Below are 57,671 nucleotides of genomic sequence, written 5' to 3' on the forward strand. Positions count from 1 at the left end.
CAATCGCAATTAGTAATGCTCAAGTGGCGGAATTGGTAGACGCGCTGGATTCAAAATCCAGTTCTTTCGGGAGTGTGGGTTCGATTCCCACCTTGAGTACAAAGCAAAAAACCTCAACTTTAAAAGTTGAGGTTTTTTTATTACTTTATAAAACTTAAAAAAATTCTTAAGTAAAAATTTAATTCTTTTTTTTACTCTTCTTTTTTCCCTTTTGTAATTTCAAAAGGAAGTATTAAAATTAAATACATTAAAATAAATGGGCTTTTTAATTTTTCCATTATAAATATAATTATTTCCTTTTTTGAATTCTTTTACTGAAAATTATAAATAAAACTCCGCAAAGTAACCATGCCGGTAATGTTACAAAAGATAAAAAAACATCGAATTGAACAGATATAAAATAGAAAAGACCAAAGCTAATTGCCCATGCAAATAGTACTGCATTATTAATTTTGATTCCAGCTAATTCTGCATAATTTTTTTGAATTCCAAACTTTTTTGCAAAAAAATGCTCAAATACAATAATTGCACCAAAGGGAGCCAAAATAAATCCATATAGAGCTACAAAGCCTAATAACTTCATAGCAAATGCAGGAAATAACCCAGCTACTGTAGCAATTGCTCCTGCAATTATAGTAACTTTAGCTGTTGACAATTTAGGTAAAATAGCCTGAAAAGCTAAACCTGCTCTGTAAATTGTTGGATTTGCAGTTGTCCATCCTGCTAAAACCACCGCTATAATTCCGAAAACTCCAATTGCGTTGTATGCCATAGGGCCAGGAGCTACTGGAGGTGCATTACCTTCACTTAGATAAGAAAGAGCTTGGAGATTTTAAATATACAGCATAAAGTAAAGCTGCGGCTATCCACGCCATATAATGTCCAACATACATTCCTGCAACAGTTGTCCAACCCGCTTTTGCTTCTTTTGCAAATCTAAAAACAGATAAATCTGACATACCAATATGCATTGCCCCATTAGCAAACCAAGACCAAATAACCACGTGCCAAAAGGTAAATTTTGTTTGTCCAGGAAAAGGTTCTCCTCCGTCACCCCAAATTGCCCAAAATTTTGAAAAACTATCTACTCCTAATTGACTAAGAGCTACAATACCTGCAACCACAAAAGCTAAAACAATAAAAGGAGACATCCAATTTGCAGCTTTTGTAACGGTATCATATCCTTTTGCAGCAATTATAGAAATAACTGCACCAATAGCAATTACAATTATAATCCAAGTCATTCCATTTGGTAAGGTATCATCTAGTTTTGGCATAGGCATATCAAAAGGAATACCTACCGCTGTAGCAGATACAGTTATCATAGAACCTGCCAAAAAACAAAATAAAATACCATTGGCTAAATTGTAACCTGTAACTAATTTTTTACCACATATTTTTTCTAACTGAAAATATAATGTTAATCTGTTTTTAACAGCTATTTCTGCTGTTAAAAAACGCCAACTAAGTACTGCTAACAAATTACCTAAAAGCAAACCAACAATCAAATCAAAAGCACTTACTCCTGCTGTTAAAAAAAGTGGACCTATCATAAATTCGGTTCCTGCAGCATGTTCTCCTGCATACATACCTATAAAACTTTTCCATCCTTTTAACTTAGAATTTGGTATCGGTTCTCTTTCGAACTCTCCACTTACTGCTTCTTCTACTTGATTTGATTCTATACTTACTTGGCTCATTTATTTTATTTCTTGAATGATTATATTAGATGATTAGGGAAATCTTCTACTCGTTCGCAGCATATTTGCTCCATTACTTGTTGCAACTCTGTTTTTAAAAGAGAAATAGTATGGTTACCTCCTTTATTACCAAGAGCAGAAACTCCGTACATAAAAGATCGTCCCATAAAAGTAAATTTTGCGCCGAAGCTAAAGATCTCGCAACATCTACACCAGATCTAATTCCACTATCCATCATTACTTCTATTTGATCTCCGTATTTTTCTGCAATAGATTTTAAGGGTTTAATTGTAGACTCACCGGCGTCTAATTGTCTACCACCGTGGTTAGATACAATAATACCATCTAAACCTAGTCGTATTGCTTGTTCTGCATCATAATGTGAAGCAACACCTTTTAAAACTATTTTACCTTTCCACATATCGCGAATTGGTTTTATTTTTTCTTCGTTTAATCGACCGGAAAAGGTTTGATCCATAAACTTACCTAACTGTTTTAAGTCTAAATTTTTTGGCATGTATGGCAATAAATTAGCAAAATTAGGAATTCCATGTTTTAAAGTTTGTAAACTCCAATGAGGTCTTCCAAATGCTTGTAAGATATTAGTTAAGTTCATTTTGGGTGGCATTGCTAGGCCATTTCTAATATCTCTTGGTCTAAAACCAAAACTTGGCACATCACATAGAATTACTAAAACAGGACATTCTGCTGCTTCTGCCCTTTTTAAAATATCATCTCTTAAACTATCTTCTGTTGGATGATATAGTTGAAACCAAGCCTTACCTTCTGTTAACTCTGCAGCTCTTTCAATACTAGTTGTAGTAACAGTACTTAAGATAAACGGAATATTGTGTTCAAAAGCTGATTTCGCTAAAATCTCCGGAGAATTTGGCCACATTAAACCTTGCAACCCAACAGGTGCAATACCAAAAGGAGCATCGTATTCTATACCAAAAAGTTTAGTTTTTGTTGATGACCCACCATGATTACGTAAATAATTTGGCTTTAATTGTACTTCTCTAATTTCTGAAGTATTTCTTATAAGGTTTACATCTTCATTACAGCCACCATCTAAATACTCAAATGCAAATTTTGGTATTTTCTTTCTAGCTTTATTTCTTAAATCATCGATTGATGGATAGCGCGTATCTATTTTTATAGCCATGGTTTTGTATTGTAAAATAAATATTCAATTTTAGAATTTTAAGTAAAATCTATCTACAAGATTTTATTAAAATTTAAAATTATGTAATTAACTTTTTTTGAGTTTTTTAAATTTTAAAGAATACCTTTTTTTAATCGTTAACTATAAAAGGAACGTGTTTCTTTAAAGCATAGTTTTTTCTCAAAAATTTAGAATTTAATTTTGTATCAGAAATTGCTATTGCAGCTCCTAAAGCAGAACCTAATGATGCTTTTGTGGTTCTTAACTTCATGCCTCTTAAATAATGTGACAATAATTTGATATAAATATCATTGTCTGTAAAACCACCATCTACATATAATCTGTCTATTTTTTGTGTATCGGCAATTGTTTTAATACTATCTACTTGCAATTTTACAAGCTCTATCATTAAATGATGATACGCATGTTCAAAATTATTATACAGATATTTTGTTTTTTCGGGCATATCTTTATCTTGAAAAGATTCCCATTTAAAAGAATGCTTAAAATCTTGTAAAACTTCAAAATAAACGTCATAATTAAACTCAACTGTTTTATGATAATCTTTATCAACATTAAATTTTTCTGACAACTTATTTACTTGAATTTTATATTCATTTCCTAAAAACAACCTTGAAGACTTTACAGGTTTACCATTAATTCTCATGTAATTAATACAATCTGCTTCTACATCTTCTTTTGTTAAAGGTTTATCTACAAATGGGTTTAAAGCGATGCTCCATGTTCCTGTAGAAACTAAAACAAATGGTTTTTTTATACTTCTTACGTAAGGTAAAAGAGCAGAAGAACTATCATGAATTCCAACTCCTATCTTAATTCTTTTACCATTATAGTTCATATTTAAACTTGTTTCTGTAGAAACTATTGGTGGTAAGATTTTGTGAATTTCTTCTTGATACACCCAATCTTGATAATCTTTGGTTTCATAATTCCAAAGATTTGTATGACAACCAATACTTGTATACTCGTTAAGAGGCACTCCAGAAAAAATATAACTTAGGTATTGTGGTAAATGTAAAGAATACTTAATTTTTTTAAAAATTTCTGGTTTTTTGTACTTTAACCAATACAATTGCAACCCGGAGTTTAGTAAGCCCGAGACCTAGATGCACCGCTTGTTCTAATTAACTCTTGATCGTTACCATATTTATCATAAAATTGATTTACAATTTCACTATCAATTTCTTTTGTGTAATTGTACAAAGGTGTAAGAATTTCTCCTTCTTCGTCTAAGTGAACAAAACTTGCACCATAAGTAGAAAAGTTTATTGCTTTCACATTAAACTTTTCTGACTTTAATATTTTGTAAAAAACTTCTTTTAACCAGTTTTGTAATGCATGAATATCTTCTGTTGGATGACCATCTTCATCTTTAATTTCATCAAAAGAAGTGTACTCTTTATGGATTTGTTTAAAATCTTTATCAAACAAGAAAAATTTCTTATTTGTTTTTCCAATATCGAAAACTGCAGTTACTTTTTGTTTCATAAGAATTTTTTATAGACCCGTAGCTATCGTGTTTTTTCCTCTTTCTCTTATTAATTGATCTCTAACCTGTAAAGTTCTATAAGCATCTATAGGATTTATTACACCTCCTGAATTTAATCTTGCCTTTTCTAATAAAGGACGAACATCTGTTCTGTATGCTTCTTGCAATATTTCTTGACATTTTACAACATCATTATCTAACTGCGCTGCTCTTAAAACATCTTGATCTATTAGCATTGCTTTTGCATATGCTTCTTGAATTGCTTCTAATGATTGAATTAGATCTTCTAAAGGATCTTTTATATTATGACTTGCATCAATCATCCACGCTAAATCAGGATTTTGAGGATTGTTTTGCATACCATACACTAGTTCGTTAAAAATTAAAAATAAAGCGTAAGGTTTAATACTACCTACTGTTAAATCGTCATCTCCGTACTTACTATCATTAAAATGAAAACCACCCAATTTACCTTTTAATTGCAATATAGATACTATTTGTTCTATGTTAGAATTTGGTAAATGATGTCCTAAATCTACTAATGTATAAGCTTTATCTCCACACCCATTAGCTAACATTAAAGAAGCACCCCAATCTTGGATAACTGTACTGTAGAAATTTGGCTCATATGGCTTATACTCTACTAACATTTTCCAATCATCTGGCAAACCTTTGTAAATATCTATTAAACTATCTTGTGTATTTTGAAAAGCTGTCTGAAAATTATTTTGCCCAGGAAAAGAAGAACCATCTGCCAACCAAACTGTTAAAGCTTTAGAACCTAATTTGTCTCCTATTTTAATTACATCTAAATTATGTTGAATTGCTTGGTCTCTAACAGCTTTGTTTACGTTGCTTAATGAACCATATTTGTAGCTCTCTTTAGCACCACTTTGATCTTGAAATGTATTAGAGTTTACAGCATCAAATTTTATATTTAAAGCATCTGCTTTTTCTTTAATTGCAGCATAATCAGAAGGAATATCCCAAGGAATATGTAAAGAAACAGCTCCTGCAGTTTGCGTTAAACTATGTAAGATACCAATATCTTCTATTTTTTGTTCTAAATTTGATGGTTCACCATAAAAAGAAAAACGTCCAAAACGAGTTCCTCCTGCGCCTAATGCCCAACTTGGTATTGCCACTTGAAACTCTGATAGTTTAGCTACAATGCTATTAACATCTTTACCTTGTTTTGTTAATTTGTTTGATAAAAAATCGAAATTTTCATTATGATCTTTTAACGATTTCTGATTGTAATCAGATATTTGTGGTTGATTGATCTTCATTTTTATATTATGTTCTTAATTAAGTAAGACTTCTATAAACTTGCTTAAGATTTACAGAAGTCTTATTCTTAATTCAAATTAAAATATTATCTCACAAAAGCATTTGCCATTCCACCGTCTACATTTATAATATTTCCGGTAGACTTATCTAATATTCCTACTAAAGAGAATACTCCGTTAGCAATATCATTTGGTGTAATAATTTCATTTAGCAAGTTTCTTTTTGCATAGAAAGCTGGTAATTCTTCTACAGTAATACCGTTTGCTTTTGCTCTACCTTCGGCCCAAGCACCTTCCCAAATTTTACTTCCAACAATTACTCCATCCGGGTTTACAGTATTTACTCTAACTTTATCTTTAGCTAATTCGGCAGCTAATAAACGTACCATGTGTTGTTGCGCAGCTTTTGCTGTTCCGTAGGCCACATTATTAGGTCCTGCTACTAATCCGTTTTTACTTGCAATTGCAATATAATCTCCTCCTAAACCTTGTTTACGAACAATTAATGCAAATTGCTTTGCTAAATCGAATTGTCCTTTAACTAAAATACTTTGTAATATATTCCAATCTTTATCTGTAGTATCTGTTAATGGTTTAGATATAGCTAAACCAGCACTGTGAACAATCATATCTACACCACCAAACTCTATAATTGCTTTCTTATAAGCACTTGCAATAGAATCTGTATTAGTAACATCACAAACAGCATAAGAAGAAACATCTCTTGCATACGTTGCATTCGCTTCTACTAAAGCTTCTTCATTAATATCTGTTAATACTACATTTGCACCTTCGGCTGCTAATTTATCTGCTATAGCTTTACCAATACCACCACCAGCACCTGTAACAACTGCTACTTTTCTAGACAATGGCTTTTCTTTTGGCATTCGTTGTAATTTTGCCTCTTCTAATAACCAGTACTCAATATCAAAAGCTTCTTGTCTTGGTAAAGAAGTATACTCTGTAATAGCTTCTGCACCGCGCATTACATTAATTGCGTTGATGTAAAATTCACTTGCAACCCTTGTTGTTTGTTTGTTCTTTGCAAAACTAAACATACCAACCCCTGGATATATAATTATAACAGGATTCGCATCTCTAATTGCTGGACTATTATCTTTTTTACAAGTATTGTAATAATCTGCATATTCTTGACGATATGCTGCAAACGCAGGCTCTAATTTTGCTAAAATAGCTTCAGAATCAGATAAATCTTCATTTTTATCTAAACTTAAAACTAAAGGTTGAATTTTTGTTCTTAAGAAATGATCTGGACATGAAGTACCCATTGGAGCCAATCTTTCTAAATCATGACTATTAATGTATTGCATTACAACATCTGTGTCAGAAAAGTGACCAATCATTCTATTTTCAGAAGAACATAAACCTCTTAACAAAGGCATAATTTGAGCTGCTTTTTCTAAACGTTCTTCTTTAGGTAAACTTTCTACTTTTTGACCACCAAAAACTTCACCTTGTTCTTTTAATTTTTGTTCTATATATTCAGAAGCCATTTCAATAACTTCTAAACTGTTTATATAACACTCATAAGATGTATCTCCCCAAGTAAATAAACCATGACTACCTAAAACAATACCTCTAATTCCTGGATTGTCTGCTAAACATTTTTCTAGCTGTAGTCCTAAATCGAAACCTGGCTTTTGCCAAGGCACCCAACCCATTGTGTCTCCCCAAATTTCTTTTGTAACTTTTTCGCTGTCTTTTGCTGCAGCTACTGCTATTAAAGCATCTGGATGTAAGTGATCTATATGAGCAAATGGTAATAAACCATGTAAAGGTGTGTCTATAGAAGGTGCTTTACTATTTAAATCGTAAATACAATGATTAAATAAGCCAACCATTCTATCTTCATCATGTAAGCCTTGGTATACATTTTTCAAATCACGCAATCTTTCTGTGTACAAACCTGCAATTCCGAACGTGTTAAAGTACCAATATCTCCACCGAACCTTTAACCCACATAACTTCTACATCTTCATTAGTTAATGGATCTTTCTCTATAGTTTTACAACTTGTGTTTCCTCCTCCATAATTTGTAATTCTTAAATCAGACCCTAAGATGTTTGAGCGATATAAAAATAATTCTACTTGATTATCTCCAAGAGATAAGGCTTTTTCTTCGTCCCATAAATAATCAACGTATTTAAAACTTTGTTTTGTTTGTTTCATTGTTCTGTAAGTGATAAGTTATAGTTCAAATATAGATTTCAATATAAACTTTTGTATCCTGTACTATACCGCAATAAATAAAAAATGAGATAAATACTTAAATTAACCTATAAATATACATTTAGTTTTAATTTTTAAACCCTTAATTATTTGTAAGATTATAGTTTTTAGGAAGTTCTTTATGGTATTCTGATTATTATTATAACGCTTTTATTACTTTTGGTTTATTAACACGTTTAAAAAACAATATTTTTCTACATTATGGATATGTTAAAACTTATAACAATTGAAGAAAGCTCTAGGGTACCAAAATATCAACAGATTATAGATTCTATTATTCATAATATTTCTCGCGATAAACTTGTTATGGATCAAAAAATCCCTTCAATTAACATGCTTAGTGAAGAATTTAATTTATCTCGAGATACCGTAGAAAAAGCATATAGTATACTAAAAGAACGTAAAATTATTACTTCTATTAGAGGTAAAGGGTTTTATATATCTAGAACAAAATTAATATCTAAAGTTAATATTTTGTTTTTGGTAAATAAATTAAGCTCATACAAATTAAGAACTTACAATCACTTTATAGATAGTATTGGTGCTAATTCTCATACAGATTTGCACATCTATCACTGTGACGAAACGTTATTTTTAAACTTAATAGAAAAAAACAAAAGAGCTTACGATTATTTTATTATAATGCCTCATTTTAAAACTGAAGACTCTAAACATATTAGTTTACCGAGAAAAGGTTTTAAAAACAATACAAAAAATTCCTAATGAAAAATTAATCATCTTAGACAACATAAAAGAAAATATACATGATAGCTTAATACAAATTTATCAAGATTTTGAAAATGATATATACAACGCACTTAACGAAGGCGTAAACAAAATTAAAAATTACAAGAAAATAATTTTAGTATATCCAGAAAAAGCTGTTTATCCTTATCCTAGAAGAATACTGCATGGTTTTAGAAAATTTTGTGTTGAGCATAATTTAGATTTTGAAATACTTGACAAAATCTACGATGACATGATTTTAATAAAAGGAGATTTATTTATTACCATTGAAGAATCTGACTTGGTAAACTTAGTAAAACAAGCTAGAGAAGACGAATTTAAACTAGGTAAAGATATTGGTGTTATTTCTTACAATGATACTCCGTTAAAAGAACTTTTAGGAATTACTGTTATATCTACAGATTTTAAAGTTATGGGAGAAACTGCTGCAGAAATGATCTTAAATAAAACTAAAGGTAAAGTTAAAGTTCCTTTTAATTTTATTGATAGAGAATCTCTTTAATAACTTTTTAATTGAATGCTAGAAGGACTATTAACTGTAATCTGATTTGGTAATTTAGTTAAACTTCCTGTTTTTATATTTCTTTTAAAGATTGTAATATTATTTGTAAACTGATTAGCGACTAATAAAAAATTGCCATCATCAGAAATCGCAAAATTTCTAGGATGATTTCCTGCTGTATCTACATGCTCTATAAGTTGTAATTTTCCGTTATTTTTATTGATAGAAAACACAACAATAGTATTTTCTTACGCCCACGATTAGAAGCATACAAAAATTGACCATCTGGAGAAATATGAATATCTGCTGTTCTGTAAATATCTTGTTTTTGTTGATAAGTAGCATAATCTTCAATAAAATCTAAAGATCCATTATTATAGTTGTATGCATCAACTTTACCACTTAATTCGTTAACTAAATATCCAAATTTCCCATTAGGGTGAAACACAAAATGTCTTGGTCCACTACCTGGTTTAACGTTAATTACTTTGGGGTTTTCTAAAGAAACTTTTCCTTGATTATTTTCAAGTTGAAAACCTCTGATTTTATCTGCACCTAAATCGTGCCCAAAAACATATTTATCATCAGGAGAAAAATTAGCAGAATGCATATGAGAAGATTTTTGTCTACTTTTAATGACGCTGCTATCTTTAAATTGTAACAGTTGAGTTGTTTTTGTTAGACCACCATCTTCTTTTATTTTAAAAAGACTTAAAGTACCATCTGAATAATTAGAGTTTACTAAATAACTTCCGAATTATCAATTGCCAAATGTGCAGGATTTAATCCTCCACAATCTTGCATATTTAACAACTCTATTTTAGAATTTATTGCGTCTACTTTAAAAGCAGCAACTTTACCATTGTGTTTCATTTGGCTATCTACCACAGAATATAAGTAATTACCATCTTTAGAGATTTTTAAAAAAGACGTATTTGTAATATTGTTAAGTGTAAAAGTTAAATTAGCTTCTCCTGTTTCTGTATTAAATTCATAAACATGAATACCTTCTCCAGGTTTTTTATCTGTAAAACTTCCAATAAAAAGTAACGTTTTATTTTGAACTGTTTTACATCCAAATAAAAAAACTGTTGAACACAAAAATAAGATTGTCTTTTTAAACATAAGATTTAATATATATGTTATAATCTGTTGTAATTTCTTCACTTTTCTTTATTTTAAAAAATCTTTTCCCCACTTTTCTCTTAATTCTAAAGCCAGTGCTTTTACTTTTTCTTGATATGCTGGCTTTTCAGCTAGATTATCTAACTCTAAAGGGTCTGTTTTGTGGTCGAATAACATTCTTTCATAAGCAATACCATCATCTTTTGTCCACTCTGTGTAAAATAAATCGCCCTTAATCAGGGTTACAGCATCTTTAAATTTAGATACTGCCCAATCTTTATCTGAGTCTTTACCATTAATGATTGGCACAAAGCTTTTCCCTTCAACAGTATCAGGAGTTTCTAAACCAATTAATTCTGTCAAACTCGGATAAATATCGATATATTCTGTAATGGCTTCTGTTTTTGTTCCTTTAGTTTTCCCTGGAACTTTAATGATTAATGGCGTTCTTAAAGCAGTTTCAAACGTAACATGTTTACACCATAATTTATGGTCGCCTAAATTCCAACCATGATCTCCCCATAAAATTACAATAGTATCGTCTTCTAATTCCAAACGTTTTAATTCGTCTAAAACCAATCCTATTTGAGCATCTACATAACTTACACAGGCATAATAACCGTGAATTAATTCTTTTGCTAAATTTTCAGGTATTTCTCCTTTTCTAGGGATGTTTCCATAATTGCGCAACTCACCAAAATTATGAAAGACTTTCGTAGGAGTAGATTTTGGTTGGACATAACTTTCTGGTAATTCAATTTGATTTCTATTATACAAATCCCAATATTTTTTTGGCGCATTAAAAGGTAAATGTGGTTTCATAAAACCTAATGCCAAAAAGAAAGGTTGTTTACTATTTTTAAGTTTTTTTAAATCAGTAATTCCTTTTTGGGCAATTTTACCATCAAAATAAGCGGTATCATTTACAGTTGCCATTTCAAAAGCACTTGCACCTCCCATAGCTAAATTGGCTTTACCATTTTCCACTATATTTTTTTCTAATTGATAATTTCTAATATTTCCTTTTGGAAACCATCTTTCATTCCAAGAAAGGCTATCGTCTTCATTTGTATGGTAAATTTTACCTGTTGAAATTGTTGTGTAACCATTTTGTTTTAAAAGCTTTGGTAAAGAAATAGCATAAGGCACATCCACATCTGCTCTAGTTTTATAGTTTATAAAACGATGTCTTGTAGGTCTCATTCCTGTTAATAAACTCGCTCTTGAGGCACCACAAACAGGAATATTGCAATAAGCTCTTTCAAATACAAGGCTTTCACTAGCCAATTTATCCGATTTGGAGATTTAATGTGTTTTGCTCCATAAAAATTTAACTCTGGTCGTAAGTCATCAACCGCAATAAATAAAATATTTTTTTGTGTCTTTTTTGTATTAATAGCAACTTCTTTCTTGTCTGTTTTACAAGAAATTAATAGAACACTAATTATTAAATAGTGTAAAAAAAGTTTAGTTATTGTTTTCATATCTCTGATTATTACCAATGTTTTATAATCTTATAATCTTCTTCTAATAATGTATTTTTTATCGAATCAGGAATTTTTCGTCTTGGTGTATCTTTATCTAATTTAAAACCTCTATTTCCTTTTGCTGTAATTAAAGGCATATTTCCTTTTTCTTCATTTAAAAAGTCACTTTGAGTTTTCATCCAGCTAAACAAATCTTTTACCAATTTTTCTTTTATTAATTTTAACTCAGGATTATTAACTATGTTTTTTTGCTCAAAAGGATCATTCTGCAAATCGTATAATTCTTCAAAAGGTTCATGCTTAAAAGCATTAGCTCCTCGTTTTATAAAATAATCTACATTTGATTTTCCTGTTAAGTTTTCTTCTACAACTTCTAAGGAATTAAAATTACGAATGTATTTATAACGCTGATTACGAATCATTCTTGATGGGAAAACTTCTGAATTTAAAATATTCTGATTGGTTCTAACTCCATAAACATATTTATTGACAGCAACATCATTTCCTTTTAAGATTGGTAAAAAACTCTTACCATCAATATCTTGTACTGGTTTACCTCCTGCAATATCCATAAAAGTTGGCAACACATCTGTATAATGTATCAACTGATTTGATATTGTTCCAGCTTTAATCACTTTTGGCCAACGTACTACAAAAGGTACTTTTAAACCAATATCTTTTAATGTAAATTTCCCTGAAACACCATGATCTGCACTGTAAATAAACAAAGTGTTATCGTTTAAATGTTCATCCACAAATTCTAATACTTTTTCTATTTGGGTATTATCTTCTGCAATACTTCTATAATAACCTGCTTTTTCTGGATAAAGGCTTTATCATTTTTTTTACTTTCATTAAAAGGATAAAACTTAATATCTTCAGTTTTTGCGTTTTCTACATCAAAATATTTTCCATGTGGGTATTTTGAGGTGATAAACATACAAAATGGTTTTTTGGTTTTCTTGAAATACGCTTTGATACTATCTAATGGAATATAAGCTCTTGGAACATCTTTTTTAGGAACTGGCAACCATTCTTTATCCCATTGGTAAACACTAGAAGGTTTTACATGACTTTTTCCAGCAAGTACCACTTCATAACCCAACTTTTTCATTTTAGAAGTTACACTTTCAATAGTTGGTCTTGTTGCAGTATGATTTGCAAAACAACCATTTTTAACAGGGTATTTACCTGTAAAAACCTGAGATCTACTTGGTGCACAAATGGTTTGAGCTGTAAATGCATTGGTAAATAACATTCCTTCTTTTGCCAACCTATCTACTGCTGTTGTATTTACTTTTTCATTACCATAACAACCATAATCGTACACATCTTGATCGTCTGCTAAATAAAATATGATGTTGGGTTTTTCAATCTGATTTGCATCAACTTTAGCTACATTGTTAGATTTATTGTTGCTAATACATCCTATAAATGCTATACTTATCACTACCAAAAAAGGTAAAATCAAAGACTTTTTATTCATTTCTTAAATTCTATTATTGATACTTTTTTACACCTTCTACTTTAGGATAAGGCACTTTTTCTTTGTTTTTAACCCAAGTTCCTGTTGGTGCATTATTGGTTGCTAACCAAGCTAACATATCTGCATTCATTTGCAATGCTATTTCCATTTCTTTGGATGTAGGATTGTTTAAAATATTTCTTTTTTCTGAAATATCTTTAGTGATGTTATACATTTCAAATTCTTCAGTTTCATAAAAGTAAAACAACTTAAAATATTCTTCTCCTACTCTTGTTTGAATTAAAGTTGATGGAGAAAAACGTTCATCCATATATCCTGGAAGATGCCAAAACAAATTATTTCTTGAGATTCTTTTGCTTTTCCTGTTAAAACTTTTGCAAAAGAAGCACCATCATATTTAGGCTTGCTTCCATCTTTCTTTTTTAATGTAGCTAAATCAACTCCAACTAATTCTGCAAAAGTGGGTAGAAAATCGATACAATGTACTGCTTGATTGGTTATCGAATTTTCTTGTATCACATTTGGATATCTGAAAATTAATGGAACTCTAAGACCACCTTCTGTTAAATTTCCTTTTTTGCCTTTCAATGGCGTATTTTTAAATAATCCTCCATTATCAGAATAAAATATAAAAATGGTGTTTTCTGTGATGTCATCTTCATAATCTCCATCTCCATTTGGATCTTTCAAAGCATTATTTATTTTCCCCACATTTTGGTCTAACAATTCAATCATAGAAGCATATTCTGCAATTCTTGGTTTTAAGCCGCGGTTCAAATACTTTTCTGTTAAATCTTTTCTGCCAGTAACATCAGAATGAACTGCGTGAAAAGGAATGTATAAAAAGAACGGATTTTCGTCATTTGCTTTTTCTTTGATATAATCTACAGAGAAATCTCCAATTGCATCTGTAAGATGTTTTGGAGTTCCTTTTAAAAGAGACACATCTGCTCTTGATTTATAAGGATTTAAAATCGTATTAAGGTATTCATTATCATAAGGTTTGGCATATTTATCTACAAATTCTGAATTAAACGTCCATCCTTTTTTATCGGAATTTAGTGCTAAATAGAAAGATTTTGTTCTTTTCCCTTTAATAGGAGCCGCTATAATGTGATGAATATCTGCTGGTAAATCTATACCATAATCACCTTTTAAAGGATGTGGAGTTCCGTGACTTTTACCCACTAATGCTGTTTGATAGCCTTTTGTTTTTAAAACATCAAACATATTGATACCATCTTCTGCAATTACTTTTTTTGCTTGAAAGGCTCAATAAGTACATTTGGAAATCCTTTGGTTCTTTTATCTTGTCTTTTTAAAGACCCAACATTATACACCTGATTATCTATACCTGTTGCATATTCCCCACTAATTAAAGCAGCTCTAGATGGTGCACAATTTTGATTGGTATACGCGTTTGTAAAAGACATTCCTTGTGTTGCCAATTTATCAATTACAGGCGTTTCGTAAATTTTTGAACCATTATTCTTATTCGTATTTCCTGTACTTATATCAACCCAACCTAAATCATCTGCAAAAATAAATACAATGTTTGGTTTTTTTGATCAATTTCTTTCGTCTTTAATTTTGATGTGCTACAACCAAATACAATAAGGATTACAAAAAAAACTGTATTTTTTTAGATACTAATTTCATTTTAAAATTTTTAATATTTAGTGAGAATCAACAACCTTTGCAGACTTTGCTTCTTCTTCATTTACTCGTTTTTTTTGATTTACAAAATAAGGTTGAAATGTATAGTTGGATTTTGCATCCCATTTTACATTTATTTTAGGCAGAAGCTTTTTCATTTTCTCAATTTGAGATTTGTATTTCGGGTTTTTAGCTTCATTAGTCCATTCATTAGGGTCTATGCTATGATCGTAAAACTCTTGAGTTCCATCTTCATATCGAATATACCTATATCCATCCGCTTTCACTGCATGATTGTTCATCCCAAAAGTTGTTAAAGCATAAGAACTGTCAATCTCTAAATCATTTTGCATCATATCCACTAAACTGTATCCTTCATTTCTTTTGTAAGCAGGCAAACCACTTAATTCTAATAAAGTTGGATAAATAGACAGCATTTCTACAGGAGCATTAATTTTTTTCCCTTTTGGCAAATTTGGAGCTGCAAACATTAATGGAGCCCTTGTTGCTGTTTCCCAAAGTGCGTGTTTTGCAAATGTTCCTTTTTCTCCTAACCTATATCCATGATCTGACCAAAGTACAATTACAGTATTATCTGAGTGTTTACTATTTTCTAAAGCGTCTAAAACTCTACCCAATTCATAATCTACATAACTAATACATGCCAAATAAGCTTGTACAATTTTTTTCCATTCGCCACTTTCTTTTGCCCATTCTGTTGATGGCATCATTGGTAAGTCGTTAATTTGCAAACCAACAGGCGGAATATCATTTAAGTCATTTGATTTATAAGGTGGTGTTTGAATATCTTCTAAAGGATATAAATCGAACCATTTTTGAGGTACATACAAAGGAACATGCACACGTAAAAAACCTAATCCCATAAAAAATGGTTTGTCATATTCTCTGCGCAAACGTTCTGTAACCCAATTTACAGATTGATGATCTGGCATTAAAGAATCTTTTTCTGGAAAAGCGCCCCAATCTGTACTGGTTCTACCATATTTCTCTTTTTTAGATTTTGATGTTCCTAAACCATCCCAAACAAAACGTTTTTTAGGATAAGGTCCAAAACCTCTTACACGTCCTCCAGATTCATTAAAAACACTATCAGGAGCATGAATATGAAATAGTTTTCCAATACCCATGGTGTGATATCCATTTTGCTCAAAATATTCGGGCAAAAACGTAATCTCTTTTGTGGATTTATTTCCTGGTCTTCTAATTTTATTATCTGGCGTCATCCCATAAATACCAGTGGTTGATGGACGTAAACCAGTCATTATAGATGCTCGTGAAGGACCACACAAAGGAGCTTGTACATGGGCGTTTGTAAATGTAACTCCCATTTTTGCAAGTCTATCAAAATTAGGTGTTTTTACGTTTGAAAAATTCTGAATTGGACTAATCCAATTGTTTAAATCATCAACAGCTATAAAAAGCACATTGGGTTTAGTACTTTCTTGGCTTTTAATATCTTTTGTGTTTGATGTACATGATACTATAAATACAACAATCAATAAAAAAAGTAAATTTTTCATGGTGATTTCTTTTAAATCTATGTTTTTAGATTACTTAATAATTAATTTTCGTTTGTATTGTTTTCCTTGTTGATCGCTAATTACCACAAAATACAATCCGCTTGAAATTTTATTTTCTTGCGTATTAACCGTTATTCTATCAAGAACAGTATCATTATAATATACTTGGCTGCCTAACATATTGAAAATACTAAGGTTTGTCCAAGTCATATTTTCTGATTTTATAGTAACAAATTTCGATGCCGGATTTGGGTACATCAATATTCTAGCTTTATCAACTAATAAATCATCTAATATTGATAACGTTTTTAATTTTAATTCAAAAGAATCTAAATCAAAACCATAATCTAATAAGTTAAATCTTAGTACATGAGTTCCTGCTTCTATATCAAAATCACCAATTGTTTCTGTTAAGTATTTACCAGAACCTGTGTTGGTTAATACAATATCGTTTAAAAAAGTAATATTTTCATCAGGAAAAGAAACTGTTAATTGTTTAAATGAAGGACTTCTTCTTGTTTGATGGGTTACTTCTAACTCGTAATTTCCAGATTGAGCTGCATCAATTGTAAACTCTAACCATTCTCCTGATTTTATGTCTCTAACAATTTGACCATTTGAACTAATATCAACCATTTCATTAGGTCTAAACGAAGAACTGTTTTGGTTTTTTTATCCCAATAAGCAATATCAATACCTCCATGATCATAATGTTCAAACTCTATTTTTTTAGGAATTGAATGTGGTTTATTATCTGAAGTATATGCCCATTGATTAGGAGTTAAAACGGTCAATGCTCTTTCTTCTAAATTACCTTGTGCATCTTTTGCTTCAATTTTAAGTAAATAGGCAGGTTCTGTCATATTTGTTAATTCCGGTATAGACGACCATTCAAAAGGAGCCTCTGTTTTAGTGCCTACATTTACATCGTTTATAAAAAGAGTTGCCTCTGTAAAATCGCTTCCAACAATAGCTTTAACAGTTAAATTGCTACCTTTAGGTATTTCTTGATTGTTTTTCAAATCTTTAAAACCTAGAATTCTACTAGAATCTGCTTCAACTTCAATTACTTTTTGTCCTTTTTTAGTTCCATCTGCAGTTAAAGAATGTTCTCTGTAAGTTAAACTTGTACCTTTACCAATATATAAAGTAACAAAGGCTTTGCTTAAATTTTGTTCATAACGAACTACTGCAAAATGACCTGTAAACCTAATTCCAGCATCTGGAATAGTTACTATTTTTGAAGCATCTTCTTGACAAAGTACATAATCAATTATAACTTTATCTCCTATTTGACTTTTAACTTTCGCACCAACAATAACCTCTCCTCTGTACAAATGTTCTACAGATTTTACGCTTGAATTTGTAGACTTAGAAGGTTCAAAAATATGCACATAGGGTTTATCCCAAGCTTCACCTTGTTGTCTTATGGCAACAATTTGTGTTTTCTTATTAATATAGCCTCCTTTTGCTTCACGAGTTGCTGGCCCAAGTGCTTTTGTGTATTCTCTGGGTACTCCAGCAGGCGCAAACATATTCATATATGTATTCGTTTCATTTAAATCAAAACGAACCTGAATAGCTTTATCTGTTGATGTTGTTACATTTGTATCTTCGAAAAACCTCCATCCTGGAGATTTTTGTAAATCACCAATATCGTTTTGATATCTTGTTGTTGGAGAAACTGAAACTTCTGTTCCGTCCATTTCCATAATATTTGTAACATCACCTAAATTGTGATAGATGTAATCATGAAAATTATTAGTTCCTAAAGATTTAGAACGAAACATATCAAAATAATAACCTGTAGTTTCACTGGTTCTAATGGTGCTAAGTGTTCTTTTTGTTGATCGTTATTTACAGTATCATCTAAAAACTGTGTTGCAAAACTAAAATTTGGGTTAATAGGATCTTCTAAATGTTTTGGTTCTGCAGCTTCATTTACAGTTGTGTTCATCCATAAATAAGAATCTGAATTCCAAGAACCAGGCTGTATACCATGGGTTGTTCCGTTAACAATCATTGTGTTATTGCCGGCGTGTCTCCAAAAATAATTGGTATGTTACGGCAATTTTCTTTCTGCAACTGTTTTAGGTAATCCTGCATTTGGTGCCATAATATAATCTGCTCCATACAATTCCATAGTAATACCTGTACAATGAGAATGTACATAATGTGCGCCACCAATAATGCCTGCAAGTCCAAAATCTTTATTATTCTCTTTCACATAATTACGCTGTAACGCTACACCTGCATGCTTAATTATTACGGTTGGTTTTTGAAAGTCGATTTCTCCTTCAATCGTATCAGGAATATTAATTCCCCAAAATAACTGTTCAAAAGCATCATAATTACCAAAAGTACTTATTGGCGCAGACGGATTATATCCTCCTTCTGTATCATAAGCCTGTTTTAAAGCTACCTTCGCTTTTTGTTCATATTCTGAGAAACCTCTTCTATTAGCTAAATTTAAAGTAAAACGATACAATTGCTTTGTTCTATCTATATATCTTTTTGAATCGCCATATTTTACAAATAATCTATTAGGCATTCTTAAATTATCAAACAAAAAATTTCCATCAAGAATATGCATGTTATTTTCCATCACATTCAATTCTGGTTTTAGCTTGTCTACAACATTTAGTACTTGAGTTACTGCCGACATAAAACTATAACTAACTGCTTCGGCCAAATACCTTGTTCGCCAAACATTGGCAAAATAGTTTTGGTAAACGAATTCTGATGTTTGGTACCTACATTCCAAAATACATTAAACATCCTTTCTCTTTCTGTGTCATCTTCTACACAAAGAATACTGTATAACACTCCTGGAGCTGTTAAAATAGGATGATTACTTACAGTTTTACCGTATTTACTGTCATTGCCTGCATGCTCTTGCAAACCATTCATAGCAATATTATAAACCGCTTTTTGAGCTTTTATATTATCAAAAGCTATTTTAGTTCCTGTTGATTTTTGATATACTCCGGTTGCTGAATCTTTTAAATAATTCACCATAAAATCATAAGCAATCGCAAACTGCGCATATCCGAACGTGGATCGTAGAAATGGCTACCACTCATTGCTGTATTACTAGGATTTCTTGGAGCAAGTTGTTCTATATAATACCATAAAATATCCGCAGCAAACTGTGCATATTTTTCTTCTTCTGTAATATGATAAACCATCGCTGCATAAGAAGCATAATTTAACACTTTTGAATGCGCACCATTTGTAGTAGCTTGACTTTCTGACAAATTATCATCAGATGCCAAAGCTGGTATGGTATTTAAGATTGAAACAGGATTTGTTAAATGGGTATTTACTTTAGATTCTATTGCTGCTTTTGCTTTTGCCACAATACTTTTTGCCCAATCATAATTATCAATTTTAGACAAAACTTCTGATTTTTCTGCATTTGTTGTCCAGATTATTGGATGTTGTAAGGATTGCCCTGACAAGAAAAAAACTTTAAACAAAACGAATACTACAATTAAATTTTTCATTTTTTATTTAAATTTATAATATCAACTTCCTTTTTAGCTCTTTTAATAGGGCCATTATCTCCCAACAAATACATTTTTCTAAAATCTGTTCCTTTTTCTTTTTCTCCAACTATAATTCTAGCATCTGAATGTGCATTTTTGATAAGAGATGAGATAACAAAATCAGAGTTTTTTCTTTGTAAAAAAACCTTGTTCTTTTTAAAAGTATCACCACCATCAAAACTATCCCATCTAGCAATTTCTCCGACATCATTATTTGTTTCACTCTCTAAGTAAATACTCACTTCTGTTGCAGATTTTACTTCTAAATCTCCATTTCCTCTAGGAAGATTAGCATTCTTACTTTGTAACCACTCTTGTCCATTCCATCTAAAATGTTGTAAACGTTTAGGTCCGCTTCTTTTGGCTCCTATATCTGGACCAACCAACACACAAACTTGTGGTTTTCCATCAGGATCAACATCGGCAATTCCTTGAAAAGTCCAATCATCAGATATTTTTTTTACCAAAGTTTTTTCATCTGCCATTTCTTTGGTTAACGGTATTTCTAAAGGCTCATTATTAACATTTCTCCATTGCTTTGTATTTGTATCAAAAAGCATGTAATACAAATGATGTCTTTCTGGAATGTGCCCTCTTTTATCTTGAGCGTTTTTATTATCTCTACAAATATGATAATCAAATGCTACAATAATATCATCTCCGTTTCCTTTACCAACCCAAGGATACCAAGAATCTTCAGCTTCAATATTTGTTCTTCTTTTGTGTTTTAAAAAAGAAACTGGCTCATCAAAAGTAACTCCATTGTCTGTAGATTTTTGATACACCCAATCACTTCTATGCGCACCATGCCTGTAAAACAAATACATATCTCCGTTGTCCATTTTTACAAACTGACTGTAGGTACCAAATAACGAAACATTATCTAAGGTTTCCCAAGCAGAAATGTCTAATGGTTTTTTAGAAACAGCATGCAGGTTTTTTCCATAATGATGGTTTCCTAAAGGATTTTTTCCATCTGACGGTCTTCCTCCATGTCCACCAAATGCAATATGAATATAACCAGCATCATCAATAAGTAATGCAGGTTTACCATGATTATCTATTTTCTTTTTACGATTCGGATCTTTACCCATTTCACTAATACCCGCTTTAAAAGGGCCTTTCCATTCTTTGGTTTTGTGATTGTAAGATGCTACATAAGGATCTTCCAAAGTTCCTTGATACGCTACATATGTAACTCCCTTATGATAAACGCCGGAAGGATGCTGTACAATAGCCACTGCATTACCAAAACCGTTATTGGCAAAATAATCTACCGTTCCGTCTTTATTTTCTACTTCTGAACTTACTTTTTTATTAACATTACATCCTACTAAAAAAAGCAAAAGCAGATTTTAAAAATTAATTCTTTTTTTATCATTAGTTTATCGATATTTTTTAAAAACTCTAAGTTTAACAGGACCTAAAAGACCTGATGTTAGCAATTCATCATTTTTATGCCAATGTTTCCAAGATGAAAACGTGGTTCGTTTTGATGGACGTTCTGTGGTATTTAATAACCAATCTGGTAGTTTTTTTAGTTTATTTCCTCTTCGTTCATAATCTAATGGCAATCCTTCATCACCAATTAATTTGTTTGGCCATAAGTTGGTCACTTTTACTTCTATAACATTTGTACCTTTTTTTACAAAGCCATCAAGATTAGTTCTAAAAGGTGGTTTCCATAAAGTGCTTACTTTTTTTCTATTGATGATTACTTCTGCAATAACAGCTACACTTCCTAAATCTAATTCTAAACTTTTATCTTCTTTTAATAAGTCTTCTTTAAGTTCAAATTCTTTAGAATAAGTTGCTGTTCCTGAAAAGTGTTGAATACGTTCATCTTTATGATTTGACCAAGAATTTAAATCAGTAAAGGTTTTATTTATACTATTCTCTGAGTTCAAAGGGAAATCAACTTGCCATGAATTTGATAAATCAATAGGATCTGACATTGAGTTTACTACTACTGTTTTCGTTTCTCCATCTACATTTGTATGCGTAATTTTACCTGCATTTGGTGTTATCCATTGGATAACATCTTCATTAAACACTAACTCAGGTTTTGGCGTATCTTTTGATAGTTTTAAAATTTGACCTTTAGGAATAAACATCGTGCGTTCTTTCCCATCTTTTTTGTAGGTAATTTTTAAAGTTGTTTTATTTCCTTCGGAATTTGATTTTTTATCAATTGATTAGAAATCAAAATATCGAAAGTATTGCTTGAAACTAGTTCCTTAATTTTATTTGTAATCTCAAAAGTTTTATAATTTTCAGGAATGCCTTTGGTTTCTGTTTTAAACTTTCCGAATACAGCTTTTAAAACTTTTAAAGGTTTATTACCTGCATCAACCTTAATATGTTCTCTCTCTTCTGCATAAATTTGATGTTTGGTATTACCTATTTGGTATTCCATTCTTAACTCTTTTTTGTATCCCATTGCTGGATCACAATCACAAAATGCTCTCGACATTTTAAAGTCTAATTCACCATCAATTATAGCATTATTTACTTTGTCTGTAATATCGATTAAACCTTCTTGAAGAAACGTTCCGTATTCTGCTTTTACAATTTCTAAGTTAGAAAGAAGCTCTGATTTTGGTTGTTCTAATTCCATTTTAACGGATGTTAAATGGTTTGCTATTGTTGGCTTTTTGAATACAATAAAAACAGATTCTTCAATCCCTAACTGTAAAGGAATTGTGGTTGTTCCATCTTCATTTTCTTTGAAGACCACCACATCTTTTATTTTACCTGTTTCTGAATTCCACAGTTCAGGTTGTTTTGCAGAAACTCGAAAACGCGCTACAATATCTCTTGCTTCTTTTCTAGCATTGGCGATAAAATAAATATCTGCATCATCAGTTTTTCTATGGATGAAACTCAAATCTGTTTGATCGCTGCTTTCTATTTTAAAATCGGGTGTTTTTTCACTTAAAACTTCGCTAACAGAAATGTCTTTTACCAAATCTTTTCCCCATAATTCATCAACATAAGTTTTAACAACTTCATCATTTTTGGGATAATCAATTAAACTTGGCGATTGCGTTGGTTTTTTTCCAATAACAACTGCACCACCTTCAACCAATTCTTTTACTTTTTTTAAGGTTTCAGGTTTTATGAAATTAGACTCTGGTAAGACTAAAAACTTATAAGTGTTACCTACTGAAGAATAAATTGTTCCGTTTTTAACAGTTAAGTCTTTCAATTTATTAGCACCAATCAAATCATAATCAAAACCCATTTTTTTAATTTCGGTTTTAGAAAAGCCGTATTTGGTGATGATTCTCCAGTAAACACTAAAACATCGGCCACATTTTCACCTTGCTGTAATAAAAATTGAGAACGTGCTATATAGTCTAAAAATCCTTTTCCTTGATTCCACCAAGTATTATTTCTATTAAAATCAAACCCGTGATAACTCAATGCCAAACCAGGTGCAACATCCCAAGGTTGATGTACATAAGAATGAAAAATAAAACGTGTAATTCCTTGTGTCCAAGCTTGATCTCCAATTGATTTTATGTCTGCTGGATGCTTGTCCCAACCACCAATGCCTGTAAATGCTTCTGCACCAACAATAGCACTTCCGTTTAAATGTGCAATAGAAGACACAAATTTTGCCGAATCAAAAAACGGATATCCTCCACTCCAAAATTCACACATTACAATATCTCCTGTTGCACCTACTTGCATATTATCAAAAGGACCCCAATAAGGTTCAACAGAAAATTTCATTCCGTTTTTATGACATAATTCTGCGAAATACGCATAATAGTTTTCTGCGATTAAATCGCCAATAGTTCTTCTAAAATCCCACAAAAAACGTTCTGAAATCTCACCACTTTCAACATAATATCCTGCTAGAGTGGGCAAATATGAGGTTAAATCGTAACCTCTTAAATTCTCGAATTGCGTATCAAATCCTGCAGTCCAATTGGTAGTTTCTACCTCATAACTATCAATTAAACAATTATTAACAGTGGTTCCTATTAAATCGCCTAACTTATCGATTATGGGTTGTACGCCATCTTTCCAATAGGCGTCTACCGCTGTTTTACTCATTTTATCAACTTCTAAACCTTTGGCTTCTGGTGGTGCTGGTCTATTGGTTGTTCCAATTGGTGTCTGCCCAAGTCTTAAAATAATCCATTCTCCTTTTGGTACATTCCAATCTAAAAATCCGTCTTTAGAAACTTTATCTGTTAAATTAATAATAGTTTCCTTTTGAATAATACTCGTTTTTGGAATGTCTTTAGTGTCCGGTAATAAATGATTTCGAACACGTTCAGATAGCATTTTATAATCTAAACCATCTATTTTTTGTGGCGTTTTGGGTTTTGGAAATGCCAAAACTGCAATGTCTTTATAGTATTTAAATTTCGTTTTTGGTTGTGGTAATTGCGCTTTGTAATTTTGATTTCCATTTAATTCAACTTCGCTAAAAACAACAGTTTGCATTGCATTTTCCTCGGTTATCCAGGGTCCACCACTAGAAGACCAACCTGCACTGTTATGAAACGCCAGCTCTAAGCCCAAACGTTTGGCTTCTTCCGCAGAAAACTTGAATAAATCTAACCATTCTTCACTTAAATATTTTACTGGACCTTTTGGAAATCCTAAATGCACGTTAAACAACTGTGCTTCTTGTATGCCAACAGCTTTCATTGATTCCAAATCTTTTGTAACGCCAGATTTAGAGACGTTACCGCTTATCCAATGCCACCAAGTTACGGCTTTAGCTTCGTTTGGCGGATTTTTAAAACCTTCTTCTAAAGTAACAGTTTGTGCTTCTTTTTCCGAAGATAAATTGCACCCCAAACCTAAAAACAGAACAACTAAAATGACTAACTTTTTCATTCGTTATTTTCTTTTTATAATTTTTGAAGTCAATATCGTAACAGGTCCTAATAAACCTGAAGGCAATAAATCATCCGTTGCTTTTTGAAATGAATAAGCACTAAATGTTTTACGAGGTCCTTCGGAAGTGGTTGATTATTTCTATACCAATCGGCATTTTTTTGTATTTGCCTCTATAATCTTCAGAGCCAAAACCTTTTTTTGACCTTCTTACATCATACTCCGTTTGATTGGGTAATTTTTCATCACCAATTAAACGATTCGTCCATTGGTTTGTCACTTGAATTTCTAAAGTATTTTCTTCTTTTAGAGCTGTTGTTACATTTAAAGCGTGAGGCGCTATCCAACTTACCCCAACATCTTTTCCGTTTACCAATACTTTTGCGATCACACTAACCTCGCCTAAATTAAGTTGAAATTGTCTATTCGATTGCAACATTTCTTTTTCTATGTTGAATGTTGTTGTATAAATTGCGGTTCCTGAATAGTGTTTTATTTCTTCTACTTTACTTGTTCTCCAATCAAACAATTCATCTGTTTTTATGGTTGCTTCGTAAAAATCTTGTGCTCTAAAATTGATTTCCCAATTGCCTTTTATTTCAACAGGATTAGGAATATCACTTACATTAATAGTCCAGTCTTCTGCATGATTTACTTTTGCAGTGTAGTTTCCATTTGCATAAACTTCAGCCTGTAAATTATTTTCGTTATCTAAAGTAAAAGAAGGTTTTGGTAAATTGTTAGATTGTTCATAAACCACTTTTGTTTGTTTATTTTTTGCTACTTTAAAAACAACAAAAACCGATTCTTGAGAATTCATTGGAATAGCAATATTGGTTCGTCCATTTTTAGTGGTGTATTCCACTAATTTGGTAATCTCTCCAGTTTCTGCATTCCATAATTCTGGTACTTTTCCTTCTACTAAAAAGCTACAGTTTAGTACTTCCTTTTCTGTTAAATTATGATTGTACACAAAATAAATATCTTCTTTATCTGTTCGTCTGTGGTAGAAATTAAAATCGGCTCTCCTTCTACAATTAGATCTTTTTGGATTGTATTTTCTTCAAAAATTTGTTCCCATTCTCCCGTACTGTATGTTTTTGTATTTGACCAAATCTCTTTTACAAGTCTGTCAAATTCAGCTTGCATTTCTTTAGTTATATTGTAACCTCCTAATTTTTTAGGTTTTTTACCCACAATTAAAGCGCCTTGTTGCGATAATTTATGAATCCCTCTTAAAGTTTCTAAGTTGACGATATCGTTTCTTTGCAAAGACAAAGCATTATACGTAATACCATTAGGTAATTTTAATTTTCCGTTTTCTACTGTTAGTCGATTTACAATTACATCAGAATTTACACAGTCGTATTTATAAGCTGCTGGAAGTTTAGGTCGCATTTGGTTGGCGTGAATAACGTGACTTGGCGCTCTATCACCCACAAAAACCAATACATCTAACACAGGATTTCCTTGGCGTAACATATATGAACCTCTTGCCAAATAATTGAACCATTCTGGACCTGCATTGTCCCACCAAGTTTGTGTTCTATCAATATGAGAACCCACAAAACTCATACTCATTCCTGGTTTTACATGTGTATTTGGCTGGTGTGCAAAACGATGGAACATATACTCATTGATTCCGTTTGTCCACTCATAATCTCCTTTTTGTTTTGCTAACGCTGGATGAAATCCCCAATTTAATTTAGTACTTGTAAAGGCTTCCGCAGAAATTACATTTTTCCCATAAATATGACCAGCAGATACCGCTGCACGTTTGTGTTTGTTTGGTTTTCCTAACCAAAACTCTCCCATTGGAATATCCGCATTTCTACCAGCATCTAAACTATTAAAAGGACCCACAAATCCGTAAGGTTCTATATAAGATATCAAACCATCCTGATGACATAATTCTGTGAAATAATCGAAATAATTGGTTACCATTAAATCACTTACCAATTGTTTCATATCCCAAAAAACGGATTCAACAGTTTCTTTATTTTCTATACTTTTACCTGCGTACATCAATAAAAACGGTGTAAAATCGTAACCAAAACGTTCTTCGAATAGCTTTTCCATATCGTTCGTCCAGTTTTGTGGGCCAACTTCATAACTATCAATTTCTACATATTGTAAAGCGTTTGGTGCATCAACTTTTGCTTGTTCAACCAATTTCCCTACAAAGGCATCGTAATGTACTTTTAATGCTTTTTTACTGAATTTATCGACTTCCAATCCTTTACCTTCTTCTGAAGAAGGTTCGTTGGTGGCTCCGAGAGACTGTAAATCCAAAACGCATAATGGTCCAGTTTCCTTCGGTAATGTTATTTTTAAAACACCATTGGCATCCATTTTATCACTTAAAATAAGAATGTCTTCTTTTTTTATGAATGCTTTTACATCAGTTTTACCTATTGGACGTCTATTTTTTCTGTAAGACGTGTACTCCATAATATTTCCTAAAACAGGACTTGCAGAAAGTTGCATTTCGTAAATCCCTGCATCCATTTCGGTTTCTATCCTAAAATAACGTGCTGTAACAGGTTTAAAACTTTCGTAGAAATAACATTCGTCTTTCCCAATACGTTCTTCTCTAGGTTTGTGAGCTAACGTAAAATTGACACCATCGTTAGATTTTAATAAAGTCAATCGTCCTTTACGTTTATTGATAAAAACATTCATTGATTGAATGGTGTGTGGTTTTCCATAATCATATTGCACCCAACCTTTTGCTTTTAAATCTGCATGTGTATTGGTATGTTTGTCGGTGGCTAAAGCGATATTAAAACTTTTATCCGAAGATGTGATTATAGGATTTACAGTGTCATCAATCAATTCGGTTTCTAAAGATGGATATGCCACAACAGCAATGTCTTTGTAATAGTTATGTCTTGCTGGTGGTTGTGGTAATTTTATGTTAATTGCTTTTCCTCCGTTTGCAATTACTTGGCTATTAACCACAACTTTCATTGCATTTTCTGGAGCTATCCAAGGTCCTCCACTAGAGGTCCATCCATCACAATTATGAACGCCAAAACTTAACCCTAATTTTTCACATTCTTTTGCACCATGTGCTAAAATATCTCTATGTTCTTGAGAGTTGTATTTTACATCGCCTTCGGCAATCCCATAGATACATTAAAAACCAAAACACCACCAATACCTGCATCTTTTATGGCTTTTAAATCTTTGGTAAAGCCTTCTTTAGAAGCATTTCCGCTGTTGATGTGATACCAAGTTCTAGGTTTTGATGCTTGAGGCGGATTTTTAAAACCTTCTTCTAGTGTAAAATTTTGGCGTTCCTTTTTCTTTTCATTACAATTACTGAAACAAAAGCAAAACATTATTAACAAAATGTAACCTAAATTCTTCATTAATTTTGATTCAATTTTTCTAGAGTATTATCAAAAGCATCCTCTTTAAATAGTTTACGAGCCTTTTTTAAATCTGCTATTAACTTTTCTTCAGAAGGTTTTTTGTCTTTAATTTGTTTGTATCGCCATTCTTTTTCTTTAGTTAAAAAAGGCAACATAAATTGATAGCCTTTTTTTATGCTGCTACCATCTTCCGAAGATAAGTTCCAAAGATTTACACCTACTTTTTGTCCTATCTCTGCTAATTGTAAAAATCCGTGTAAGTTCATTACTGAATAAGAAAAAGATTTTGTTCTTTTCAGCTCTAAAGGTTGTCTCCCATCCGGTTTTATTTGACTAAAAATTCTTGCTTTTGTTATTGTAGATAGATATTCTTTTACTTCTTCCGTTCTATTTAGATACATTAAAATACTTAATAACTGTACATCATAATGAGTCGCATGATTGTTTTTTCTTGTAGACTCCTCTATTCCTAATTTGCTATTTTTTAACCAATTGCTATAATCTGTAAACCAGTTAATCATACCTTTTTCAGTTTGCTTATCAAGTACGCCTTTATACTTAGCTAATTCAAGAAACTCTACAACCTCTATAAGACCATCAAATTCAATAATACCAAAACACCTACCTTCTGATTTACCAGGAACATATTGCCCAAAATTTACATTAGGATTCATTTTAGTGTTTTCGTTTAAAAACCAAGTTTTGATGAACGCTATATTTTTGTTAGCATATTTTTTATTATCACTAAAAAAGAATGCATTTTTTAACGTTTTTACAGCTGAAATAAAATTCTTTTTCTCAACAAAATCTGTAAAATTATTACGTGTTTCTGGATTAATTTCTCCATCTTTTCTAACATAAGGTAAGCCATTTGATGTTTTTGGATTCGGCCACCAATAAGGACCAATACTCATATAATCGTGCTTATTCTTACTCGGAGGAATACCCGTTTTTTTGTTACAGAAAAACCATCAACCTTTAAAAGGTCATCTGCTTTAGCTAATAGTTTATGATAGTTTTCTACAGATTGTTTATCACCATTTTTAATTAGTGATTTTTGAGCTTCTAAACTTTCATAATCTATATTAGAAACTTTATTTGTATTGTTTTGGGTGATTGAACATCCATATATACTTATGAAAAGTACAAGAATCAACTTTCTAAAAAACGCAAATTTATTCTTCATAAAACTCTAAATTATCTTCAATTAATCAATAAACATTTCATCCAAATAAGGGCCACTTTTCCCTGTGGTTTCTAATCGAATATTATTGGCTCCTGCTTTTAATCTGATAATAGTTGGCACAAACTTCCAAGATTTTTCCCAACCACCAGTTGCTTTAAATTTTAAGGTTCTTATGTATTCATCATTTACAAACAATTTCATTGGATGAAATTCACCAATATTGTTGTGCATATACCTGAAACGGATGCTGTAATCACCAGCTTCACCGTCATTTTCTTGATAAAATTCTACTGAACCTTCTTTGCCTTTAAAATCTACAAAACCAGTTCCTTTAAAACGTCTTGCATTTCTGCTTGCAGTAGCACTTCCTTTTAAAATTCCTTCTTCTGCAGAAATATTTACACCTCTACCAATCCACATATCTTTAGAATGCTCATCACCCCAAAATAAACCTTCGGTTTTACCAAAAATTTCTTCCATGTTTAATACAATTTCACCATTCTGTTTTACAATGGCTTTTACAGTGGTATTGTCATTAATTTCGAAAGCTCCGTTGTAAACTTTTCCGTTAGTTTCAGGATTATCTCCATTTGTGGTGTATAGAATTTCTAAGTCAGTAAATTCTGATTTTCCTATTACGTTAAATTGATTGGCTATGATGAAAATTTTGTTTGAAGTATACAAAGCTTTATCGCCCAAAATAGCTCCTGTAATTATGGACGCTTTTTTTGCATTGGGTTGTTCTCTTAAAAACAGTCTTGTTTTCCCAAAAAACAAAGCTCTAAAATCTGATTTTGTTCTACTTGTAGGATCAATAGGGTTTCCATTTTCCATAGAAACCTTATTTACATCTCCTTGAATGTTATAATAGATTTTATTTTCTCCATAAGGATACAAATTATCGTTTGTGTCTAAACTTTCTGAAGTAATGATATAACTTGCCTCAAAACTATCTTCTGCTGCTAATTTACGGAGACTTGTTTTTAATTTTGATGGCTGTTTGCTTGTACTAAAAGATGTTCTTTTTACTTCTTTACCACCAATATATGCTACTGCTTCTAATTTCCCTTCTTGATAAGGCACCATCCATTCGCATTGCATTTCATTCCAAACAGTTCCTGGTTTGTCTTTTCCTAAAGATTTTCCGTTTAAAAATAGTTCCACCTCATCTGCATTCGAATACACCCAAACCGGAATTACAGTCCCTTTTTCCATTCTTGGATGCGACCAATGTGGTAACATATGAATCATTGGTTCTGTTGTCCATTGACTTTGGTAGAAATAAAACAAGTCTTTTTTGAATCCTGCTACATCTAAAGCGCCACCCATAAATAAATTAAAAGGCAAACCACCATGCACCAAACCTGCTTCTCCATAATAATCAAAACCTGTCCATCTAAAATGACCACTATGCCAAGGATTGTCTCGCATCACTTCCCAATATTTTCTTGCAGAAACTCTTACAGTAGCATTATCGTAAGACGAATTGAAACTCTGCTTTCTATTTCTCCAATTTTTAGGATTGATGCCTTCGTAAAAGAAAATTTCTTTTTCGGTTAAATTTGGTAGTTCATATGTTCCTGGTAATTCGTTATCTCTCCACCAAGTTTGTGTTCTGTAATAACCTCCGGTTTGCCAAGTATGTGGCGCTTCTGTAGAAATAAAAGGTTTCTCAAAAGTTCTGCTTTCTATAAACGATTTTGTTTCAGAACCGCCATTTACTCCTGTAATATCCATATCTTCTGGATTTCCTGCACCTGATGTGAATAAACGTGTTGGGTCTAAACTCCTTCCAAACTTCACCAATTCTGGTCCAATAGGACTATGTGTTTCATTACCTAAACTCCATACAAAAATACTTGGATGATTTCTATCTCTAGTAATCCACTCTGTAACATCACGTTGCCACCATTCATCAAAAGCTTGTTTACCATAATCTTGTGGTGCTTTTTTATGCCAACCATCAAAAATCTCATCCATTACCAACAAACCAATTTCGTCACAGATATCATAAAACATTGGCGGAGTTGGGTTGTGAGATGGTCGAATAGCATTGATACCCATATCTTTTAAACTTTGCAATTTCCAACGCAACATAGGCTTTGTCCAAGCCCCTCCAACAGGACCACCTTCCCAATGTTCGCAAACTCCTTTTAGTTTTACATTTTTTCCATTTAGCCAAAAACCAGTTTTGGTTTCCCATTTAACCGTTTTGAATCCGAAAGTAGTTTCTATTTCATCGATGACTTTTTTTCCATCTAGAATTTGAGTGACTGCTCTATATAAACTTGGTGTCTCTGGACTCCATAATTGTGGGTTTTTAACTTCTAATTTTACAACTGGAGTTGTTATTTTTAATTTTTCAGAATTATTATTGATTTGTTTTCCTGAAGGAGAGAATATTTTTACATCATAGCTCAATCCTTTTTTAAGTATTGTAATTTCAGTATCAATGGAAACTGTAGCTTTCTTTTCTGAAATTGAAGGTGTTTTTATAAAAATTGAATTTGGTTTAAAATGAACAAGATTCACTTCAATTAATTTTACTTGCGCGTAAATTCCACAAGGATGATACCAACGAGCAGAAGGTTCTAAACTATTATCTACTCTAACAGCAATTGTATTTTTTCCTTCTTTTAAATATTTTGAAATATCGTATCGAAAACTGATATAACCATAAGGTCTTTTGCCTAAATGATTTCCATTTACCCAAACCTCACTGTTCATATACACTCCATCAAAATTGATATAGGTAATTTTAGAAAGGCTTTCTTTTTTTACATCAAAATACTTTCTGTACCAACCAATTCCTCCATCATGATAACCACCACCTTGACCTTGATCTCCTCCTTTTCTTACGCCTTTTTCAAAAGACCAATCGTGTGGTACGTTTAAGTTTTGCCATGAAGAATCATCAATATTCTCTTTTGAAAACGAGGAGTGATCTGCCAATATAAAGTTCCAGCTGTTATTGAAATTGGTTTCTATCCTTTGACTTTGCAGTGAAAAAACCTCAAACAAAAGTACTAAAAAGAAGAAAAAGTTTTTCATGTTGTTAACTATTTGGATCCTAATTAACAAACTTAACTTTTACTTAATGATATTTAATCCTGTGGTGTCATGACGTCTTTTTTAAGTAGTATTAAATTTCTTTAAATATTCGGACGGAGTTAGGTTGTACTTTTTCTTAAAACATTGGCTAAAATACTTAGTTCTCTTAAAACCAACTTTATAACTTACTTCACTAACGGTAAATTTATCTAACTCTAATAATTTTTTAGCATGATTTAATCTAATATCTTGTATAAAATCTTTAGGAGTTGAGTTGGTCCAAGCTTTAATTTTGGTAAAAAGCATGGAACGACTTACCCCTAATTCTTCGCCAAATTGAGTTATATTAAAATCTTCATTTGCTAAATTTTCTTTAACTATTTCAAATGCTTTTTTTAGCAATTTTTGGTCTAATGACGTTAAAGAAACATCTGAAAATTCTATGTTTTGGTTAGATGTAAATTTTTCTTTTAATCTTTGTTTCGATTCTAATAAGTTTCTAATCTTTAAGTTAAACTCTTTTAAATCAAAAGGTTTACTAATATAATCATCTGCACCACTTTCTAAGCCCTCAAATTTATATACTAAAGAAGTTCTAGAGGTTAATAAAATAACCGGTATATGACTAGTTGCAAGAGTTGTTTTAATTTTAGAACATAATTCTGTACCAACCATTTGCGGCATTACAACATCACTTATAATTAAATCTGGTAAGTTTTTTATCGCCTTATTTAATGCAATTTTTCCGTTTTCTGCTTCTAGAATATTGTAATTCGGTTTTAAAATTTCTTTTATAAACGATCTTAATACAGCATTATCTTCTACTACAAGAATGGTAAATTTCTTTTCTGAAGCAATCAAATCTTCTATATTTTGCTTTTCTTTTACTTGTGGAATCTCCATTTGAGTTACATACTGAGAAACATCATCACTCATTTTAAAGTTCTTAACAATCTCATTTTCTGATAAATGAGTTTTACCTAATTTTAACTTAACAGAAAATACTGCTCCTTTAGGTTTTTCATTTCTTACAGAAATCTCGCCATGATGAAGTTTTACTATGTTTTTTGCAATAGAAAGTCCTATACCAGTACCTTTGGTATAATCACCATCTAATTGTTTATGTGCTGCTACTTCAAAAAAGCGATCAAATATTTTATCAATATATTCTGTCGAAATACCAACTCCAGAATCTTTTACACTAATAATTATCTCTTCAGCTTCTTTTTTTATGTCGATTAAAATTGATCCTCCTTCTTTGGTATATCTAAAAGCATTGGATATTAAATTATAAAAAACTCTTTCTAATTTATATCTATCATAATAAACATTTATTTCTTCTTCTTGGGTAAAGAACTTATAATCATAGTTTCCGTTTTTTGCATATTCAGAAAATGATAAAAATATTTCTTTTAGAAATTTTACAATATTTCCTTCTGCTGCTTCTAATTGAAAATGGTTACTTTCTAATTTTCTAAAATCCATTAATCTATTAATTAATCTTAATAGATGATTTGTACTACTTTCTATAATTCTTAATTTTTTATACGTGGCGTTTGTACCTGTGTAATCTTGAATTATATTTTGTAATGGACCTATAATTAGTGTTAAAGGGGTTCTAAACTCATGAGAAATATTTGTGAAAAATTGAAGTTTTGCCTTATTTAATTCTTCATTTTTCTTGTTTGCAATATATTCTAGCTCTAATTTGTCTTTTAGTCTAGATTTAGATTGAACTATCCAAGAGATTCCATAAAATAATCCAAAAATTAAAAGGAGATAAATAGTATATGCCCACCATGTCTTCCATGGTGCTGGATGTATAATTATTTTAATATTTGTTGTTTTCGTATTCCACACATTATCGTGGTTTACAGCTTTTACTTGAAAAGTATATGTACCTGCTGTTTGAAGTGTAAAAAAGGCTTCTGTTTGTGTTGTGTAGGTCCAAGAATCATCTAACCCTTTTAAACGATACGCATACCTGTTCCCTTTAGAGTTTATATAATTTGGAAGCGCATAACTGATAGAAAAATTTGAATTATTATGATGTAACTCTAATACATCTAAGTAGTTTAAACTTTTCTTTAAAACCCCTTTATTTATTTCTACTACTTCATTTTTAATTTTTAATTTAGACAAAACCACTTTGGGTACATCTGTAATTTTAGTAATATTTTTATGGTTAAAAGTTGTAATCCCATAAAGGTCTCCAAAATAAAATTGATCGTTAATTTTTAATCTAGAATTTTGTCTAAAATCATTATTTACAATACTACTATTTTGATCGTAAACAACGCTTTTATCGCTTATTGAATTGTATTTTACAACACCCCTATCTGTACTTAGCCAAAGAACTCCTTTTTCGCCTTCTAAAATGGAGTTTACAGAATAAAACATATTTCGATTAGATATGTTAATTTTTTTATTTTATCGCCATCAAGTCGATACAAACCTCTTGTTTTACTACCAAACCAACAAACATTATTTGAATCTTTAAATACTGCACTAATATTATACTTTACTAAAGGCCTGTCTTTAAAATAATTTTTAATATTTACTTTTTGTTTTTGATTAAATTCTAATTTAGAAGCGCCTCCTAATCCGCCTATCAACACGTTATCTTTACTATCAACAGCAATACTTTTTATAATATTTGTAACCAACCTAGGTCTTGCAAATTTTCTTATTTTTTGGTTTTTAAGTTATAACGAATAAGCCCTTTACCAAAGGTTGCTATATATAAGTTTTCTTTAGAATCTTTTTTAAGATCATATATTAGTATGTTTTCTAATAACTCTTTCAATTCTTGAGAAAAATAACTCTTTTGTACTTTTTTCTGATAAATTATAAGCTATTATACCTCTGTTTAAGGTACCAATAAATAAAAATTTATCATTATAAACATATAAAGATTTAATAGGATAATTTATTGCTTTATTAGAATTTGTTATTCTAAAAACTTCAGAAACTTCTCCTTTTTTGTTTAAGACATTTACAACACCACCTTCTGTAGCAAAATAAATAGTACCTTTTTTATCTGCGACAATACTATTTGTAATATTGTTAAGTAAATTTTGATTTTTAAAATGCAGAAAATTTTGATAAGATTTATCCCAAGTCATGACTCCTCCGTTTTGAGTACCTAACCAAATAAAACCATTTTTACTTTTATAAATTTTTCTTATAAAACTCTTAATTGTACTAGAGTTATCGATATTATTTTCTTTTTTAGAAATTAATTTGTTCTCTTTATTAAGAACAAAAAGACCGCTTGTTGTTGCTATCCATAAATTTTTATCATTATCAACCTTAAGATCTCTCACATCTAAATCATAAGGAATCTTTATTTCTTTTGGTCTTGTAAATTTTTCTAAATTCGTATTAAAATATAAATATCCATCATATTTAGAACCCACACCCATAATTCCAGGTAAAACTTCTATAATTGTATTGATATTAAAATCTTTCCTTTGAGCCCCTAAATTATATTCTTTAAATTTTAATTTATTACTACTATTTCTATAAACTTTTATGACCCCATTATTAGTAGCCAACCAAATATTACCTTTATTATCATTATAAATATCATGAATAGATCTTGGCCCTATTTTAGAGTTGCCTTGTAAAAATCTTACAAATCTTCTTTTGTTTTTTTATAAATAGAAATACCATTTGCAGTACCAAACCAAATATCTCCGTTACTCATCTCTAAACTACTTATAATTAAGCTATTTGTTAATGAGTACTTATTACCTTGTCTTTTATAAAATCTTTTAAATGTATTTTCTTTAGGGTTATATCTATTTAAACCATTAAAAGTACCTACCCAAATATATCCTTCTTTGTCTACAAGAATGTCTAAGATTTCGCTATTACTTATGCTGTATTTATCTTTAGGTATATTTCTATAAACAGTAAAATCTTTACCGTTATACTTATTTAAGCCATTACTTGTACCAAACCATATTTGACCAAATTGATCTTCTGCAATTGATGAAACTGTATTATTAGACAATCCATCAGAAATATTAATATTTCTAAAATTAAATTTATTTTGTTGCCCTTGTAAAATAGCAACATAACTAAACATTAAGAATAATAAAAGAAATTTGTTTTTCATTAAAAGCTTAATTTTTATTACTGATTTTTCGAAGGTAGAAAATAGAATTTAATTTACAGTTATTTTTAGAAAAGGAAAAAGAAGTCTTAAATTAAGACTTCTTTTTATTTATTAATTAACGTTAAGGTAATTATTTTAAAGTGAATCTCTATCTATAAAATTAAAAGTTGATTTTATCTTTTCTGTTTTCTTTTCTACAATCATTTCTGCAGCTAATTTACCCATTTCAACAAAATCTGTTGTTATTACGGTAATTCCTAAGAGTTGTTTTAAAGGTGTATCATTATAAGAAATTACACCTATATCTTCACCAAACTTATAGTTATTACTTCTAACTTTATTTACTATTTGTACCAAATCGTTTTCTTCAATAGTAATAAATAAAGTCTTTTTTTCAATTTCGGTTTCATTAGAAATTTCTTCTGCAACTTCAAAATCAAAATTATTTTTGATGCAATATTTCTGAAAACCAGACAAGATTTTTTGAGGATATGGATAAAAAGTTGATTTAGGATACACCAAGATTAACTTTTTATATTTTAAAATCTTTTCTTTACCTTTTTCTAATGCGTTTAAAATATCTTTCTCAAAATCTTGGTAAACTTCTATAAAATCTCCTTTTATATTATGTTCATTATTATCTAATAACACAAGATTTTCTTTTGGCAATTCGTTAATTGCCGCACAAACGCTATTTGTAAAACTTCTATGTAACAAATTCTTGCTTCTAAAGTGAGGCATTATCACATAATGATTATAAGCAAATTTATGTTTGTTTAAAAGTTCTAAAAACAACGATTCATCACAATGATAACTATGTAAATCTACTTGATAATCGCTACCCATTTGTTCTACAAATGAGTTATATACTTTCATTTTAAACGTACTTAACTTGTTAACCAAAAACAAAACATTAGGTTTTAAGAGCATTTGGTCTTGAGAAATATAAGTTCCTTTACCGTGAACAGAAACAACAACTTTTCGTTTTTTTAAAATACTATATGCTCTCTCTACGGTATTTCTAGATAAATAAAATTCTTTACTTAGCGTATTAATAGAAGGAATTTTATCTCCAATCTTTACGTTTCCAATAGATATATTATGGATTATAGAATCTATAATCTGCATATACTTAGGCTGCATTGAGTGAGCATCTAGTTTAATAAATTCAATCATAATATCTTTAGTTAATATGCCTTAAAGATATGATGCCGTAGTAAACTAAAAATCTGAATTAGGGTAACCAAAAATTTTTTAACACTATTTCTTATTGATTATAAGTAGTTTGGTTTTAGATGAAATAATTTTATCTTTTTCTTGGTATATCATTTTGTAAAAAAGGCTTATTTCTAGGAAATTGAATTTCTAAAAGTTTTTTCATTCGTTGTTCTACTTTTTTATATTTCTTATTTCCGAAAGGTTTACAAAAGATAATAAACTACTCTTATGTTGGTATAATTCTGCCTCTAAAATTGCATTTGTTATCGAATTTCTCCATTCTGTATACCTCCAATTTCCATCTGTAGTTGTTACGCCCATTATTTTTTTCCTCGTGCATAAACACTATATGCTGCCTTGTCCCATTTCTTTTTAGGATTATTTAAAACAGGTACTATACTTTTTCCGTCTGTGATTGGAGCATTTTCTAAATCACATATATCTACTAAAGTTGAAAAAATATCCACATTTCCTACCAAAGCATTAGAAATTTTATTTTTCTTTCTTTTCTTGTAATTGGTTTCTCTACTAATAATTAATGGTACTCGTACATCTATTTCTACATTAGAATGTTTACACCATGCACCGTATTCACCTATTTTATAACCATGGTCACTCATAAAAATAACTACCGTGTTTTTACGTAGATTTAACTCATTAAGCGTTTTCATAACTTTACCAATTTGTGCATCGATATAGCTAATAGAAGCATGGTAGCCATGTATTAAGGTTCTTGTTAGATCATCTTCTAAATCGCCTTTTTTAGGAATTCCGTAATATCCTTTTAATTCTCCCCATTTACTCAAAGCCAAACGATACATTCCTTCCGGCTTTTCTCTAGACGGAATTGTAAAATCGTTTTTGTTATATAAATCCCAATATTTTTTTGGGGCATTAAAAGGTAAATGCGGCTTACTTAGGCCTACGAACATTAAAAACTTATCATCTTTTAGTTTTTTTAATGTTTCTATGGCATATTTAGAAGCTCTACCGTCTTTATATGCCTCATCTGCAACATCTGCATCTTCATAAGCAGGTCCTTTTAAAGGTTTTGTACCAGAGGCTTTTAAGCGCTTCATTAAAGCAATATTCTCTGGTTTTACATAGCTATTGTTTTCTTTTTTAAAATGATGTGTCCAATATTGTTTATCATCTACACTATGATGATATACCTTACCAATACTTACTGTCTTGTATCCATTTTTTGAAAAAATTGAGGCATAGAAACAACTTCTTTATGAACTTTACGAAGTGGCGTAAAAATACTGTAAATACCTAAATTCTCTGGTCTTAAACCTGTTAATGTACTCATTCTAGAGGGTGCACAAATAGCTTGTTGTACGTATGCTTTATTAAATTGCACACCGTCTTTTGCCAATTCGTCTATATTTGGTGTTATTGCTGTTTTGCTTCCATAAGAACCTATCTCTGCTCTTAAATCATCAACATAAAATATCAATACATTTGGCTTCTCTTCCTGAGAAAAAACATTTGATAAACAAAAAGTGATACATAGTAATATTATATTTTTTTCATCTTAATTTATATTTTTTTGGAGATTGAACAGTGCCAACACCTTTTTCCAATCCCACCAATTAATGGCTCTTCTACTTTCGTCAAACTTAAAACCCCATTTTTCCATATAATAATCTCTTGGCCTAACCTCATCTCCAATTTTTTGAAGTTCTTGATGTAATTTAAAATCCAAATCTTTTTCAATTTCTTCAAATTACGGCTTTCCTAATAAATTATTTTGCTGATAAGGGTCTTTGATATTATCATAAAACATACTTGGTCCTTTAGGCGTAATTGCATAAGTATATTGTTTTGTTCTAATACCTCGATAAGGCTCATCTTTATAATTTGCGCCAAAAGGTGCAACATTCATTACCAAAGCAGCTCTATCAGTATTTGGATTGGGATTTTTAATTAATTCTGATAAATTTTCTCCTTCAATTTCTTTTGGAATATTAATATTTGTTAACCCCAATAATGATGGTAAAATATCTGGCGTTGTTATAGGAGCGTTAACAACTTTACCTTTATTATTATTAATGTTTGGGTATCTAATTAAGAAAGGAACTCTAACAGATTCGTCCCAAGCCAATTGTTTTACAAAAGGTTTAACGCCATGTGCTCCCATCATTTCTCCGTGATCTGCAGAAAACACAATAATGGTATTTTCTAGTAAACCTAATTCTTTTATTTTATTAATAACATTTCCAATAGCTTCATCTGTTGCTGTCGCATGTGCATAATAACCTTGTAATTCTTTACGTGCTCTTTCTTTAAATTTATCTGCTGTATTTGGATTTAATGTTAAACTTGCTGGCGGATACATGTCTTTATATTTCTTGGGTGCAGAACCATGAGGGTAATGTGGAGTTGCAATAGAAATTAATGCCAAAAATGGATTTTCATCTTTTGCGTGTTTCTCTAAATAACTATTAGCATCTTCTGCAATTGCAAAAGGAGAATACTTTTTCCAATGTTTTAATGTTGTGTTTTCATTATCGTAATAGGGCATTTTTGTGTAGTTATGAGAACACTCTAAAGCTCTCCAAAAATCAAATCCTTGACGTCTTTCTTTTGGAATATAAGTAGACCTTCCATGACCATCTAAATGCCATTTACCCCAATATGCAGTATTATAACCTTTTTTCTTGTAAATTTCTGCCATGGTAACCTCGTCTGCAGGTAAATAAATATCATTTAGAAACATACCTGTTGTAGTTGGAAATTTACCCGTTAACAAAGCAGCTCTATGAGGTGTACAAACAGGTGTTACAGAAACCGTATTTGTAAAATTTACAGATTCTTTAGCAAAAGCATCTAAATTAGGCGTTTTAACATCCGGGTTACCCGCATAACCTAAAGCAGAACCTCTCCATTGATCTGTAAGAATATAGACGATATTTGGTTTTTTTACAGGTACTTTTGTATTTTCAGATTCTGATTTAGAATTAGATTTTTTTGACAACTTATTAACGTAATTACAATTACAAGAACTACTTTCAAAAATAATTTATGCTTCATTTTATTGATCTTTATTTAAATTTGAAGTGAATTTGTAAACTCCTGGTTGCACAAGTAGTTCAAACTCATCTTTACTTTTATATTTTAATTTTACATTTGTATTTTCTACAAAATCACTACCATTTAAGAGGAAGTCTTTATTGGTATCTGCTGGAAGCACAACTTTAGCTGATGTATTTGGCGGAATAGTAATATTTAAATGAAATTTATCACCTTTTATTTGCCAAGAAGAAGCTACATTACCAAAAGGTACTTGTACACTTGCAGATGCAGAAGTTAATGGATTTCTTGGTTGAGGAGCTATTCTAATTTTTTTATAACCCGCTTCTATTGGTGCTATACCTGCAATGCGCTCGTACATCCATTCTCCAATAGCACCATATGCATAATGATTTAAACTATTCATTTTTTGAGGATTGAATCCATCTACTTTGCTATAACTATTCCAACGTTCCCAAATAGTGGTTGCACCTTGATTGATAGAATAAAACCAAGATGGATAGGTTTCGTTAAACAACAATTTATACATCAAATCTATCTCTCCTGTAGCGTCTAAAACTTCAGATAATAATGGCGTACCTAAAAACCCTGTTCTTAAATGATTATCTGCCTCTGCAATTTTTCTTAATAAATGTGTTTTTGCCGATTCTTTGTGTTGATCTGATAATAAACCAAAAGCTAATGCTAGTAAGTAAGAAGTTTGAGTTTCTGCAACTTTAATTACCTTTCCGTTTACAAAAAATTTCTTTTCAAAAGATTTTGCTACAGTTTTATACAAGGTATTGTATTTTTCAAACTCTTTTGTTTTACCTAGAGCTTTTGCTGTTTTTGCTGTTAAATTAGCAGAGTGTGCAAAAAAAGCAGTTCCAATTAAAGACTTAGAAGTATCTCCTCTATTATCTCCGTTTTCTCGAAGCGGTTGCAACCAATCTGCAAAAAATCCCATTGTTGAAATGTAATTTTTAGCTTTAGATTCATGAAAAGATACCCAAGCCTTCATCATTTCAAAATTTTCTTCTAAAATCTTTTCATCTCCAGTTCTCATGTAAATTTTCCAAGGAATAATTGTACAAACATCTCCCCAACCAGCACTTACTTTATTGTTATATAAAACATCCGGCACTACCCAAGGAATACCACCGTTGTCAAATTGAGATTCTCTTACACTTTGTAACCAACTAGCCCAAAATTTATACACATCTGCATTAAACATAGAGGTAGGCCCAAATACTTGTGCATCTCCTGTCCAACCCATACGTTCATCTCTCTGAGGACAATCTGTAGGTATATCAAAAAAGTTACCTCTTAAACCCCAAACAATATTGCTTTGTAATTGATTTAATTTTGGATGAGACGATATAAAAGTTCCGTTTTTTTCAAAATCAGAGTATTGTACCAAACCTGTTACCCAATCTTTTGACGGATTTTTAGAAGTATCAAATCCACTTAATTCTACATATCTAAAGCCATGAAATGTAAATTTTGGCATGTATTCTATAATTCCATCTTCTTTGGCTGTATAGTAATTTGTAGACAATGCTCCTCTATAATTTTCTGTGTAAAAAGTTCCATCTCGGAGATAACATTTCTGCAAATCTAATTTTAAGTGTTTGCCCTTTTTTCATTGGTACTTTTATCAAAGGAACACCTACCATATTTTGTTCTAAATCAAAAATTATAGCGCCATCTTTTTCAAATATTTGCTTTGTAGTAAGTTTAATTTTAGATTTTACGGTGGTATGTCTTTTAGGTTCTAAACGAATATCATCAGAAATAGGAAATACATTTACAGGTTGCCAAGTTTTATCTATAAAGCTGTTGGTTGTCCAACTTGGCATTTCTAAGTTAGCATCGTACGTTTCACCGTCATATATACTAGCCAAACGAATTGGCCCTTTTGTAGTTGCTTTCCAACTATCATCAGAAAGTATTATTTCTTTTGAGCCATCTTTCATAGTTAGCTCTAATTGACAAAGTATTTTGGGAGTTTCTGTATCTAACCAAAATTTTTTCATCCATCCTAAACGTCCGAATGCCAACCTGCTGCCAGTTCTACGCCAATAGTATTTTGACCAGATTCGATTAAATTTGTTACATCATATGTAATGGTTTCTATACGTTTTTTATACGGAGTATATCCCGGTGGCATAACATCATCACTTACATCTTTTCCGTTTAAAGCAACATCAAAAACTCCTTTTGCGGTAATGTACAATCTTGCAGATGCTATCGTATTGGATATCTTAAAATTTTTACGCAAGTATTGAGGTCTGTGAAGTATATTTTTTGGATTCCAATAATTTTTTCTTTTTTGGTATCTAATCCAATCCATTTAGCTTTCCAATCAGAATTATTTAATAAACCTAATTCGAAGTGATTGATGTCACTCCAAAAAGAAGATTCTTTGTCTTGGTTCCAATATTTTACTTGCCAATAAACTTTTTGACGCGATTTTAACTTTTTTCCTTGATATTTAACCCAAGTAGATTTTGCAGAATTTTGCTTCTTAGAATTCCATAAATCTGCTTTATTAGGTAATAAATCCGGCCTACTAGCTACTACAATTTGATATGCAGATTGACTTTTATTGTTATCTAAAGCAGGTAATTTCCATGAAAATGTTGGTATTGCATTATAAAACCCTAAAGGATTTTCAAAACCTTCTGAAATTTTTAAATCGTTTGCTTTTTCTAAAGTTTCTTTTTGTTTACAAGATATTAAACTTATTAAAACAACATATAAAATCGAAATTGTAAATGCCTTTTGCATAGATTTATGAATCATTAAATTATCATCTTATTACTATATTCAATTAGCAATATGACATTTTTTTAATAAACAACTATCCTGTAGTGGGCATATAAAACTAGAAGAATAATTTTATATCTATCAACTACTTTTTAATTTAAAAATATTAGGTAAAAGAAACAAATAATTATTACGGCATAAAAAAACTTCTTCTAAAGGTACGGAAACAGGGGAATTATCAGGATTTACATCCATAATATCTGCCATAAAATCCCACCATTTTTTTACAATTTTATTGTTTGCTAAATCCTGTGAGCCAACTAAACCAGTATTTTTTTGAAAAGCAAAAAGAGTGTCGGTTTCTTCATCTAAAAAGATAGAGTACTCACTTACTCCATTTTCTTTTAATAATTTTTTCAATTCACGCCGATTTCATTATGTCGTTTCACATAAGCTTCTTTTTGTCCTTTTTTTAACTTCATTTTAAAGGCTAATCTTTGCATACATATGTATTTAAAAAAATCATTCTATATTTTTTAAAAAATATAGAATGATTTAAAAGTTACTAATCTATTAATAAAGTTTACTGCTTTATTATTTTTTGTGTAAATCTACTGCCTTCGTTTCCTTTAATTTCAACAATATAAACACCTTTAGATAAAGAACTAACGTTTAAGTTAATTGCATTATCTGTATCTACTTTTCTTCTTAACACTCTGTTACCTAAAATAGAATATACAGATACTTCTTTAACCTTAGAAGTTAATCCTTTAATGTTTAATTGATCATTTACAGGATTAGAAACAGAAAAAGATTGTTTGTCAAATGTTTCTGTGCTTAATACAGAGTTTGTAGTAAAGTATACATAATCGTAGTTTGGTCCTGCTGCTAAAAATCTTACAATCATAACATAAGTACCAGCCTCAATATCAATTCCGGCTGCTGCATCTGGATCTTCCCAATCTTGAAAATTAGGAACTCCTCCTGTAGAAGGTAATGCCTGATCTGAAGATAAATTCATTATTGTAGCAACACCGGATAAATCATCAGTATTTTTTAAGAAAATCTGCATTCTTTTAGAAGTATTATCTCCACCATGAGCATAATTGATTCCTATATTATAATTACCAGTTTTTTCAAAGTTAATAGTATACATTAAAAATTCTTGACCTTGAGTACTTCCGATATTCCAACCTAAATCTCCGTTTGTATAAGGATGTTGATAAATATCTGCCTCAGAACCAGATCTGTACTCTTCATTTGCAGCACCATAACCTCCTGTTCCTTCATCTCCTCCTTCTGGATCCCATAATAATCCTAATTGATCTGCAGTTTTATCTCTATAAGTACCTTCACTTAAATCACCTGGAAGGTATGCATTATCAGAAAAATTAGCACCATCATCTGATCCATCTACATTTGTTGCATCAAAATTTTCCATTTGAATTTTTGTTGTAGCTCCTAACGTACCGCTTATTACTGGTGCAGAGCCTCCCCATGGATAACCTTTGTATTGTGCATTTGATGCTTGAACCCCAAAAAGAGCTAATGCTGCAATAAATAATGATTTGTGTAATTTTGTTTTCATAAGTAAATATTTTAGTTAATTATTATCTAAAAATAAAAACAAATGTTATGCATAGTATCCTGCTCTATACTGCTTTATAGTTTTTAAACTTCTAATTTTAAATCATATAACAGTACATTTCACATATTTATTTTCAATATTAAAAAAACGCTTATAGCCTAAAAAGCTTAGGTATATTGGCTATTTTATTCGTTTTTATACTCGACAGTGATGGTTTTTTATTTTTTTTAAAGAATTAATTAAAAAAATCTAATTTACTTTTCTAAGTTTAATTCCGCATAATCTAGTTTGTCCTTTTAATGCTTTAAAACTTATAGTAATACCGTCGTTATTATCAACAGAAATTAAAAAACGTTTGGTAACACCTCTATCTTTACCATATTGTTTTTTAAGGTTTAAGTTTTCCCAAACTTTTTTATCATTTACAAAAATATCCATACTGTTTTCTTTTCTTGACTTTAATTCTGCCATAGATAAAGACAACTCATAAGTTCCTTTTGGCACATCAAATTTATAAGATTCTAAACCAACTACTTGGGTTTGAAAAACAGGATCATTCTCTGTTCCTTTTACACTAACATCTACCCCAATATTATTTCTTCGTTTTGTTTTGGTTCTTAAAAAATCTCCACCAAGATATCCAAAACTTCCTTTTGTATACGCTTGATCTGGCATCCATAGATAATTTACATTATCGGTTTCTATAAAATAACAGTAAGAACCTACGTTTATAGCAATTTCTTTAAAAGGATTGGTTTTACTTTTTAAGTTTTTAGGCTGAAGTGTAAAATCGATATTAGCAAAATCTTTAAAAACTTTACCTTCTTTTTCTGATACTATTTCAATTAAATTTTGTCCTTGTTGGAAAGGCACATTAAAAATGGTTGTAGCAAAATTAAATTTTTGTTTTCCCAATGATTTTCCGTTGATAATCAACTCTACATCATCAGTATTTCCTACTATAGTGATAGGTTGAGTTGCTACTTTAGAGTTTTCGCTATCTTCTATTCCTGCTCTTTTTTTCCAGCCTTTAGAAGCAATTGCTAAAAATGGTGTTTTTTTCAATAATGCTTGATACAAATAATATACATCTTTTTTCTCTTGATGCAGACACCAAACCTTTGTTATTAATATGTGGTACTGCATCTTTTCTGTGTTCTACTTGAAAGTCGGCATAATTCCAAACGTTTGCACCAACAATTTCAGGAATTTCTAAAATAGCTTTCATATAAGCCTTATGCAATAAAAATTGATATTCAACACTAAAATCAAAACGAGTTGGATTATAAGTTCTTAATCTTGGGTCTGCTCCTCCTCCATATTCACTTAAAATTAAAGGCTTATCTGGATTTAAAGCTAAAGTTCGTTTTACCAAACTACGTAGATTTTTATCAATATCTTCTAACTCTTCAATGTACCAACCGTAATATTTGTTATAACCTACAATTTCTGTAAATCGAATTCCTAATTTATCTTGATAAGCTGGTTCTCTAAAAAAACGGTATAAGAATACCTTGTTTTATCTTCTTCTTTTATGGTTTCTGATAAAACTTTATGAGTTTCTATAAAGTGCTTTGTATATGCTTCTCCCAGTTTATCGGGTGCTTTCATAGTTGTTTCGTTTCCTAAATTCCAAGCTACAATAGACGGATTGTTATAGTTAAAACGAATGGTTTCTTTTAGCATATTAATGCTATTTTGTTTTCCTGTTTCATTAGCTGCAGCCTTGTTAACAAAAGGAATTTCTACAGTTGTAATAAATCCCATTTTATTACACATTTCTATAATTGCTGGGTCTTGCGGATAGTGTGCTATTCTTAAAAAGTTAATTCCCATTTCTTTTAATAGCTTCATATCATATCTATGAATTTCATCACTTACAGCATTTGCTTTTTTGTAGAAATCTTGATGTCTATTAGTGCCTATTAATTTAGTTTTATTACCGTTGATAAAAAAACCTTTATTGGCATCGAAACTAAACCATCTAAACCCTAAGGTATTCTCTACTCTATCGTAAATATTTCCTTTTTTATCTATAATTTCTGTAATTACTTTATACAAATACGGATTTTCCGGCGACCACAAATTTGGCTTTTCAACAGAAAAATTAGTAATTATCTCTTTACCAAAGTTAGATTTTGTTTTTATAGTTTTAACCAAATTATTGTGAGCATCTAATAAAGATTGCTTTACATAATATGCTCCTTTTTTGGGCCTTACTATTTTAGATTTCACAGAAATTTCTGCTGATAATTCTGATACTTTTGGTGTAGAAATAAATACAGCGTTTGCACCTAAATTAGCTACTTCGAAATGTACTTGTTTGGTTATAATTAAATGAACATCTCTGTAAATGCCTCCGTAAAAAGAAAAATCTGCAGATTGCGGAATAATTTCATCATTATGAGAATTATCTACTTTTACTACAATTTCATTTGTTCCTTTTTTTAATACTCTTGTAATATCTCTTGCAAACGTGGTATAACCACCAATATGATCTTTTTCAACTACTTTTCCGTTTACAAATAATGAGGTAACCTGATTAGCAGCTTCAAACAATAAGAATACTTTTTGGTTATCGTAAATCTGTGGAATTTTAATTGTTTTTTTGTACCAACCTTCTCCTCTATAATAACCATCTTCATCGTCTAAAATATCTTGTGTATTCCAAGAGTGAGGTAAAGTTACTTTTTCCCAAGAACGAGATACATCACCGAGAAAAGGGTTTTCGATGTTCCCTTTATAAAATTGCCAAGCATCGTTTATGGTTTCTATGTGTCTTACATTTTGTGCATTTGATAAAAATGCTATGCTTAAAAAATTAATATTAAATTCTTTTTGATCATTGTTAAAGGCATAATAATTTTAAAAATTTCGAAGTCCTGGTACTATTTTAACCTGATATTCTGCATTGTCTTTACCCCATTTTAAGACAATTAGTTTTTGTGTTTTAACATCCCAAATAAAATCCGCTGGATTAGAATTTTTAGTTGTTTTATAAACTTCTAAACCAACATTTTTAAGCGGATTATAATACATTATAAAATCGTTATTAATAATGATTGAAAAACCATCCGGATAATGCCTGTTGGCTCCAATAAAAATCTTTGAAGCACCTTTACTATTATCTGATATAATATTTAAGGTTAATTCTCTTTTAGCAAAATTGTATAAAAACGACTGAATATTACCTGCAATTGCTTGCGGAAAAGGCCTTGAAATTACATCTGTAATATATTTACGTTCTACCGTACCTGCGTCTGTTTTATCGCTAAATATAGACCATGTTGATGGGCCTGGTTTAAGAAAATTTTGCATAGTTCTGTTACCTAAAAACCAAGCTTTAATAGAGCCTACACCCATTTTATCAAAAACCTCTGCAGTTTTAATATACATTTCTTTGTATTTTAATTGCCCCCAATTTCCAACCAAAGTAGTATCTGTTCTTGCAAATGTTGGAAAACCCCATTCACCTATCAAAATTGGTGCTTTTAACATTGCCGATTCTTTATCAAAACGATCCATATTTTTTTAATAAAATCTATGTTGTTTTGATAAATATGAGGCGCAAAAATGATATTTTCTCTATTTAAAGGAGAACTGATTTCTGCATATTGGTTATTATCTATTTTTTCACCTTTATTCATAAAAATAGACTGAAATAAAATCTTCTTATTTGGATTTATTTTTTGACTTGCATCAATAATTCTTTGATATAAAGGAATTAAATATTTATCTGTTAAATCTTTGTAAGAAATGTTCATTTTAAGTTTTCTAGGCTCATTTACAATATCATATCCTAAAACATAAGGCTCATTCGCAAATCGTTTCCGAGATAACTTTCCAAGCATTTATATAAGTTTTGTATTGATAATCATTTTTATTTTCCCAAAATTCTTCCCAAACAAATTTATCTACGCCATAAACCGTCATTTTAAAAATAGTTTTTATATCGTGGTTTTTACCTAAAGCAACTAAAGAATCTAATTTTTGTAGATATTTTGGTGCTACTTTTCCTCCAGGAAACTCGCTTACTTTACCAAGTTCTAAACGAATAACCTGATGATTTGCACCCATTCTAACTTGTCTTGCATAATCATCATTATTAAAAACTTCTCCTTTATGGTCATTAGTATTTATAACAAAACCTCTAGGTACAATGTGCCTACCTTGTTTGTCTCTTAAGCCATGTTTAATTTGAGAAGAACTCGTAATACTAAAAATCAGTAAGGTTATTATAAAAAGACTTTTTTTCATTTGAAATACTATTTTTTCTTAAAAGTAAAGTGTCTAAATATTTATTGCATCCTGTACACTACCGACTTTTAGAATAATTAATAACTATATATAAATATTATTTCAATCAGTTAAAATTATCATGACAGTGCAGGATAAAAGTTGCCTTAAAAAAATTAAAATTGCTAATACATAAAAAAAATGAATTACCATTTAGGATTAGACATCGGAAGTTCTTCGATAAAAGCAGCTTTAGTAGAAATTAACTCCGGTAAAAGTATTGGGGTAGTTCAAGAACCGAAAGAGGAAATGAGCATGTTTGCTCAAAAAAATGGTTGGGCAGAACAAGAACCAAAAGATTGGTGGTTGCATGTTTGCAACGCAATACAATCTTTAAGAAAACAATATAACATTAATAAAACCCAAATTAAAGGTATTGGTATTTCTTACCAAATGCATGGTTTGGTTTTGGTAGATAAACAAGGAGAACCTTTGCGTAAAAGTATCATTTGGTGCGATAGTAGAGCTGTAGCAACTGGTAAAAATGCTTTCAAACAAATTGGAGAAGAAAAATGTGCTACGCAATTATTAAACTCTCCTGCAAATTTTACAGCTTCTAAACTTAAATGGGTAAAAGAAAACGAACCTGATATTTACAATCAAATTTATAAATTTATGTTACCAGGAGATTTTATTGCTTATAAATTTTCTAACAAAATAAATACAACGATTTCAGGATTATCAGAAGGCATTTTTTGGGATTTTAAAAATGATAAAATTGCAGATTTTCTGCTAGAGCATTATGGTTTAGACGCTTCTTTAGTGCCAGATATTGTAGAAAGTTTTGGTATGCAATCTGTGGTTGATCAAAAAGGAGCAGAACAAAGTGGTTTAGAAATAGGAACTCCAATTTATTACAGAGCAGGAGATCAACCTAATAATGCGCTATCTTTAAACGTATTTCATCCTGGTGAAGTAGCAGCAACTGGTGGAACTTCCGGTGTTTTTTATGCTGTTACAGATAGTTTGTCTGTCAAAGAAAGTAATCGAGTAAATAATTTTGCGCATGTAAATTATCAAAAAGGAGCTGCAGCAAGAATAGGAAAATTACTTTGTATAAACGGAGCAGGAATTCAATACAGATGGTTGTTAAATAATTTAGATGTTTCTTCTTACGAAGACATGAATAAATTGGCTTCAAAAATTGAGGTTGGCTCAGATGGAGTTTGCTTAATTCCTTTTGGTAACGGAGCAGAACGTATGTTAAACAACAAAGAAATTGGTACTCGTGTATTAAATTTAAATCTAAACAATCATCATAAAGGCCATTTATGTAGAGCTGCTTTAGAAGGAATTGCGTTTTCATTTGTATACGGCATGGAAATTTTAACTTCAGACGGCATCAAACCAAAGGTAATTAGAGCAGGAAACGACAACCTTTTTCGTTCAGAAATTTTTGCAAATACGGTTGCTACATTAATTGATCAAGAAATAGAAATTTACAATACAACAGGTGCCATTGGTGCAGCAAGAGCAGCCAATTTACATACTGGCGATTTTGCTTCTTTTAGCAAAACAATCATGAATAATGATTATGTAATGACATTTACACCCAATAAAGAAAAACAAGCTTTTAAAGAGGCGTATCAAAACTGGAAAAAAGAACTAGAATTAATTTTAAATACATAACATTTGGGCGTTCCCTAAAAAGGTCGGGCTTTACGTTTCAATCTTTTTATTCGTTCCTCAAAAAAGGATTTCCACTGCAATCCCTAACGCAAAATTAGTACAGATAACAAAAACACAATTAAACATTTATCAAAATGGCAAATAAAGAATATTTTAAAGGAATTGATAAAATTCAATTCGAAGGTAAAGAATCAGACAATCCATTAGCATTTAAATACTACAATCCGAACAAGTTGTTGCTGGTAAAAAAATGAAAGATTGGTTCAAGTTTTCAATTGCTTATTGGCACACCTTCTGTGGTCAAGGTTCAGATCCTTTTGGCCCAGGTACACAAAGTTTTGAGTGGGACAAAGCTTCAGACCCAATACAAGCAGCTAAAGACAAAGCAGATGCTGCTTTCGAATTTATTCATAAAATGGGCTTTGAATATTTTTGTTTTCATGATTACGATTTAGTTCAAGAAGGCGCAACGTTTGCCGAATCTGAAGCTAGATTACATACAATAACAGATTACATCAAAGAAAAGCAAGCAGCAAGTGGTGTAAAATTATTATGGGGAACAGCTAATTGTTTCTCAAATCCAAGATACATGAACGGTGCTTCTACAAATCCTGATTTTAATGTTGTTGCAAGAGCTGGCGGACAAGTAAAATTGGCTTTAGATGCAACGATTAAATTAGGTGGTGAGAACTACGTTTTTTGGGGAGGAAGAGAAGGATATATGTCTTTGTTAAACACAGATATGGGTCGTGAATTAGATCATATGGCGCAGTTTTTAACCATGGCAAAAGATTATGCAAGAGCGCAAGGTTTTAAAGGTACTTTCTTTATAGAACCAAAACCTATGGAACCAATGAAGCATCAATACGACTTTGATTCTGCTACCGCTATTGGATTCTTAAAAGAATATGGTTTAGACAAAGATTTTAAAATGAATATTGAGGTAAATCACGCAACTTTAGCTCAGCATACAATGCAACATGAGTTAGCAGTTGCTGCCAAAGCAGGCATGTTAGGTAGTATAGATGCCAACAGAGGAGATTACCAAAATGGTTGGGATACAGATCAATTTCCAAACAATATACAAGAAACTACAGAAGCTATGTTAGTTTTCTTAGAAGCTGGTGGTTTACAAGGTGGTGGTGTTAATTTTGATGCAAAAATCAGAAGAAATTCTACAGATTTAGAAGATGTTTTTTTAGCACATATTGGTGGAGCAGACACGTTTGCAAGAGCCTTAATTACTGCTGATAAAATTATGACTTCTTCTGCTTACAATTCTTTAAGAGAAAAAGATACAGTTCTTTTGACTCGGAAATGGTGCTGCTTTTGAAGCCGGTAAATTAGAATTAAAAGACTTGTATAAAATTGCCCAAGAAAATGGAGAACTTCCTTTAACAAGCGGTAAACAAGAACTTTTCGAGAATATTATCAATCAATATATCTAAAATGTAAACTATGAGTTCATCAAATAATTCTAAATACTTATTAAAATTAACTTTAGTTGCAACCTTAGGAGGTCTTTTATTTGGATACGACACTGGTGTTATTTCGGAACCGTAGGTTCTTTAGAAACCTTTTTTGTGACTCCTAAAGGATTGCCTGAAGCTGCTGCCAATGCTTTTAAAGGTTTTTTAGTAGCTAGTGCATTAATAGGTTGTATAATTGGCGGACTATTTGGTGGACTTATTAGCAAGAAATTAGGGCGTAAAAAGGGGTTGATTCTTGTTGCAGTTCTTTTCCTAATTTCAGCATTAGGTTCTGCTATGCCAGAAATGTTAATAGCACCTATTGGTGAGTTAGACCATACGTTTTCTACCATATTTATTATGTACAGAATTATAGGTGGTATTGGTGTTGGTTTAGCTTCTATGTTATCTCCTTTATACATTGCAGAAATTGCACCTGCAAATAGTAGAGGAAGATTGGTATCTTTTAATCAACTTGCCATTGTTGGTGGTTTTATGGTGGTTTATTTTGTAAACTACTTTATTTCTAGAGGTGGTGGTTCTGATGCCTGGTTAAATGAAGTTGGTTGGAGATGGATGTTTGCATCAGAAGTGATACCTGCAGGATTGTTTTTAGGGTTATTATTCTTCGTACCAGCATACACCTCGTTCTTTAATGTTAAAAAACAAACCAGAAGAAGCTTTAGATGTTTTAATTAAAGTTAATGGAAAACAAGAAGGTAAAAGAGTGCTATCTGAAATAGAAAACTCTGTTACAGAAACTTCGGAAAACTATTATCTTATGGTTGGGCTGTAATTATAATAGGTGTTCTTCTTTCAGTTTTTCAACAATTTGTAGGAATTAATGTAGTGTTATATTATGCCCCGTAAATTTTTAAATCTATAGACCCAGATACTGATGGGGCCTTATTACTTACCATAATTGTAGGAATTGTAAACTTCTTATTTACAATTATCGCAGTAAAAACGGTAGATAAAAAAGGTAGAAAACCATTAATGTTAATTGGTGCTTTTGGTATGGCAGTAGCTATGTTAGCTCTAGGATTTGTATTTTTCTCTGGCGCAACAGGTTATTTAGCGCTTGGATGTATGATGTTATATGTTGCTAGTTTTGCACTTAGTTGGGGTCCAGTTACTTGGGTGCTTTTATCAGAAATATTTCCAAATAAAATTAGAGGAAAAGCAATGGCAATTGCTGTTGCAGCGCAATGGGTATCTAATTATTTAGTTTCACTTACATTTCCTATGATGAATGATAATACTGCACTTACAGAGCAATTTAATCACGGTTTTGCATATTGGGTATATGGCGTTATGTCTTTAATAGCCATGTGGTTTGTTTGGAAATATATTCCGAAACTAAAGGAAAAACGTTAGAAGAAATGGAAAGTATTTGGAAAAATAAAAAAACTGTTGTGCATTTAATAAATTCTATAAATGCACAACAGTTCTTTTTAATTGCTCTTATTTATTTTAAATCTGCAATGTTAACTTGAATAGATTTACTAGGCACATAACCAATTCTATGGGCTTTCACTAATAAATTTTCTTTAGATTCTATACTAAAAGGCTTAGAATATACACTCCAACTCTTCTCTTTTGGGTTTGTTTTATAACCTATTGATGCTCCTTCTGTATCGCAACTAATTTTTACTTTATTATTTTCAAACTGAACAACTGGATCCTCAGTAACTGGTTTTGTTTTTTTACCATTCCATAGTTTAGTTACCAATTCTTTTTCCGGTAAGTTTGGGATGTCTTTAATTTCTAATAACCATCTGTCCATTTCATTAGATAGCTCTGTCAGTTTTTCTTGGTATTTTGGATTCTCTGCTAAATTGTTCAGCTCAAAAGGGTCATTTAAACAATCAAATAACTCTTCTTTGGGTTTAGATTCTCTAAACCATTGCATTTGAAATTCATTTAATTTACCTTCATTTTTTAAGATTAACAGGTTTTCCATTGTTGGTATTTTTTCTCTGTAAGTAATAGGAAGATAATACGCTTGCTCTCGCCTGTAATTTCTTATATATTTAAATTGCTTGTCTTTTACCGCTCTAATTGCATCAGTAAAACCATCAAAACGATCTGCAGCTGCATGAATATAATTTCGTTCTTTTGCTTTAAAATCTCCCAAAAATGCTTGTCCTTGCATGTATTCTTTTGGCTCTTGGTTTGTTAAAGAAAGTAAAGTAGGTGCAAAATCTACAAAACTTAACAATTGTCCATCTTTGATTCCTGCATTTTTTTTATCAGGAAAACGAATAATCATTGGTGTTTTTAAACCGTAATCGTAAATCAGTCTTTTTTCTCTTGGCATTGGTCCGCCATGGTCTCCATAAAAGAAAATAATCGTATTGTCTAATAATCCATCTTCTTCTAATTGTTTTAAAACAGCACCAACTTGTTTGTCCATTTCTGCAATATTATTGTACAATTTCCATAAATCTCTTTGAGAAACTTCATTGTCTTGCAAATAAGGTGGTATTTTAAATTTAGTATTTTTTGATACATGCACAGGAGTTTCAGCCTCTGTCATTCTGTTTTTAGCATGCGATTTTCCAAAACCTTTCCATTTATAAGTTCTATCACCCGCATAATAATGTCTAGTTTCTATTTCTCTAAAACCATAAGGTTCAAACAAACCAGATTCGTGAGTTTCAGTAAAATTAAACACTGCAAAAAACGGTTGATTTTTGCCTCTATTTCTCCAATGTGCGTAAGGACTACTTTCATCCCAAGCTGTAACTGGTGGTTTAAATTGGTAATCTGTTTTGTAATTATTAGAACAATAATAGCCTTGTTTACGAAGTAGTTCGCTTATCATTTTTACTTCTGCTGGCGGAACAGCGCCGTATTTAGGAATACCAATAACATCATTATAAGAAGTTGTTCGCATATGATTTGCGCCAATACTAGAAGGGTACATACCTGTTGCAATTGCAGCTCTACTAGGTGCACAAACACCGAAGTTGAATGTAAATTCGGATAAACTACACCTTCTTTAGCTAATTTACTTAAGTGCGGAGTAACGATTGTAGAATCTCCAAAAGATGGTATATAATGCCCCATATCTTCTGTTACTAACCAAAGAATATTGGGTGGTTTATTTGCAAGTTTTTCTTGTTTACAACTAGTTATAAAGAAAACTGTAATTAGAATTAAAAAAATATATTGTTTCATATTCTATAGGTTTATTGTATTATGTTCTTTTGCAAATTAGTTATTAAGTAATTCTTATGTATCTTGTAGTGTACCGATTGTTAAGTTATTATTTGTAGAAACATCTTCTATGACAGGATACTACAGGGTATTTATATAATAAGATGATATTATTTTTAAACATCTAAATAAACAATACGATGAAAAAAATGTTTTAATTACATTTTCAATATTATTTTCTTTCTATCAAATTACAGCACAAACCATCAATCCTCCAAAAGGAAGAATTGCTATTGTTGCTGATGGAAATTCTCCTGATCCTGATGACTTAGGTGGAACCGCCATAACAATTGCTTTGTTAAAATCTGCTGGTTTAGAAGATAGATTGGTACATTATTCTCATAGTTGTGATTTGGTTAGGGATGATCGTATTTCTGAAAAAGCAGAAAAAGAACGTCATCATTTAATGCAAATAGCTTGTGATATGACAGCAAGACGTTGGACAGGTTTTGAACACTTAACCTTTTTTGATGCTATTTGGCAAAAACAAGAAACTATTAACGATTTAGCATGGGCAATAAATGCGTCTACAAAAAATGATCCTTTATGGATTATTGAAGCTGGCGAACCAGATATTATAGGACTTGCTTTGCAAAAAACACCTAAAGAAAAACACAAATTTGTAAAAGTAATTACGCATCATCCTGCAAATGATAATGCTGGTGATTTTTATACATGGCAACAAATTTTAGATTTTGGAATAGAAGAAGTAAGAATTCCTGATCAAAATATAAAATTAAAAGTACCTATTGCACAATGGAATTGGGCTAAAAACCATTCTGATTCGCGTATTCAATTAATTTGGACACTTGGTAAATTGGCAGAAGTAGATGATGTTGTTCGATTTCAAAAAGGAAAATGGGATTGCTCTGATGCTGGAATGATTTTATATTGGATTACTGGAGCCAACAAAAACAATGGTCTAAAACAAGGAACTGTTGATGATGTAAAAAAATATTATTAGATTTTATTGCAAAAAAACATGAACCTAAAAGAGGTCCTAAAAAGAAAAATTAATCTTTTGTAATTTTACTTTTCCACCAGTTAGCATTGGGCTTAAAATCTTTAGAAAGTATTTCTAATCTATTTTTTTCTAAAGATTTTAATTTTTGGTTGATCATATTAAAATCTCTTTTTGCGTCTTTTATACTGTCATATTCTGTGTCTTTTTTAGGAAATTTAGCATCTACTTTTTGCAACCAATTCATCAATTTATTGTGAAGTTGTTTTGCCAATTTTGGGTGTTTTGCAACTACGTTCAGTTCGTCTTTTTCAGTTGATGGCAACTTGAATAATTCCAAACGATTATCTTCCCAATAATGAATTAATTTCCAACCATTCTGTTGAATTATAGAAGATGGCTCTCCTCCTTGATTTCCATAATGAGGATAATGCCAAAATAAAGGTCTGTTTATTTTTAACTCTTTACCTTCCAATAAAGGCTTTAGACTGATGCCATCTTTATGTTGTTCTGGTTTTAATGGAATATTTGCTAAATCTAATAAAGTAGGATAAAAATCAGTACTAACAACTGGAAAATCTGTTTCTGTTACTTTACTTTCTAACCAAGGTACTTTTATAAAAAAAGGTTCTCTAATTCCACCTTCCCATTGGTAGCCTTTTCCGCCTCTTAAAGGTAAATTACTTGTAGAAAAATTATCTCCGAAGCGACTCCTCCATTATCAGAAGTAAAAACAACAATCGTATTTTTATCTAAACCATTATCTTTTAAAGTTTTTAAAACAATACCCACAGCAGCATCCATAGTTGCTACCAAACCACCATAAATAGGATTGTCTTGCACTTGACGAATTGGTAAAACACGTTCCATTTTATAACCTGAATTAGCAATGCCTAAACTA

The 57,671-nt window shown here is 31.0% G+C and carries 55 protein-coding genes, 1 tRNA gene and 8 pseudogenes (1 of these 64 cut by a window edge); 8 read left to right on the forward strand and 56 right to left on the reverse strand.

What is annotated here, in order from left to right:
* Positions 1–17: 17 nt before the first annotated feature.
* Positions 18–99: transfer RNA gene (locus tag ACZ1HD_RS16125), tRNA-Leu, on the forward strand.
* 190 nt (positions 100–289) lie between these two features.
* Here the strand turns inward: ACZ1HD_RS16125 and ACZ1HD_RS16130 are convergent.
* From ACZ1HD_RS16130 to ACZ1HD_RS16160, 7 genes and pseudogenes are all read right to left on the reverse strand, one after another.
* Positions 290–772 (reverse strand): purine-cytosine permease family protein, encoded by a 483-nt coding sequence (locus ACZ1HD_RS16130; RefSeq protein WP_472688012.1) that lies wholly within the window; start codon positions 770–772, stop codon positions 290–292.
* Positions 773–803: 31 nt separating this feature from the next.
* Positions 804–1,700 carry a purine-cytosine permease family protein gene (locus tag ACZ1HD_RS16135; RefSeq protein WP_472688013.1) on the reverse strand — a complete coding sequence of 299 codons (897 nt, stop codon included), beginning with the start codon at positions 1,698–1,700 and terminating at the stop codon, positions 804–806.
* Between the two features lie 20 nt (positions 1,701–1,720).
* Positions 1,721–2,865 (reverse strand): annotated as a pseudogene (locus ACZ1HD_RS16140) (alpha-hydroxy acid oxidase).
* Between the two features lie 130 nt (positions 2,866–2,995).
* On the reverse strand, positions 2,996–3,958 hold the full coding sequence (locus ACZ1HD_RS16145; protein ID WP_472688014.1) for a hypothetical protein: 963 nt from the start codon (positions 3,956–3,958) through the stop codon (positions 2,996–2,998).
* A 14-nt stretch (positions 3,959–3,972) separates the two neighbouring features.
* Positions 3,973–4,374: an FGGY family carbohydrate kinase gene (locus tag ACZ1HD_RS16150; RefSeq protein ID WP_472688015.1), complete on the reverse strand. Its 402-nt coding sequence runs from the start codon at positions 4,372–4,374 to the stop codon at positions 3,973–3,975.
* A 9-nt stretch (positions 4,375–4,383) separates the two neighbouring features.
* Positions 4,384–5,664: a sugar isomerase gene (locus tag ACZ1HD_RS16155; protein ID WP_472688016.1), complete on the reverse strand. Its 1,281-nt coding sequence runs from the start codon at positions 5,662–5,664 to the stop codon at positions 4,384–4,386.
* An 86-nt stretch (positions 5,665–5,750) separates the two neighbouring features.
* Positions 5,751–7,854, reverse strand: a pseudogene (locus ACZ1HD_RS16160) (bifunctional aldolase/short-chain dehydrogenase).
* Positions 7,855–8,121: 267 nt separating this feature from the next.
* Between ACZ1HD_RS16160 and ACZ1HD_RS16165 the strand changes: the two are divergent.
* Positions 8,122–9,163 (forward strand): annotated as a pseudogene (locus ACZ1HD_RS16165) (GntR family transcriptional regulator).
* On the opposite strand, the gene ACZ1HD_RS16170 reads toward ACZ1HD_RS16165, so the two are convergent.
* The 46 genes and pseudogenes from ACZ1HD_RS16170 to ACZ1HD_RS16395 all read right to left on the reverse strand — a co-directional run bounded on the left by ACZ1HD_RS16170 (position 9,160) and on the right by ACZ1HD_RS16395 (position 49,450).
* Positions 9,160–9,396, reverse strand: a complete 237-nt coding sequence (locus ACZ1HD_RS16170) for a lactonase family protein (protein ID WP_472688017.1) — start codon at positions 9,394–9,396, stop codon at positions 9,160–9,162. The pseudogene ACZ1HD_RS16165 and the gene ACZ1HD_RS16170 sit on opposite strands and share 4 nt — an antisense overlap.
* Positions 9,354–10,288, reverse strand: a pseudogene (locus tag ACZ1HD_RS16175) (lactonase family protein). Before ACZ1HD_RS16175 ends, ACZ1HD_RS16170 begins: the two are co-directional and overlap by 43 nt.
* A gap of 48 nt (positions 10,289–10,336) precedes the next feature.
* On the reverse strand, positions 10,337–11,575 hold the full coding sequence (locus tag ACZ1HD_RS16180) for a sulfatase (RefSeq protein ID WP_472688018.1): 1,239 nt from the start codon (positions 11,573–11,575) through the stop codon (positions 10,337–10,339).
* On the reverse strand, positions 11,497–11,772 hold the full coding sequence (locus ACZ1HD_RS16185; RefSeq protein ID WP_472688019.1) for a hypothetical protein: 276 nt from the start codon (positions 11,770–11,772) through the stop codon (positions 11,497–11,499). Before ACZ1HD_RS16185 ends, ACZ1HD_RS16180 begins: the two co-directional genes overlap by 79 nt.
* 11 nt (positions 11,773–11,783) lie before the next feature.
* Complete coding sequence (locus tag ACZ1HD_RS16190) at positions 11,784–12,530, reverse strand: sulfatase/phosphatase domain-containing protein (RefSeq protein WP_472688020.1); 747 nt, start codon at positions 12,528–12,530, stop codon at positions 11,784–11,786.
* A 17-nt stretch (positions 12,531–12,547) separates the two neighbouring features.
* Complete coding sequence (locus ACZ1HD_RS16195; RefSeq protein ID WP_472688021.1) at positions 12,548–13,261, reverse strand: sulfatase-like hydrolase/transferase; 714 nt, start codon at positions 13,259–13,261, stop codon at positions 12,548–12,550.
* A gap of 13 nt (positions 13,262–13,274) precedes the next feature.
* Complete coding sequence (locus ACZ1HD_RS16200; RefSeq protein ID WP_472688022.1) at positions 13,275–13,571, reverse strand: hypothetical protein; 297 nt, start codon at positions 13,569–13,571, stop codon at positions 13,275–13,277.
* Positions 13,541–14,491, reverse strand: coding sequence for a sulfatase-like hydrolase/transferase (locus ACZ1HD_RS16205; RefSeq protein WP_472688023.1), 951 nt, complete (start codon positions 14,489–14,491; stop codon positions 13,541–13,543). Before ACZ1HD_RS16205 ends, ACZ1HD_RS16200 begins: the two co-directional genes overlap by 31 nt.
* Positions 14,492–14,511: 20 nt before the next feature.
* The gene (locus ACZ1HD_RS16210) at positions 14,512–14,814 is read right to left on the reverse strand and encodes a sulfatase-like hydrolase/transferase (RefSeq protein ID WP_472689382.1); all 303 of its coding nucleotides are present in this window, start codon (positions 14,812–14,814) and stop codon (positions 14,512–14,514) included.
* A gap of 123 nt (positions 14,815–14,937) precedes the next feature.
* The gene (locus ACZ1HD_RS16215; RefSeq protein WP_472688024.1) at positions 14,938–16,458 is read right to left on the reverse strand and encodes a sulfatase; all 1,521 of its coding nucleotides are present in this window, start codon (positions 16,456–16,458) and stop codon (positions 14,938–14,940) included.
* Positions 16,459–16,488: 30 nt separating this feature from the next.
* Positions 16,489–17,094 (reverse strand): T9SS type A sorting domain-containing protein, encoded by a 606-nt coding sequence (locus ACZ1HD_RS16220; RefSeq protein WP_472688025.1) that lies wholly within the window; start codon positions 17,092–17,094, stop codon positions 16,489–16,491.
* On the reverse strand, positions 17,052–18,248 hold the full coding sequence (locus ACZ1HD_RS16225; protein ID WP_472688026.1) for a hypothetical protein: 1,197 nt from the start codon (positions 18,246–18,248) through the stop codon (positions 17,052–17,054). Before ACZ1HD_RS16225 ends, ACZ1HD_RS16220 begins: the two co-directional genes overlap by 43 nt.
* Entirely contained in the window at positions 18,227–18,481 is a 255-nt protein-coding gene (locus ACZ1HD_RS16230) for a hypothetical protein (RefSeq protein WP_472688027.1), read from the reverse strand. The genes ACZ1HD_RS16225 and ACZ1HD_RS16230 overlap by 22 nt, the downstream gene beginning before the upstream one ends.
* A gap of 39 nt (positions 18,482–18,520) precedes the next feature.
* Complete coding sequence (locus tag ACZ1HD_RS16235; protein WP_472688028.1) at positions 18,521–19,150, reverse strand: hypothetical protein; 630 nt, start codon at positions 19,148–19,150, stop codon at positions 18,521–18,523.
* The gene (locus tag ACZ1HD_RS16240; protein ID WP_472688029.1) at positions 19,111–19,476 is read right to left on the reverse strand and encodes a hypothetical protein; all 366 of its coding nucleotides are present in this window, start codon (positions 19,474–19,476) and stop codon (positions 19,111–19,113) included. Before ACZ1HD_RS16240 ends, ACZ1HD_RS16235 begins: the two co-directional genes overlap by 40 nt.
* On the reverse strand, positions 19,470–19,964 hold the full coding sequence (locus tag ACZ1HD_RS16245) for a hypothetical protein (RefSeq protein ID WP_472688030.1): 495 nt from the start codon (positions 19,962–19,964) through the stop codon (positions 19,470–19,472). Before ACZ1HD_RS16245 ends, ACZ1HD_RS16240 begins: the two co-directional genes overlap by 7 nt.
* Positions 19,961–21,352: a BNR-4 repeat-containing protein gene (locus ACZ1HD_RS16250; RefSeq protein WP_472688031.1), complete on the reverse strand. Its 1,392-nt coding sequence runs from the start codon at positions 21,350–21,352 to the stop codon at positions 19,961–19,963. Before ACZ1HD_RS16250 ends, ACZ1HD_RS16245 begins: the two co-directional genes overlap by 4 nt.
* Before the next feature lie 39 nt (positions 21,353–21,391).
* A complete protein-coding gene (locus tag ACZ1HD_RS16255; RefSeq protein WP_472688032.1) occupies positions 21,392–22,120 on the reverse strand; it encodes a glycosylhydrolase-like jelly roll fold domain-containing protein in 729 nt (242 codons plus the stop codon).
* A 35-nt stretch (positions 22,121–22,155) separates the two neighbouring features.
* Positions 22,156–23,250 carry a glycosyl hydrolase gene (locus tag ACZ1HD_RS16260; protein ID WP_472688033.1) on the reverse strand — a complete coding sequence of 365 codons (1,095 nt, stop codon included), beginning with the start codon at positions 23,248–23,250 and terminating at the stop codon, positions 22,156–22,158.
* Complete coding sequence (locus tag ACZ1HD_RS16265) at positions 23,229–24,866, reverse strand: glycosyl hydrolase (RefSeq protein ID WP_472688034.1); 1,638 nt, start codon at positions 24,864–24,866, stop codon at positions 23,229–23,231. The genes ACZ1HD_RS16260 and ACZ1HD_RS16265 overlap by 22 nt, the downstream gene beginning before the upstream one ends.
* A 109-nt stretch (positions 24,867–24,975) precedes the next feature.
* Positions 24,976–25,839 carry a glycosylhydrolase-like jelly roll fold domain-containing protein gene (locus ACZ1HD_RS16270; RefSeq protein WP_472688035.1) on the reverse strand — a complete coding sequence of 288 codons (864 nt, stop codon included), beginning with the start codon at positions 25,837–25,839 and terminating at the stop codon, positions 24,976–24,978.
* A pseudogene (locus ACZ1HD_RS16275) lies at positions 25,821–28,240 on the reverse strand (glycosyl hydrolase). The gene ACZ1HD_RS16270 and the pseudogene ACZ1HD_RS16275 overlap by 19 nt, the downstream one beginning before the upstream one ends.
* Entirely contained in the window at positions 28,240–29,157 is a 918-nt protein-coding gene (locus tag ACZ1HD_RS16280; RefSeq protein ID WP_472688036.1) for an alginate lyase family protein, read from the reverse strand. Before ACZ1HD_RS16280 ends, ACZ1HD_RS16275 begins: the two are co-directional and overlap by 1 nt.
* Positions 29,154–29,429, reverse strand: a complete 276-nt coding sequence (locus ACZ1HD_RS16285) for a hypothetical protein (RefSeq protein WP_472688037.1) — start codon at positions 29,427–29,429, stop codon at positions 29,154–29,156. The genes ACZ1HD_RS16280 and ACZ1HD_RS16285 overlap by 4 nt, the downstream gene beginning before the upstream one ends.
* 21 nt (positions 29,430–29,450) lie before the next feature.
* Positions 29,451–32,381: a glycoside hydrolase family 2 TIM barrel-domain containing protein gene (locus tag ACZ1HD_RS16290; RefSeq protein WP_472688038.1), complete on the reverse strand. Its 2,931-nt coding sequence runs from the start codon at positions 32,379–32,381 to the stop codon at positions 29,451–29,453.
* 180 nt (positions 32,382–32,561) lie between these two features.
* Positions 32,562–34,880 (reverse strand): ATP-binding protein, encoded by a 2,319-nt coding sequence (locus tag ACZ1HD_RS16295; RefSeq protein WP_472688039.1) that lies wholly within the window; start codon positions 34,878–34,880, stop codon positions 32,562–32,564.
* Positions 34,865–35,146 (reverse strand): hypothetical protein, encoded by a 282-nt coding sequence (locus tag ACZ1HD_RS16300; RefSeq protein ID WP_472688040.1) that lies wholly within the window; start codon positions 35,144–35,146, stop codon positions 34,865–34,867. The genes ACZ1HD_RS16295 and ACZ1HD_RS16300 overlap by 16 nt, the downstream gene beginning before the upstream one ends.
* Positions 35,147–35,251: 105 nt before the next feature.
* Positions 35,252–36,037: a hypothetical protein gene (locus ACZ1HD_RS16305; RefSeq protein ID WP_472688041.1), complete on the reverse strand. Its 786-nt coding sequence runs from the start codon at positions 36,035–36,037 to the stop codon at positions 35,252–35,254.
* 77 nt (positions 36,038–36,114) lie between these two features.
* Positions 36,115–36,603 (reverse strand): ligand-binding sensor domain-containing protein, encoded by a 489-nt coding sequence (locus ACZ1HD_RS16310; RefSeq protein WP_472688042.1) that lies wholly within the window; start codon positions 36,601–36,603, stop codon positions 36,115–36,117.
* 135 nt (positions 36,604–36,738) lie between these two features.
* Positions 36,739–37,779 carry a GntR family transcriptional regulator gene (locus ACZ1HD_RS16315; protein ID WP_079737594.1) on the reverse strand — a complete coding sequence of 347 codons (1,041 nt, stop codon included), beginning with the start codon at positions 37,777–37,779 and terminating at the stop codon, positions 36,739–36,741.
* Positions 37,780–37,992: 213 nt separating this feature from the next.
* Positions 37,993–38,142 (reverse strand): hypothetical protein, encoded by a 150-nt coding sequence (locus ACZ1HD_RS16320; RefSeq protein ID WP_472688043.1) that lies wholly within the window; start codon positions 38,140–38,142, stop codon positions 37,993–37,995.
* A pseudogene (locus ACZ1HD_RS16325) lies at positions 38,142–39,280 on the reverse strand (sulfatase). Before ACZ1HD_RS16325 ends, ACZ1HD_RS16320 begins: the two are co-directional and overlap by 1 nt.
* A gap of 78 nt (positions 39,281–39,358) precedes the next feature.
* Positions 39,359–39,529, reverse strand: coding sequence for a hypothetical protein (locus tag ACZ1HD_RS16330; RefSeq protein WP_472688044.1), 171 nt, complete (start codon positions 39,527–39,529; stop codon positions 39,359–39,361).
* Between the two features lie 21 nt (positions 39,530–39,550).
* Positions 39,551–40,801, reverse strand: coding sequence for a sulfatase family protein (locus tag ACZ1HD_RS16335; protein WP_472688045.1), 1,251 nt, complete (start codon positions 40,799–40,801; stop codon positions 39,551–39,553).
* Positions 40,802–40,858: 57 nt separating this feature from the next.
* Positions 40,859–42,451 (reverse strand): family 78 glycoside hydrolase catalytic domain, encoded by a 1,593-nt coding sequence (locus tag ACZ1HD_RS16340; RefSeq protein ID WP_472688046.1) that lies wholly within the window; start codon positions 42,449–42,451, stop codon positions 40,859–40,861.
* Entirely contained in the window at positions 42,402–42,872 is a 471-nt protein-coding gene (locus tag ACZ1HD_RS16345; protein ID WP_472688047.1) for a family 78 glycoside hydrolase catalytic domain, read from the reverse strand. Before ACZ1HD_RS16345 ends, ACZ1HD_RS16340 begins: the two co-directional genes overlap by 50 nt.
* Before the next feature lie 5 nt (positions 42,873–42,877).
* Positions 42,878–43,072, reverse strand: coding sequence for an alpha-L-rhamnosidase N-terminal domain-containing protein (locus tag ACZ1HD_RS16350; protein WP_472688048.1), 195 nt, complete (start codon positions 43,070–43,072; stop codon positions 42,878–42,880).
* 11 nt (positions 43,073–43,083) lie between these two features.
* On the reverse strand, positions 43,084–43,641 hold the full coding sequence (locus ACZ1HD_RS16355) for a glycoside hydrolase family 78 protein (protein ID WP_472688049.1): 558 nt from the start codon (positions 43,639–43,641) through the stop codon (positions 43,084–43,086).
* A 105-nt stretch (positions 43,642–43,746) separates the two neighbouring features.
* Entirely contained in the window at positions 43,747–44,025 is a 279-nt protein-coding gene (locus tag ACZ1HD_RS16360; protein WP_472688050.1) for an L-rhamnose mutarotase, read from the reverse strand.
* A gap of 163 nt (positions 44,026–44,188) precedes the next feature.
* Positions 44,189–45,193, reverse strand: coding sequence for a T9SS type A sorting domain-containing protein (locus ACZ1HD_RS16365; RefSeq protein ID WP_472688051.1), 1,005 nt, complete (start codon positions 45,191–45,193; stop codon positions 44,189–44,191).
* Between the two features lie 249 nt (positions 45,194–45,442).
* A complete protein-coding gene (locus tag ACZ1HD_RS16370) occupies positions 45,443–46,258 on the reverse strand; it encodes a DUF4982 domain-containing protein (protein ID WP_472688052.1) in 816 nt (271 codons plus the stop codon).
* Positions 46,224–46,655 (reverse strand): glycoside hydrolase family 2 TIM barrel-domain containing protein, encoded by a 432-nt coding sequence (locus tag ACZ1HD_RS16375; protein ID WP_472689383.1) that lies wholly within the window; start codon positions 46,653–46,655, stop codon positions 46,224–46,226. The genes ACZ1HD_RS16370 and ACZ1HD_RS16375 overlap by 35 nt, the downstream gene beginning before the upstream one ends.
* 2 nt (positions 46,656–46,657) lie before the next feature.
* Complete coding sequence (locus tag ACZ1HD_RS16380) at positions 46,658–48,019, reverse strand: glycoside hydrolase family 2 protein (RefSeq protein ID WP_472689384.1); 1,362 nt, start codon at positions 48,017–48,019, stop codon at positions 46,658–46,660.
* A gap of 39 nt (positions 48,020–48,058) precedes the next feature.
* Positions 48,059–48,718, reverse strand: a complete 660-nt coding sequence (locus ACZ1HD_RS16385) for a hypothetical protein (RefSeq protein ID WP_472688053.1) — start codon at positions 48,716–48,718, stop codon at positions 48,059–48,061.
* Complete coding sequence (locus ACZ1HD_RS16390; RefSeq protein WP_472688054.1) at positions 48,685–49,044, reverse strand: cellulase family glycosylhydrolase; 360 nt, start codon at positions 49,042–49,044, stop codon at positions 48,685–48,687. Before ACZ1HD_RS16390 ends, ACZ1HD_RS16385 begins: the two co-directional genes overlap by 34 nt.
* Positions 49,007–49,450 (reverse strand): hypothetical protein, encoded by a 444-nt coding sequence (locus tag ACZ1HD_RS16395; RefSeq protein ID WP_472688055.1) that lies wholly within the window; start codon positions 49,448–49,450, stop codon positions 49,007–49,009. Before ACZ1HD_RS16395 ends, ACZ1HD_RS16390 begins: the two co-directional genes overlap by 38 nt.
* A 180-nt stretch (positions 49,451–49,630) precedes the next feature.
* Between ACZ1HD_RS16395 and ACZ1HD_RS16400 the strand changes: the two genes are divergently transcribed.
* From ACZ1HD_RS16400 to ACZ1HD_RS16420, 5 genes and pseudogenes are all read left to right on the forward strand, one after another.
* Complete coding sequence (locus ACZ1HD_RS16400; RefSeq protein WP_472688056.1) at positions 49,631–51,118, forward strand: xylulokinase; 1,488 nt, start codon at positions 49,631–49,633, stop codon at positions 51,116–51,118.
* A 134-nt stretch (positions 51,119–51,252) separates the two neighbouring features.
* Positions 51,253–52,566: pseudogene (gene xylA, locus ACZ1HD_RS16405) on the forward strand (xylose isomerase).
* A 135-nt stretch (positions 52,567–52,701) separates the two neighbouring features.
* The gene (locus ACZ1HD_RS16410) at positions 52,702–53,286 is read left to right on the forward strand and encodes an MFS transporter (RefSeq protein WP_472688057.1); all 585 of its coding nucleotides are present in this window, start codon (positions 52,702–52,704) and stop codon (positions 53,284–53,286) included.
* Positions 53,243–53,383, forward strand: coding sequence for a hypothetical protein (locus ACZ1HD_RS16415; protein ID WP_472688058.1), 141 nt, complete (start codon positions 53,243–53,245; stop codon positions 53,381–53,383). The genes ACZ1HD_RS16410 and ACZ1HD_RS16415 overlap by 44 nt, the downstream gene beginning before the upstream one ends.
* Before the next feature lie 44 nt (positions 53,384–53,427).
* A pseudogene (locus ACZ1HD_RS16420) lies at positions 53,428–53,964 on the forward strand (MFS transporter).
* Between the two features lie 91 nt (positions 53,965–54,055).
* Here ACZ1HD_RS16420 and ACZ1HD_RS16425 read toward each other — a convergent pair.
* Entirely contained in the window at positions 54,056–55,516 is a 1,461-nt protein-coding gene (locus ACZ1HD_RS16425) for a sulfatase family protein (RefSeq protein WP_472688059.1), read from the reverse strand.
* 588 nt (positions 55,517–56,104) lie between these two features.
* Here ACZ1HD_RS16425 and ACZ1HD_RS16430 point away from each other — a divergent pair.
* The gene (locus tag ACZ1HD_RS16430; protein ID WP_472688060.1) at positions 56,105–56,773 is read left to right on the forward strand and encodes a hypothetical protein; all 669 of its coding nucleotides are present in this window, start codon (positions 56,105–56,107) and stop codon (positions 56,771–56,773) included.
* Between the two features lie 49 nt (positions 56,774–56,822).
* Here ACZ1HD_RS16430 and ACZ1HD_RS16435 read toward each other — a convergent pair whose 3' ends face one another.
* Complete coding sequence (locus ACZ1HD_RS16435; RefSeq protein ID WP_472689385.1) at positions 56,823–57,407, reverse strand: sulfatase/phosphatase domain-containing protein; 585 nt, start codon at positions 57,405–57,407, stop codon at positions 56,823–56,825.
* Positions 57,408–57,439: 32 nt separating this feature from the next.
* Positions 57,440–57,671 carry the 3' portion of a sulfatase-like hydrolase/transferase gene (locus ACZ1HD_RS16440; RefSeq protein WP_472689386.1) on the reverse strand. Its footprint extends 140 nt past the window's final position, so 232 of the gene's 372 nt are visible here — the last part of the coding sequence; its start codon lies off the right edge, out of view; the stop codon is at positions 57,440–57,442.

This window comes from Polaribacter sp. HA6-7 (assembly GCF_055693625.1).

Bases quoted from the DNA above. Each gene is read 5' to 3' on its own strand.
- ACZ1HD_RS16130 (WP_472688012.1), bottom strand. From the start codon at position 772: ATGGCATACAACGCAATTGGAGTTTTCGGAATTATAGCGGTGGTTTTA.
- ACZ1HD_RS16135 (WP_472688013.1), bottom strand. From the start codon at position 1,700: ATGAGCCAAGTAAGTATAGAATCAAATCAAGTAGAAGAAGCAGTAAGT.
- ACZ1HD_RS16150 (WP_472688015.1), bottom strand. From the start codon at position 4,374: ATGAAACAAAAAGTAACTGCAGTTTTCGATATTGGAAAAACAAATAAG.
- ACZ1HD_RS16155 (WP_472688016.1), bottom strand. From the start codon at position 5,664: ATGAAGATCAATCAACCACAAATATCTGATTACAATCAGAAATCGTTA.
- ACZ1HD_RS16185 (WP_472688019.1), bottom strand. From the start codon at position 11,772: ATGAAAACAATAACTAAACTTTTTTTACACTATTTAATAATTAGTGTT.
- ACZ1HD_RS16195 (WP_472688021.1), bottom strand. From the start codon at position 13,261: ATGAATAAAAAGTCTTTGATTTTACCTTTTTTGGTAGTGATAAGTATA.
- ACZ1HD_RS16200 (WP_472688022.1), bottom strand. From the start codon at position 13,571: ATGGATGAACGTTTTTCTCCATCAACTTTAATTCAAACAAGAGTAGGA.
- ACZ1HD_RS16205 (WP_472688023.1), bottom strand. From the start codon at position 14,491: ATGTTTGATGTTTTAAAAACAAAAGGCTATCAAACAGCATTAGTGGGT.
- ACZ1HD_RS16215 (WP_472688024.1), bottom strand. From the start codon at position 16,458: ATGAAAAATTTACTTTTTTTATTGATTGTTGTATTTATAGTATCATGT.
- ACZ1HD_RS16220 (WP_472688025.1), bottom strand. From the start codon at position 17,094: ATGGTTGATATTAGTTCAAATGGTCAAATTGTTAGAGACATAAAATCA.
- ACZ1HD_RS16225 (WP_472688026.1), bottom strand. From the start codon at position 18,248: ATGTTTCGTTCTAAATCTTTAGGAACTAATAATTTTCATGATTACATC.
- ACZ1HD_RS16230 (WP_472688027.1), bottom strand. From the start codon at position 18,481: ATGATTGTTAACGGAACAACCCATGGTATACAGCCTGGTTCTTGGAAT.
- ACZ1HD_RS16240 (WP_472688029.1), bottom strand. From the start codon at position 19,476: ATGGTGAATTATTTAAAAGATTCAGCAACCGGAGTATATCAAAAATCA.
- ACZ1HD_RS16245 (WP_472688030.1), bottom strand. From the start codon at position 19,964: ATGAAAAATTTAATTGTAGTATTCGTTTTGTTTAAAGTTTTTTTCTTG.
- ACZ1HD_RS16255 (WP_472688032.1), bottom strand. From the start codon at position 22,120: ATGTTTATTCCTAAAGGTCAAATTTTAAAACTATCAAAAGATACGCCA.
- ACZ1HD_RS16260 (WP_472688033.1), bottom strand. From the start codon at position 23,250: ATGGGTTTTGATTATGATTTGATTGGTGCTAATAAATTGAAAGACTTA.
- ACZ1HD_RS16265 (WP_472688034.1), bottom strand. From the start codon at position 24,866: ATGAAAAAGTTAGTCATTTTAGTTGTTCTGTTTTTAGGTTTGGGGTGC.
- ACZ1HD_RS16280 (WP_472688036.1), bottom strand. From the start codon at position 29,157: ATGAGTATTGGTCCTTATTGGTGGCCGAATCCAAAAACATCAAATGGC.
- ACZ1HD_RS16285 (WP_472688037.1), bottom strand. From the start codon at position 29,429: ATGAAGAATAAATTTGCGTTTTTTAGAAAGTTGATTCTTGTACTTTTC.
- ACZ1HD_RS16295 (WP_472688039.1), bottom strand. From the start codon at position 34,880: ATGTTTTATTCTGTAAACTCCATTTTAGAAGGCGAAAAAGGAGTTCTT.
- ACZ1HD_RS16310 (WP_472688042.1), bottom strand. From the start codon at position 36,603: ATGAAAAACAAATTTCTTTTATTATTCTTAATGTTTAGTTATGTTGCT.
- ACZ1HD_RS16315 (WP_079737594.1), bottom strand. From the start codon at position 37,779: ATGATTGAATTTATTAAACTAGATGCTCACTCAATGCAGCCTAAGTAT.
- ACZ1HD_RS16320 (WP_472688043.1), bottom strand. From the start codon at position 38,142: ATGGGCGTAACAACTACAGATGGAAATTGGAGGTATACAGAATGGAGA.
- ACZ1HD_RS16345 (WP_472688047.1), bottom strand. From the start codon at position 42,872: ATGAAAAAATTTTGGTTAGATACAGAAACTCCCAAAATACTTTGTCAA.
- ACZ1HD_RS16355 (WP_472688049.1), bottom strand. From the start codon at position 43,641: ATGATTCATAAATCTATGCAAAAGGCATTTACAATTTCGATTTTATAT.
- ACZ1HD_RS16365 (WP_472688051.1), bottom strand. From the start codon at position 45,193: ATGAAAACAAAATTACACAAATCATTATTTATTGCAGCATTAGCTCTT.
- ACZ1HD_RS16385 (WP_472688053.1), bottom strand. From the start codon at position 48,718: ATGGATCGTTTTGATAAAGAATCGGCAATGTTAAAAGCACCAATTTTG.
- ACZ1HD_RS16390 (WP_472688054.1), bottom strand. From the start codon at position 49,044: ATGCTTGGAAAGTTATCTCGGAAACGATTTGCGAATGAGCCTTATGTT.
- ACZ1HD_RS16395 (WP_472688055.1), bottom strand. From the start codon at position 49,450: ATGAAAAAAAGTCTTTTTATAATAACCTTACTGATTTTTAGTATTACG.
- ACZ1HD_RS16400 (WP_472688056.1), top strand. From the start codon at position 49,631: ATGAATTACCATTTAGGATTAGACATCGGAAGTTCTTCGATAAAAGCA.
- ACZ1HD_RS16415 (WP_472688058.1), top strand. From the start codon at position 53,243: ATGTTAAAAAACAAACCAGAAGAAGCTTTAGATGTTTTAATTAAAGTT.
- ACZ1HD_RS16425 (WP_472688059.1), bottom strand. From the start codon at position 55,516: ATGTACCCTTCTAGTATTGGCGCAAATCATATGCGAACAACTTCTTAT.